Raw genomic sequence first — 55,696 nt, 5'->3', positions numbered from 1 at the left:
GATCCGCGAAGATGCGGCGGCCTACAAGAACCGGGTCGTTCAGGAGGCGGAGGGCGAGGCGCAGCGCTTCATCTCCGTCTACAATGAATACGCCAAGGCGCCCGACGTCACGCGCAAGCGCCTCTATCTCGAAACCATGGAGAGGATCCTGAAGGACTCGAACAAGGTCGTCGTCGAGCAGGGCAACGGTCAGGGCGTGCTGCCCTACCTGCCGCTGCCGGCATTGCAGCCGAAAGCGCAGCCGGCGCCGGCTCTGGGTGCCACGACGGGAGGTAACCAGTAATGGCCAACCGTCTTCCCATCATCGCCGCCATCGCGGCAGTCCTTCTGTTCCTGCTCTATTCCTCGGTGTTCGTGGTCAATGCCGGCCAGCAGGCGATCGTGCTGAGGTTCGGAGAGATCATCGACGTCAAGAACGAGCCGGGCATCTACTTCAAGGCGCCGTTCGCCTTCTTCGACGCCGACAGCGTGCAGATGGTCGAGAAGCGGGTGATGCGCTTCGATCTAGACAACATCCGCGTGCAGGTCTCGGGCGGCAAGTTCTACGAGGTCGATGCCTTCATCGCCTATCGCATCTCGGATCCGCGCACCTTCCGCGCGGCGGTGTCCGGCCAAGTGGAATTGGCGGAGGCTCGCCTGAAGACCCGTCTCGACGCGGCGCTGCGCCGTGTCTACGGCCTACGTGACTTCGAGGCAGCGCTTTCGGAAGAACGCGGCAACATGATGCGCGAGGTGCGCGACCAGTTGCGTCCGGACGCGACCTCGCTCGGCCTCGACATCGAGGATGTGCGCATCCGCCGGACCGATCTGACGGCGGAGGTCTCGCAACAGACCTATGACCGCATGAAGGCCGAGCGCCTGGCCGAGGCCGAGCGTCTGAGGGCGCGCGGCAACGAGGCGGCGCAGCGCATCAGGGCGCGGGCCGACCGCGAGGTCGTGGAGATCGTCGCCGAGGCGCAGAAGGAATCGGAAATCCTGCGCGGCGAGGGCGAGGCGCAGCGCAGCGCGACCTTCGCCGATGCCTATAAGCGCGATCCGGCCTTCTTCGATTTCTATCGCTCGATGAATGCCTACGGCACGGCGCTGGACAACACCGGAACGACGATGGTGCTCTCGCCCGAATCCGAGTTCTTCCGCTACTTCCGCGATCCTGGCAGCAAGCCGGGGCCAGCACCTTCCGCGCCACCGGCCGCGCCTGCGACGGCTCCTGCCGCGCCTGCGGCGCAACCCGGCGCCGCCCAGTAGCGGGCGGTGCAGGATTTTCTGGCGGCGATCGGCCTGGTCCTGGTGATCGAAGGGCTGGTCTATGCAGGGTTTCCGGCCTTGGCCCGGAAACTCGCCGCCGAGGTGCTGTCGATGCCGGAAAATATGCTGCGGATCGGCGGACTGGCGGCGATCGCCATTGGTGTCGGCATCGTCTGGCTGGTCCGCGGCTAGTTGTTTGTTTTGCGCAATTCCGGACGGAAAACCGCTAGGCACTTTTCCTGGAATTGCTCGAATGAATTTCCTTGGTGCCGAAGCGATTGACGATTTATCTTTGGCCGATAGCTATAGCCGCAAACGTGCCTTATTTCTTGCCAACATGAACAGGACAGGCGCCTTTGCGGATGCGCTTTTCCTTTTCAAAACCATCGGGAGGCCATGATGATATCCGACACCCTGTTGCGCGCGGCGCGGCGCATGGCCCTCGCCGGCGCCACGGCATTTGCGGTCGGCATCGTTGCCGTCCCGTCTTTCGTCACGCCGACGATCGCCGCCGACGGACCGCCTTCGGTCGCCGATCTTGCCGAGCGCCTGCTCGGCGCGGTGGTCAACATCTCGACCTCGCAGACGGTGAAAGGCACCGAAGGACCGGGCGCGGTGCCGATGCCGCAACTGCCCGAGGGCTCGCCTTTCCAGGATTTCTTCGACGACTTCTTCAAGAACCGTGGCGGGGACAAGGGCGGCGGCGGGCAGAAAGTGCAGTCGCTCGGCTCCGGCTTCGTCATCGACGCCGACCAGGGCATCGTGGTGACCAACAACCACGTCATCGCCGATGCCGACGATATCGAGGTGAATTTCTCCGACGGCGTCACGCTCAAGGCGACGCTTGTCGGCACCGACACGAAGACCGATGTTGCGGTGCTGAAGGTCGACCCCAAGGGCCACAAGCTGACGGCGGTGAAATTCGGCGATTCCACCAAGATGCGCGTCGGCGACTGGGTGATGGCGATCGGCAATCCGTTCGGCCTGGGCGGCACGGTGACGGTTGGCATCGTCTCGGCGCGCAACCGCGACATCAATTCCGGCCCCTATGACGACTTCATCCAGACCGACGCCGCCATCAACCGCGGCAATTCCGGCGGTCCGCTGTTCAACGCAGCCGGCGAGGTCATCGGCATCAACACCGCGATCATCTCGCCCTCGGGCGGCTCGATCGGCATCGGTTTCTCCATCCCCTCGCAGCTTGCCGCGGGCGTCGTCGACCAGCTCCGCCAGTATGGCGAGACGCGGCGCGGCTGGCTTGGCGTGCGCATCCAGCCAGTGACGGACGACATTGCCGAAAGCCTCGGCATGGCGACCGCCAAGGGCGCGCTGGTGGCCGGCGTCATCAAGGGTGGGCCGGTCGACAACGGTTCGGTGCAGGCCGGCGACGTCATCATCAAGTTCGACGGCAAGGATATCCACGAAATGCGCGACCTGCCGCGCGTCGTCGCCGAAAGCCCGGTCGGCAAGGCGGTCGACGTGGTCATCGTGCGCAAAGGCGTCGAGCAGACCGTCAAGGTGACGCTCGGACGGCTCGAGGACGGTGAAAAGCTGGCCAGCGGCGAGAACGGCAACACCGATCAGGACAAGGGCGACAAGGCGACGCCTCCGGTATCGACGGCCTCGGTGCTCGGCATGACGGTCGGCGAACTCAACGACCAGACCAGGCAGAAATTCGGCATCGCGGCCGACGTTTCCGGCGTGGTCATCACCGATGTCGCCAAGGATTCGGCGGCGGCCGAGCGCGGCATCCAGCCCGGCGAGGTGATCACCGAGATCGCGCAGGAATCGGTCGGCACGCCGAAGGACGTGATGGACCGGATCGGCGCGCTGAAGGAGCAGGGCCGCAAGAACGCGCTCCTGATGCTGGCCTCCAAGACCGGCGAGCTGCGCTTCGTGACGATCCGGATGGATTGAGTCCAAAAACGCGTCCAACCAACTGGACTTCAACGAAAAAGGGCGGCTAGCGAGCCGCCCTTTTTCGTGCGCGCCAGTCCTCGCGCGACAGCCTGTAGAGGACATGCCGCTTGAGATGCGGATGGCTGTCGGGAACGCTCGGATGATCGAAATCGGCGTCCGGATCGGCGCGCATGCCGAGCCGCTTCATGACGGCGACCGAACGATGATTGCCGGCGACTGCGAACGATACGATTTCGTCGACGCCAAGCGTTTCGAAGCCGAAGGCGAGCCAGGCTTCCGATGCCTCGGTGACATAGCCCTTGCCCCAGAATTCGGGCGCCAGCCGCCAGCCGATCTCGATCGTGCCGGGCGCCAGCACGTCGATGTCTTCCGTTCCGGACAGACCGACGAAGCCGATGCATTCGCCGGTTGCGGCAATCTCGGCCGCGGCGAAGCCGTAGCCATCCTCATCGATCCAAGCACGGACCTCGTCCATCTTGGCGTCCGCCGCAGCGCGGTCGCGGCGGAACGGGAAGAACTCCATCACGCGCTCGTCGGAGTTGATGCGGTGGAAAAGCGCGCGGTCGCGCTCCTCCCAGTTGCGCAGGATGAGGCGCTCCGTGCGGATCGGCGTCATTCGACAAACTCCTCCCGGCGATAACCCTGCAGATAGAGCAGCGCGGTCAGGTCGCCGTGATCGATGCGGATGCGCGCCTGCTCCGCCACCGCAGGCTTGGCGTGGAGCGCAACGCCGGTGCCGGCAAGACGGATCATATCGAGATCGTTGGCGCCGTCGCCGACTGCGATGGCATCCTCCGTCGTCAGCCCAAGCCTCTTTGCGATGTCGAGCAGCGCTTCGGCCTTGGCCGCGCGGCCGAGGATCGGCTCGGCCACCATGCCGGTGAAACTGCCGTCCTTCTCGATCAGACGATTGGCCCGGTTTTCCTGGAAGCCCAGCTTGGCGGCGATGCGGCTGGTGAAGACGTCGAAGCCGCCCGAGACCAGCGCCGTCCACGCGCCTTGGGCGCGCATCGTTTGCACCAGGGTGCGACCGCCGGCGGCGAGCGTCAGCCGATTGGCGATGATGTGGTCGACCACGGCGGTGTCGAGACCGCTCAGCAGGGCGACGCGCTCGCGCAAGGCCGGCTCGAAGGCGATCTCGCCGTTCATCGAGCGTGCGGTGATCGCCGCCACATGATCCTTGACGCCGATCTCGTCGGCGAGCTCGTCAATGCATTCCTGGTCGATCACGGTCGAATCCATATCGGCAAGCAGGATCTTCTTGCGCCTGCCTTCGGCGGGCTGGACGATGATGTCGACCGGTTCGGAGGCCAGCGCGGCGCGCAGGTTGGCGGTCATTTCGCCGATATCCGGCGTCTCCGGCAAAACCAGGTCGCAGGCGACGTCCTCAGCCAGCCAGCGAACGGCGCTTGCGCCGGCGGCCCGCAAGGCCATATTCGCAAGCGAGGCCGGCACGGCGCGGGCTTCTGGACGGGACACTAAAGTGGCGATCAGCGGCATCGAACATTCCGGCAGGCAGGCGGGCGAAGGCCGCATCAAGAACGCGATCCTGATAGCCGGGCCAACCGCCAGCGGCAAGTCGGCGCTGGCGCTCGATGTTGCCGAACGCAATGGCGGCGTCATCGTCAACACCGATTCGATGCAAGGCTATTCGGTGCTCGACGTCCTGACGGCGCGGCCGAGCGCCGCCGAAATGGCGCGCGTTCCGCATTTCCTTTACGGCCACGTGCATCCATCCACGGCCTATTCCACCGGCGCCTGGCTGCGCGATGTGACGAAGCTGATCGACGATGGCGTCCTGTCTGGCCGTCCGGTCGTTTTCGTCGGCGGCACCGGGCTTTATTTCCGCGCCCTGGCCGAAGGCATCTCGGACATGCCGGACATTCCGGCCGCCGTCCGCGGGCGCTGGCGTTACGAGCTCAAGGAACAAGGGGCCGAAAGGCTGCATCGCCTGCTGATGCACGAGGACTCGGCTATGGCCATGCAGCTGAGGCCAACCGACGGCCAGCGTATCGTGCGGGCGCTTGAGGTGCTCGACGCCTCAGGTCGCTCGATCCTGGAATGGCAGGCGGCGCGCGGCCGGCCGCTGATCGATCGCGGCAGCGCGCGCTTCCTGGTCATCGAGCCGGATCGGCAGCAACTGGTCCGGCGCATCGAGGCGCGTTTCGACCGGATGCTCGACAAGGGCGCGGTCGACGAAGTGCGTCAGCTCACCGCGCTCGGCCTCGACCCCGACCTGCCGGCGATGAAGGCGATCGGCGTGCGCGAGTTGCAGGCGGCGATGGCCGGACAGTCGGGTTTTCCCGAAGCCATCGAACGCGCCAAGATCGCCACCCGGCAATATGCCAAGCGCCAGTCGACCTGGTTCAGGCACCAGCTGGGCGAGGAGTGGCGCAGGCTGCGGCCTGGCGACGAACCGGCGCTTCTGGACTGACTAAAAGCCTTTTCAATCAGCACCTTAAAATCCCAAGCTCTAATTCTCGCCAGGGTTGTTCGGATTAACGGTCCGTAAGGTCCGCCATGCCATAAACCGGGAATACAGTGCGCGGGGAGTAGATGCGTTTCCATAAGGCGGAATCCGCATTTTTCGTCTTTATCTTTGTGATCCTGGCCGCGGGCCTGGTGACCTTCCATGCCTATGGCCAATTGCAGGACATCGCCGCTGACCTCGATGCCGCATCGCGCGTCGATAAAATCGTCTATCTCAACAAATTGCTCTTCGTCACCGGGGCACTGCTGGCGACCGCGCTGTTCTTCGGCACCTTCTTCATCTACCCGCTGATCCGGGGCCAGGTGCGGGAAGAGGGCAAGCTCAGGGCCATGACGGTCTCGCTCAGCGCCCGTTCGCAGACGCTCGAGCAGGCGGCGCTCACCGACGGTCTCACCGGCATGCAGAACCGCCGCTATTTCGACGATGCGCTGCGCGAATATCTGCATGAGTTTCGCCGCATCGACAGGCCCGTCGGGCTGATGATCCTCGACCTCGACCATTTCAAGCAGGTCAACGACACGCATGGCCACGATGTCGGCGACGAGGTGCTGAGGGCCGTCGCCACCTGCCTGCGGGGCATGACGCGCTATCACGACGTGGTGGCGCGGCTGGGCGGCGAGGAGTTTGCGGTCGTCACTCCCAACATGGATGTCGAACTGCTCGCCCGGTTCGCCGAGCGCATCCGCAAGGCGATCGCCAACCTGTCGATCATGTCGGGGAATGTGCGTCTCAAGGTCACCACCAGCGTCGGCCTCGCCGTCTGGGACCACAAGGAGAGCGCGGAGGATTTCTACCGCCGTGCCGATCGCCAGCTCTATGAGGCGAAGAAGCAGGGCCGCAACCGAGTCTGCGCCTAAAATTCCGACATGAATTCATGAGGCCGGTCGACTGGAGCCGCTCTCTGCGCTTCCGGTGCTGACGGACTTTATGTCCGCTCCGCTCCGGTTCTCGACAGCGACTCCATTCGGCCCAGCCTAACGAATTTCTTGGTGGAATTTAGCCTGCCCGCAAAGGTCGTTGGCTCAATCGTTGAATTGGCGCATGCCGAAGGTCGAGGGCTTCAGGCCGTAGCGGGTGTCGAAGTCGTCGTCGGGCTGGACACGGGGCGCGGCGGTGGCCGGCTTCTTGTAGTCGGGGTCGCCGGCTTGGCGGGTCGAGTCCACGGTCTCGGCGAAAGCCATGGACTGCTGCGGCTTCGGCACGTTGCGAAGCCGCTCGACGATCAGGGCCAGATCGACGTCGCTGCCGTCCACGGAGGGTTCGATCTGCTCGCCCTTCGCCGTGCCCGGGATGAATTGTTGCGGCAGCTTCTCGAACTTCAACCGCATGGTCGTCGCCACGCCTTCACCGAAAGCGATGGCCTCGCGCTGCCCCATCGAAGAAAGGAACGCCAGGGTCGAGGCCGAGGAGTCGGCGATCGCCGAGCGGATGATCGCCTGGTCCTGCTCATTGGCGAGCCGCATGGCGAAAAAGGTCGAGCATTGCGACAGGATGGTCGGGTCGAGCTCGCCCGGGCGCTGGGTGACGACACCAAGATAGCAGCCATATTTGCGGCCTTCCTTGGCGATACGCGACAGCGCGTGCCTTGTCGGCGCGAAGCCCAGACGCGGGTCGGCCGGCATGTAGCGGTGGGCCTCCTCGCAAAGCAGGAGCAATTTCAGCCGGCCCTCGCTCCACAAGGCCAGGTCGAAGGCCAGGCGGGCCAGCACCGAGCAGACCGAGTTGACGACTTCCGAAGGCATGCCGGCCATCTCGAAGCAGGTGACCGGGCGGCCATGGTTGGGCACGCGGAAGATATTGCCGATCGTCTCGTGGATCGTGTCCTCGATCAGGCGCGAATTGAACATGAAGCGGTAGCGCGGGTCGGCGGCGGCCGATTCGATGCGCGTCTTCAGCGATTTCAAGGTCGGGCGGTCGTTCTTGGCCTCCAGCATGCCCATGCGCTCGTCGATCTGCTTGATGAGATCGGCAATACGGTAAGGCACCGGCGTGTCCGCCGTCAGCGCGTCGCTGCCGCGCCTGATATAGGTGCCGGAATTCGGGTTGCGGTAGAGGTTCTTGGCGGCCGGGATCAGGTCGCGCAGGACATCGACTTCCTCGGGTACCGTCTCGCGGCCGCGAAACAGCACTTCGGCGAACTCCTCCAGCCTGAACATCCAGAACGGCAGGTCGAGCGTCTTGGAATCGACCTTGACGCAATATTCCGGCAGCGAGGCGGCAAACTCGTTGTGCGGGTCGAGGATGAGCACGCGCAGGTCCGGGCGCGCCTCGATCGTCTTGCGCAAGAGCAGCGAGACCGCCGTCGATTTGCCGACGCCGGTCGTGCCGACGATGGCGAAATGGCGCGCCAGCGTGTCGTCGATGGCAATGTTGGCATCGATCGACTCATCCTGGGACAGCGTGCCGATGGTCACCGAATGGCGCCCTGCCAAGTCGTAGACCGCCTGCAGGTCGCGGCTTCGGATACGGTGGGCAATGGCGCCGATATGCGGATAGGTGGTGATGCCGCGGTCGAACACCGGCCTGGCGCCAGGCTCGGCGCCGTCGCGCACTTCGCCGACCAGTTCGACGCTGACTTCGATCAGATTTTGCCCATCGTGGTTCCAGTGAAGGTCCGACTTGCCGATGGCGTAGACAAGGCCGACCGTTCGCGTCGAGCCGAGATTGATGGAGATCATCCTGCCGACGGTCCAGAGGCCGGTAACCGCGCCTTCGGCGTCCTCGGCATGGGCGCTGATGGTGGCGCGCGCGCCGTCGCATTGCACGACATTGCCCAGGATGCGCTTATCGTTCTGCTGGATGTTGCGGCGTTCCTGCGAGGTCGGTTCTCCGACGGAGGCTTCGCGTTCAACAAACATCGGTGACCTGTCCCATTCCCTGGAGCGGGAACCCTATCCAATCGGGGTTAAAGTCAGGTGAGGTCGGATGGTGTAGGCGCCGTTAAGCCAGCCGCTGCAATTCGATCGAACAGCCTCTTCCCAGTTTCCGACATTCCGATATATTGGACATATGGACGATATGTCGGATGATATCACAACCACGATCGGCAGGCGCATACGCTCCGAAAGGACGGTGAGGGGCTGGTCTTTGGCCGAATTGGCCGGGCGCTCGGACGTCTCGAAGGCGATGCTGAGCGCTATCGAACGCGGCGCGACCAGCCCGACCGCGGCACTCCTGGTGCGTATCGCGGCGGCCTTCGGCATGACGCTGTCGACGCTGATCGCACGGGCCGAGATGCAAGCCGGCGGCGTCTCGCGCAAGGAGGAGCAGCCGGTCTGGCAGGATCCGGCAACCGGCTACATCCGGCGGGATCTGTCGCCGGCATCGCGGATGCCGCTGGAACTGGTCAGGGTCAGCCTGCCGGCGGGCGCCAAGGTCAGTCTTCCGGCGTCATCCTACGCCTTCATCAAGCAGCAGATATGGCTGATCGACGGGAGGCTTGATTTCGCAGAGGGCGATGTGGTGCACAGGCTCGAGCCCGGCGACTGCCTGGCGCTGGGTGCCCCCTCGGACTGCGTCTTCCATGCTCCCGGACCGGATCCGGCGGAGTATCTCGTGGCCCTGGTCAAGGACTGACCCATGCCTCGCCGGCCAAGACGCTCGCACAATGGCGGGCCGCCGCTCGACGACTATGAAGGCCCGCCCTGGGGCAAAGGCGACGCCTACATCTTCCTCGCCTGGCGCGCCGCCCATGACAAGGCCTGGAAGGCGTCGAGCCAAGCCGTCATGCTGATGCGGCTGGAAAGGGCCGAGCGGCTCGGCCTGACCTATGAGGAATACACGCTCGAGATCCTCGAGCGCGGCCGCCATCTCAGCGACGACGACGCCGACCGTATCGCCGAAATCCGGCGAGCGCGCCGGCGCGGGCGAACCAGCCATTTCAAATGACTTACCCCCGATGTTTCGTCACCTGGAGAGCACCAGCATGAACTCCCTTGAAATCCGGGCGTTGAGCGATGATGCGGCGACCATCGCTATGCTCACCGATCTGTTGATCGAGGCCGTCGCCGCCGGCGGGTCGGTGAGCTTCATGCATCCGTTGTCGCCGGAGGCCGCGCGGGATTTCTGGCGCAAGTCGCTTGCCGCGGCCGCGCGCGGCGAAAGGGCGGTGCTGGGCGCTTGGCGAGGCGATGCGCTTGCCGGCACCGTCACGCTGCTGCTCGACTTCCCGCCCAACCAGCCGCACCGCGCCGAGATCGCCAAGCTGATGACCGGCCGGGACCATCGCGGCAAAGGCGTCGCGACCCGCCTGATGCGTGCCGCGGAGGAACTCGCGGTTGAGAAAGGCCGCACGCTGCTGGTGCTGGACACGGCGAGCGAGGAGGGCGCGGCGGGCTTTTACGAGAAGCTTGGCTTCACGCTGACCGGCGAAATCCCGGACTTCGCGCTGAAGCCGCATGGCGGACTGACCGGCACCCTCATCTACTGGAAGCGGATCGGAGCGGCCGCCGGCACGTCACCCTGAAGTCCTGGCGATGCGCGACAGAAGCCAGCGGCGGAAATCCTGCTCGGCGCCGGACAATCGCGACGATGACGATCTTGTCAGGAAATGGCCCGATGGGCTCGAAAGCTCGAAATCCGAAAGCCTGACGAGAGCCTTTTCCTTGAGGGCCGTGTCGATGAGCGGGCGCGAGCCGAGCAGCGCTCCGGCGCCGACCTTCGCGGCTTCCATGGCCGCGACGAAACTGTCGAAGCGGTGCGAGCGCCGGGGCTGTCCGGAAAGTCCCGCGGCGGCAAACCATTCCGCCCACATTTCCCGCGCGCCCGCCACCAGGAGCAGCGGCAATGACGTCCAATCGAAATCTTTGGCAAGCGGCGGAGCCGCGACCGGGACAAGCCGCTCGACGATCAACCGGTCGGCCTCGCGCCCGGGAAAGGACCCGTTGCCGAAGCGTATGTCGAGCGCCGAGCCCGGCTGGTCGTAGTCGGTCGGCCGATGGATGGTCACCAGGTCGAGCCGGATCTGCGGCAGCGCCTTCGCCAGGTCGGGCAGGGCCGGAACCAGCAGCAGAAGCGCAAACGAGATCGGAACCCGGATCGAGACGGTCTGCACGGCGCGCGGCTCGAAGAGCTCGTTGGTGCTGTTGCCGATGGTGACGAAAGCCGACTGGATGTGGGGGAGATAGGCCGCGCCTTCCGGCGACAGGGCCACGCCGCGCGCCAGGCGCGCGAACAATCGCGTCCTGAGCCGCTCCTCCAGAAAGCGGATGTGCTGGCTGACCGCTGCCTGCGTGAGCCCGAGCTCGGCGGCCGCGGCGGTGAAGTTCGACAGGCGGGCGGCAGCCTCGAAACTGCGCAGCCAATCGAGAGGAGGCATCGTGTCGAAAGCTCTTCCAGCCATCAGAAATTTAAAGTCTATACCTGCAAAACGATAATTTGAATTATGCCTTTTACGAAGCCACCATGCAATCCATGCTCGCGGCAATGACAGAGAATAGGAGCTTTCGGGATATGCTGACGACGGTAAGGCTGGGCGACGACGGACGAACGATCGAGCTTGGCTGGAAGGATGGAGCAGTGAGCCGCTTCCACGCCATGTGGCTGCGCGACAATGCGCTGGATGACAAGACGCGCAGCGCCGGCAACGGCCAGCGGCTGATCACCATCCTCGACATCCCGGCCGAGACGCGGATCGACGAGGCCTCGATCAAGGGCGGAGGGCTGGAGGTCAGATTCACGCCCGAGGACAAGACAGCCAGCTTCCCGGCCCAGTGGCTGTGGGCCAACGCCTATGATCGCGTCGAATCTCGGCAGCCCGGCTGGACGGGCGACGTCGTTCAACGCTGGACCAAGTCGACAATGCAGAATTCGGTGCCGCGCGCCAGCTACGCGGCGGCCTTGCATGACCGCGGCGTCCTGCGCGAATGGCTTTCGGCAGTGCGGACCTATGGCTTTGCCGTCATGGACGGACTGCCCACGGAATCCGGCGCGCTGTGCAAGGTGGCCGACCTGTTCGGCTACATCCGGGAGACCAATTACGGGCGCTGGTTCGAGGTGCGCGCCGAGGTCAATCCGAACAACCTCGCCTACACCAATCTCGGCCTGCAGGCGCATACCGACAATCCCTATCGCGACCCGGTACCGACGCTGCAGATCCTGGCCTGCATCGAGAACACGGTGGAAGGCGGTGAATCCAGCGTCGTCGATGGATTCGCGGTGGCGGCGGCACTTCAAGTGGAGAACCCCGAAGGCTTCCGGCTGCTCTCTTCCTATCCGGCACGCTTCGAATATGCCGGCTCGTTGGGCGTGCGGCTGCAGTCGAAGCGGCCGATGATCGAGCTCGGACCCGACGGCGAGTTGATCTGCATCCGCTTCAACAACCGCTCGCTGGCGCCGACGGTCGACGTGCCGTTTGCCGAGATGGACAAATACTACGCGGCGTATCGCCGGTTCGCCGAACTGATCGAGGATCCTGCCTTCGAGGTGACCTTCAAGCTCGAGGCAGGGCAATCCTTCATCGTCGACAACACCCGCGTCATGCACGCGCGCAAGGCGTTTTCCGGCAGCGGCAAGCGCTGGCTGCAAGGCTGCTACGCCGACAAGGACGGCCTGCTGTCGACGCTTGCCGCGCTCGATCATGGTTTCAAGGAGGCGGCGGAATGAAACCGAACGAATTGAACGCAGGCAACATCGTCGAGTTCATCGCCGACATCTTCGAGCGCCGCGGCGCCGAATCCTATCTCGGCGAACCGGTCACCATGTCGGAGCACATGCTGCAGGGCGCGTGGCTGGCCGAGCAGGACGGCGCGCCGGAAGAGCTGGTGGCGGCGGCGCTGCTGCACGACATCGGCCACTATACCAGCGAGTTCGGCACCTATTCGCCCGACGACGTCGAGGACAAGCATCATGACGAGGCGGGCGGCGAGGTGCTGGCGCCGTTCTTCCCACCAGTCATCGTCGAATGCGTCAGGCTGCATGTCTCGGCCAAGCGCTATCTGTGCGCCACCGATCCGACCTATTTCGGCAAGCTGTCGCCGGCCTCGGTGCATACGCTGTCTCTGCAGGGCGGGCCGATGAGCGCGGAGGAAGTGGCCGAGTTTCGCAGCAACCCCTTCCACGACGAAGCCGTGCGGGTGCGCATCTGGGACGAGGGCGGCAAGGTCGCCAATATGAAAACGCGCGCCTTTCGTGATTACGTGCCGCTGCTGGAGCGCGTGGTGAAGAAGTTCGCGGCGGAAAAGGCGGCCTAGCCGAATATAACCGGGGAGGCTGCGGCCATGTGTTTTTGCTTCGATGGCGAAAACGCCCTGATTGGAGACCGACCAGGCGGCTGCCGCGACCGCCTCCAGGTTGCAAGTGTTCGCGCGCCGGATCCAATTGCGTCCAGTCCCAATGGGCGGAATGTCGAGGCCTCATTCGAACCCGGCGATGCCGAGCATAGCCGGCGCCTTGCTGTCGTGCTCAAACAGATGTATTAGCCGCGCCCTACATGCGGCCGGTTGGTTTTTCAACGGCCGTGCCGATACCCGCAACGCTTTTGATGGAGGCGATGATGAGATCCTGTTCACGCATTACGCGCCTTCGCGGCGGACGGACCGGTTGACCCGCTGCCGCGGGTTTCAAACTTCCTGACGATGCGAGCGCCCACCGCGATCCGCGATGGGCAGTTATCTTTTTCGCGCGGCCGACCGTGCGGGGGCCAACGACGGCGAGCCCGAGCGCTTTCCGCGAACGATGCCGGCTGCCTGGGAGCCTCAGATGCGCCTTTGCAACACTCGAGCAGGCCATTGTAAACATTGATAGAATGGCGCTTGCGTCATCTTTGCTCGGGTCCTAGAGAGCTCGCCATCCACAACTCGCCATCCCGAGAGGAGACCTGTCAATGATCCCGCAATCCAGATCGTCACGATCCGTGCCGACGCTGGAAATGCGTGCGGCGGACAGGGTTCCAACTGGGAAGAACGGCCATGGCCAGGTCCATGATCCAGCGCAGGCAGGACGCCGAGCGCCAACGTATTGAAGCATATGATGCAAGGCTGCGGCAGGTCTTCGCCGCCACGCGTCCCGTTCCGGATTTCGAGCGGGCGCTGGACGACGCTCGCTCGGGCTTTGCCGGCATGGCGATCCGCGACGGCGCGCTGTGGCGTCCGAAGCTGAAGACGCGCAACCGCGCGCGCCTGCGGCTGGCCGCGGCACGTTATCTCTATGCGCGTTATCCGGTTTCGGCCGCGCTCGAGAGCGTCTGGCTGGACAGCACAGGCCTGGACGCCAATGAGATCGCATTTCGCAAGTCCTGGTATGTGACGGTCGCGCGCGGCGACTCGCTCTACAAGGCCGGCGCCAACGCCTGGCTGTCGCGCAAGGAGGTGCATTGCTTCCTCAACGCGTCCGGCGACATTGGTTTCGCCGAGGCATTCTGGCTGGCGATTGCCCGGTCCTACACGGACGACCAGGGATTGGCGGCCCGGCTTGCGCGCACGAAGATCGCGCGCACGCCGCGCCGCGAACTAGCCTTCTGGCGCGAGGTTGTGCGCTTCTTCTGCGGACATCCCGCTCCGAAGGAGGAGATCGACGATCTGTGCGATTACATCGGCGCCATGCATCAACGTGATGCGGCCTATAGCCTGAAGGGACGCACGCTTCTGTCGCTGCGCCGGCAGATGTTGGATTGGCATCGCGACATCGCCGCGATCGAACGCATAGAGGCCATGCGACGCCGCGCGGCCGGACGTAACCAGCGTGTCGCGGGAGCACAGGCGCAGAGCGGTGCCTGGGATGGCTCGCGCCTGGAGGACTGGGAATGGCAGCCATCGGCCAAGGAAGCGAAGGTGCGCGGCGAGCGTTTCTTCGTTCGGCAGTTGAAGACCGCCGAGGACCTGGTCGCCGAGAGCCGCGCGATGCATCACTGCGTTTCGACCTACGCGGCCAAATGTATCGCCGGCAACGCCTCGATCTGGGTGCTGCGGCGTACGGCGCTGGCCAAGATCGAGCGGCTGCTGACGATCGAGCTCGATCCGCAAAACCGCGCGATCCAGGTGCGCGGTTTTGGCAACCGTCTGGCCTTGCCGGAGGAGCGCAAGATCGTGGAGCGCTGGGCCAAGGCGAGGGGTGTGACACTCAGGGCGTGAATGCGAGACCCGCGCGGCGCGAGCCGCGCGGGTCTTTTGCACGATGGCAATCAGCTCTTGTGATAGACCTCCTGCAGCCCATAGACCGGCGTTGGCAGGCCGACCTGTCGGGCTTTGAGCTGCAGCGACAGGTATTGCGAATAGTGCCGCGACTGGTGCAGGTTGCCGCCGTGGAACCACAGCGCTTCCTGCTGCGTCGGCTTCCACATATTGCGCTGCTCGCCTTCCCATGGACCCGGATCCTTGGTGGTAGCGGAGCCCAGGCCCCAGACCTTGCCCACCTTGTCGGCGACTTCCTGTGAGATGAGGTCCGCGGCCCAACCGTTCATCGAGCCGTAGCCGGTGGCATAGATCACCAGATCTGCCGGCAACTCGGTGCCGTCGACGAATTTGACGCCGGTTTCGGTGAGTTCCTGCACGGCAGCACCCGGCCCGCTCTTCAGCTTGATCGAGCCGTCGATGACGAGGTCGCAGGCGCCGACATCGATGTAGTAGCCGGAGCCGCGGCGCAGGTATTTCATGAACAGGCCGGAGCCGTCATCGCCCCAGTCGAGCATGAACCCGGCCTTTTCCAGGTCGTCGTAGAATTTCGCGTCGCGCTCCTTCATCTGCTGGTAGAGCGGGATCTGGAACTCGTGCAGGATGCGGTAAGGAAGTGAGGCGAAGATCATGTCCGCCTTGCGCGTCGTCATGCCGTTCTCGACCGCCTGCTCGGAGTAGAGCGCGCCAAGCCCGATATCCATCAGCGTGTCCGACTTGACGATATGGGTGGACGAGCGCTGCACCATGGTCACGTCGGCGCCGCCTTCCCACAGCGCCGCGCAGATGTCGTGCGCCGAGTTGTTGGAGCCGATGACCACCACTTTCTTGCCGCGGTATTTGTCCGGACCGGGATGGGTCGAGGAGTGCTGCTGCTCGCCCTTGAATATGTCCTGGCCCTTGTATTTCGGCCAGTTCGCCTTGCCGGACATGCCGGTGGCCAGCACCAGTTGCTTGGGCTTGAGCACGATCTCCTTGCCGTCGCGCTCGACGACGACGGTCCATTCCTTCGTCTTCTCGTCGTATTTGGCGGATTTCGCGGTGGTGGAGGACCAATAGTTCAGCTCCATCACCTTGGTGTACATTTCCAGCCAGTCGCCGATCTTGTCCTTCGGCGCGAAGACCGGCCAGTTCTTCGGGAAGTCGATATAGGGCAGGTGATCGTACCAGACCGGATCGTGCAGGCAGAGCGACTTGTAGCGCTTGCGCCAGGAGTCGCCCGGACGCTCGTTCTTCTCGACGATTATGGTGGGCACGCCGAGCTGCTTCAGCCGTGCGCCGAGCGCGATACCGCCTTGGCCGCCGCCGATGATGACGACATAGGGCTGCCTGGTGTGGCCGAGCTCTGCGATCTCGTCGTCGCGCTCCTCCCGCCACGTCTTGCGGTCCTTGCCATGGCCATGCTTGGCGCCGAGGGGACGGGTGAAGCCTGCTTTCTCCTCATGGCCTTTCAGCTCGGCCATCGTGGTCAGCAAGGTCCAGATCAGGTCGCCCTTGAACCGCACAAGGCCAAAGCCGCGCGCCACATTCGTCTCGAAAGTGATCCAGGCGGTGATGACGCCGCCGTCCTCGCTTGCTTCCTCGCCCTTGGCCACCGACCAGCCGGTCGGCTTGGTGTTGGCCAGCGTCGCCCGCAGCATGTCGCGAACCTGATCCTGGCCCTCCATCGTCTTCAGGTTCCAGGTGAAGGTGACGAGGTCGCGCCAGTAGCAGTCGGCCTGGAAGCAGTTGACGGCGCTGTCGATATCGCCGGCTTCCAACGCTTTGCCGAACTTGTCGAGCAGCGCTTGAGCCTTGGTGGTGGGTGTTCTCTCGAGCATTTGTTCTCCTCCACTTGCTAGAGTGCGCCATGAGCAGCAAGCGGCGTGCCAACCGTGGCGCTCATCATGGATTAAAATGGAATCAACCTGTTAGGACGCTCTGCCGTCGTATTGCCTGTTGCATTGGCTGTTGCACGCGCTACGGCGCGCCACACCCCTTTAATATCAGTTCGGCGCTTCCAGCCGCAGGCGCTTCATGCGGCGATGCACCGTGGTGCGGTCGACGCCGAGCCGCCGCGCGGCCTCGGAAATGTTCCAGCCGGTTGCCGCCAGCACGGCCAGCAGGGCGCCGCGCTCTTCCTCGGGCGAGGGCGCGCGCAGCGCGACCAGGCTGGCGGAGGGGGCCGGCGCCGCCGCGCGGGACGTGGCGAAATCGGGCAGGTCGGAAGGCTGGATCGTCTCGTCGTCGCAAAGCGCCACCGCCAGATCCACAGCGTTGACGAGTTCGCGGATGTTGCCGGGCCAGTCATGGCGGATCAGCGCCAGCCGCGCCGCCGGCGACAGCTTTGCCGGCCGCCCGGCAAGGCGCGCCCGCTCGCCGACCAGCCGTTCCAGCAGCCATTCGAAATCGGTGCGTTCGCGAAGCGGCGGCAAGGTCAGCGAAGCGGCGTTCAGCCTGTAGAACAGGTCCTCGCGGAACCGGCCCTCGGCAACCAACTGGCGCAGGTCGTGATGCGAGGCGGAGACGATCTTGATGTCGACAGGCCGAGGCGCGATGCCGCCTACCGGGATCAGTTCGCGCTCGGCGATCACCCGCAAAAGCCGCGACTGCAGCGCGTAGGGCATGTCGCCGATCTCGTCGAGGAACAGCGTGCCGCCGTCGGCGCTCTCGATCAGGCCCTTGCGCCCCTTGGCCGTGGCGCCGGTAAAGGCGCCCGCGGCATGCCCGAACAGCTCGCTCTCGATCAGATGTTCCGGGATGGCCGCGCAATTGATGGCCACGAACGGGCCGGCGCGCCCGGAGCTGTCGTGGAGCGCGCGGGCGAGATACTCCTTGCCGGAGCCGGTTTCGCCATGGATCAGGGTCGGGATTGTGGTGCGCGCCAGCTTGGCGGCCCTGAGCTGCATTGCCGCCATGGCCGGGTCGCCGGCGGAAAGCTCGGCGATCGGCTTCGGCAGCACCTCGACCGGCGTGCGGCGTCCGCTCGGCGGTTGCGGCTCGATGGCATGCGCGAAGAGAGCGCTGCCGTTGCGGCCGAACACCAGCCGTTCCTCGGTCGGGCGGCCGCGCGTCAGGTTCGGCAGGTCGTCGATGTCCATATCAAGATAACGCGAGATCGGCTGGCCGATCGGCGAGGCGCGCCGCCAGTCGATGCCGCCGGCCTGCGCCAGAAGCAGCGCTCCGCCGCGCGTCGTGCCAAGGATGCGGCCGGACGCGTCGAGCGCGATCGCCGCGTCCGGATCGACGTCGAGGAACTCCGGCGAGCGCGAGAAGCGCAGTACCCATTCCGAATGCATCTGCGCCATCAGGTTGGCGAGCTCGATGCGCCGGGCCGACGCCGTCACCAGATGCAGCGCGAGATTCTGGCTGACCTTCGGCTGCGGCGAGCGCAGCAGCGATATGTCGAGCACGGCGGTCAACTCACCCTTGGTGTCGAAAATCGGCGCGGCGGTGCAGGAGAGCGGCGTGTGGGTGGTGTCGAAATGATCGGTCTGGTGAATGGTCATCGCCTCGCCGGTGACGATGCAAGAGCCGACGCCGCAGGTCCCGGTACGGCTCTCCGACCATTCGGAGCCGAGATAGAGCCCGGCCTTGCGCAACTGATCCATGAACAGCGGGTCGCCGAGAAAGTCGACGGTGACGCCCTTGGCGTCGGCGAGCAGCAAGACGTAGTTCTGGCCCGCCACCTGCTTGAACAATGTCTCCAGGCCGCTGCGGGCAATGGCGATCAGCCTTTCGGACTGCTCGCGGTGCTCGCGCAGCTGGGTATCCGGAACGATGTACGCTTCCGTCGGACGTGCCGGGTCGAGCCGATGCTGGTCGATGCAACGCAGCCAGGATTGGACCACGATATCGTCGCGGGCCGAGCGCACGCCGGACAGCACCTGTTCGATTTCGCGGATATGCTCCCGCTCGCCAGCCATGCGTCCTCCTCGCACGTCCTTTGCCAGCGCATAGTGGTGCCTCGGAGCGGCGCGCTCAACTGTACTATGGTAGCTGTACCATGGGAGCGGGCAGGCGCCCGTTCTCACGGACGGGTGAATTCGCACGGGACCCCATTGACGAGCCCGCGTTTTCGCCCTTATTGTCCGCGCCCATGAAAACGGCACTCATTCTCGTAGGCTGGCGCGTGGGCAAGGCGGTGTAACCGCCGGGCGAAAACCTCCCATGCGCATCCCACAGGCTCCCTCGGGGGCCTTTTTTATTGCCTTCAACCAAACTAAACGAGCAGCAAATCGCCGGATGGCGAACAGTACGGGACCAGACCGATGAGCAACGGACAGAACGAGCGGCGCGAGATGACGGGCGCCGAAATGGTGGTGCAGGCGCTGAAGGACAACGGCGTCAAGCATGTCTTCGGCTATCCGGGCGGCGCGGTTCTCCCGATTTACGATGAAATTTTCCAACAGGATGAGGTCGAGCACATTCTGGTCCGGCACGAGCAGGGCGCCGGCCATGCGGCAGAAGGCTATGCGCGCTCGACCGGCAAGGCCGGCGTGCTCCTGGTGACGTCCGGCCCTGGCGCGACCAACGCGGTGACGCCGCTGCAGGACGCGCTGATGGATTCCATTCCGCTGGTCTGCCTCACCGGCCAGGTGCCGACCTCGCTGATCGGCTCCGACGCCTTCCAGGAATGCGACACGGTTGGCATCACGCGGCCCTGCACCAAGCACAACTGGCTGGTGAAGGACGTCAACGATCTCGCCGCCACCATCCATGAAGCCTTCCACGTCGCAACGACGGGCCGGCCCGGCCCGGTCGTGGTCGATATCCCGAAGGACGTGCAGTTCGCCAAGGGCATCTATGTGCCGCCGCAGACAGCGCCGCGCACCAGCTACCAGCCGAAGGTCCAGGGCGACCTGGAGAAGGTGAAGGCCGCCGTCGAACTGATGGCCGCCGCCAAGAAGCCGATCATCTATTCGGGTGGCGGCGTCATCAATTCCGGCCCGGAAGCCAGCCACCTGCTGCGCGAGCTGGTCGACCTCACCGGTTTCCCGATCACCTCGACGCTGATGGGCCTCGGCGCCTATCCGGCATCCGGCAAGAACTGGGTCGGCATGCTCGGCATGCACGGCACCTACGAAGCCAACATGGCGATGCATGACTGCGACGTGATGGTGTGCATCGGCGCGCGCTTCGACGACCGCATCACCGGCAGGCTCAATGCCTTCTCGCCGAATTCGAAGAAGATCCATATCGACATCGACCCGTCCTCGATCAACAAGAACGTCCGTGCCGATGTCGGGATTCTGGGCGATGTCGGCCGCGTGCTGGAAGATCTGGTGCGGCTGTGGCGGGCGACCGCCAAGACCGACAAGAAGGCGCTCTATCCGTGGTGGGAGCAGATCGCGAAATGGCGGGCGCGGGATTCGCTGGCCTACAAGATGAACAGCGACGTCATCATGCCGCAATACGCGATCCAGCGGCTCTATGCGCTTACCAAGGACATGGACACCTATATCACCACCGAGGTCGGCCAGCACCAGATGTGGGCGGCGCAGCACTATCATTTCGACAAGCCGAACCGCTGGATGACCTCGGGCGGGCTGGGCACGATGGGATACGGCCTGCCGGCGGCGCTCGGCGTGCAGATCGCGCATCCGGACGCGCTGGTCATCGACATCGCCGGCGACGCCTCGGTGCAGATGACCATGCAGGAGATGAGCTCGGCGGTGCAGTACGAGGCGCCGATCAAGATCTTCATCCTCAACAACCAGTATATGGGGATGGTGCGCCAGTGGCAGCAGCTCTTGCACGGCAACCGGCTGTCGCATTCCTATACCGAGGCGATGCCCGACTTCGTCAAGCTGGCGGAAGCCTATGGCGGCCACGGCATACGCTGCGACAAGCCGGACGAGCTCGACGACGCGATCCGCGAGATGATCTCGGTCAAGAAGCCGGTTCTGTTCGACTGCCGTGTGGCGACCTTGGCCAACTGCTTCCCGATGATCCCGTCCGGCAAGGCGCATAATGAGATGCTCCTGCCCGACGAGGCCACCGACGAGGCGGTGGCCAATGCCATCGACGCCAAGGGCAGGGAACTGGTGTAGCACCCTCACAGGGCGGGGCTGTCGCGAGAAAGCCGTGCGCAAACAGAGAATTAGCTCAAAAGTCTGAAATCGAGATTCACGTCATGAACGCACAGCACCTTCAACCGACCGGCTCCGCCTATTTCATCGCCAAGGAGACCGAGAAGCCGGAAACGCACACGCTTTCCGTGCTGGTCGACAACGAGCCGGGCGTGCTCGCCCGCGTCATCGGGCTGTTCTCGGGGCGCGGCTACAACATCGAAAGCCTGACCGTCTCCGAGACGGAGCATGAGAGGCATCTGTCGCGCATCACCATCGTGACGCGCGGCACGCCGCATGTGATGGAGCAGATCAAGAACCAGCTCGAGCGCATCGTGCCGGTGCACCGGGTGGTCGACCTGACCGTCCGCTCGCACGAGCTCGGGCAGGAGCGGCCGCTCGAACGCGAGCTCGCGCTGGTGAAGGTCGCCGGCACCGGCGATGCCCGGGTCGAGGCGCTTCGCCTCGCGGATGCTTTCCGCGCCTCGGTCATCGACGCCAACACCGAGCATTTCATCTTCGAGATCACCGGCAAGGGGTCCAAGCTCGACCAGTTCATCGCCATCATGAAGCCGCTCGGCTTGGTCGAGATCTGCCGCACCGGCGTCGCGGCGATGAATCGCGGCCCGCAAGGAATGTAATCAGGACGGTCATCCTGTTTTCGACTTGGCCCGGCGGTTGCCGGTTTCTGGCTTTTGCGCATTCGCTAAAAAAGGACAATAAGGCTGACATATATCCGGGAGGATAACATGTCGCTCGACGCATTCCTTGCCCTGTTGGTCTATGCCTTCGTGACGTCGATAACGCCGGGGCCGAACAACTTCATGCTGCTCGCTTCCGGCGTCAATTTCGGTATCGCCAGGACCGTTCCGCACATGCTGGGCATCAGCATCGGCTTCCTGGTCCTGCTCTTGGCCGTCGGCTTCGGGCTCGGCGCGGTGCTGACGGCGTTCCCTGTGCTCCATACGGCGCTGAAGATCGCGGGCGCGGCCTATCTGCTCTACCTCGCCTGGAAGATTGCCATGTCACGCTCGATGAGCGACAAAAAGGGGGCGGAGGGGCGGCCGATGCGCTTCATCGACGCCGCGGCCTTCCAATGGGTCAACCCCAAGGCATGGGTGATGGCGATCACCGCGATGGCCGTCTACACCAATGCCGATCACCCGTTCCTCTCTGTGGCATTGATCTCGATCGCCTTCACCATCGTCAATCTGCCCAGCGTTTCGGTGTGGGCCGGCTTCGGCACGGCGCTGCGCGGTTTCCTGTCGGATCCGGTGCGGTTGAAATGGTTCAATATCGCCATGGGTCTGTTGCTCGCGGCGACGCTGTGGCCGATGCTCCGCTGATGGCATTTGGGGCTGATGCGAGGGTTCGCGGCGGCGTGTTAGCCGGCTGCCCAATCATTGTGCACTGCACATTAAATCTTCGTAATGCCGCGTTTTGACCCTTTTCCGCCAACGCCTTGTCCTATCTATTCGGCGAAAATCGCGGCAAGAGCCGTGAATCGAGCTACAATGGACCACCGGGATCGGCGCGTCGGATAGAGGGCTTGTTTGTCGATGCGCGGAAAAATCGCCTTTGCAGTTGTTGCGGTCGCCTGTCTGGCGGGCGCCGGGCTCTATTATTCGCCCGCGACGCTGGCGAGGGTCCAGCAGCTGATTTCGGGCAAGCAAGCCGCCGCGGACAAGACGGCGAGCGGCGACAAAACGGCTGGCGCCCCGGACAGTGCGAAAGGTGACAATGCGAAGGGCGGCGGTCCGCGTTCGGCCTCGATCGTCTCCGCCACCGCGACAACCGCCGATTTCCCGATCCGCCGCTATGCCATCGGCTTCGTCTCGTCACCGGAGGTGGTCAACATAAATGCCCGTGTTTCCAGCCAGATCGTGTCGATAGCGGTCAAGGACGGGCAGATGGTCAAGGCCGGCGATCTGCTTATTTCGCTCGATGACCGCGCGCTGAAGGCGCAGCTCGCTAAGGATCAGGCGCAGCTCGCAAAGGACCAGGCGATGCTGGTGAGCGCCCAGGCTGATCTGCAGCGCGCCAAGGACCTCGTCGCCAAGCAGGCCGGCACGCAACAGACCTACGATCAGGCGCTGGCGGCGCAAAAGTCCGCGGCCGCCACCATTGATGCCGACAAGGCGACCATCGATGCCGACACCGTGCAATTGAGCTATGCGACGATCACGGCGCCGATCTCCGGCCGGCTCGGCGCGGTCAACGTATCGGTCGGCGATCTGGTCACCACGAGCAACGGCAACTCAGGCAGCTCGACGCCGCTGGTCACCATCACCCAGATGGACCCGCTGCAGGTGAACTTCACGCTGCCCGAGAGCAACCTTGCCCTGTTGCACAAGGCGCTCGCCGACCCACAGCAAGGCGACGTGACGCTGACCAAGGACGGCGATCCGACGCCAATCGGCAAAGGCACGCTCGACTTCGTCGATTCCAGTGTCGATACCGCTTCCGGCACCATCGCGACGCGGGCGAGCATACCCAATCCGGATCTTTCGCTGTGGCCCGGGCAATATGTGAACGTGGTGCTCGATGCCGGCACGATGCCGCAGATGACCTCGGTTCCGACGGTCGCGGTGCAGCCCAGCCAGAAGGGTCCTTTCGTCTATGTCGTCAAGCCGGACAACACCGTCGAGATGCGACTGGTGCAGGTGGCGCTGACGGAGGGCCAGAACAGCGCCATCAGCGATGGTCTCAAGAGCGGCGAGAAGGTCGTCGTCGAAGGCCAGACACGGTTGAAGGACGGCGCGGCGGTGCATGAAGGCAAGGCGGCCGCCAGATCCGGCGATCAGGCATCACCCAAGGTCGCGGAGGCCGACAAGGCCAGCGGGGCGAGCCAATGATCTCCGAATTCTGCATCCGCAGGCCCGTAGCCACCCTTCTGATGTCGTTCGCCCTCATTCTGGGCGGCATCTTTGCCTACAAGTTCCTGCCGGTGGCGGCGCTGCCCAGCGCCGAATTTCCGGTGGTCAACGTTTCGGCCAGCCTGCCCGGCGCCTCGCCGGAGACGATGGCGACATCGGTGGCGACGCCGCTGATCAAGCAGTTCGCGACGATCGCCGGCATCGATTCGATCTCGACCACCAATTCGCTCGGCCAGACCTCGATCGCCATCCAGTTTGTGCTCAACCGCGACATCGACGCAGCCGCGGCCGACGTGCAGGCGGCTATTGCAAGAACGCAAAAATCGCTGCCGCCGGAAATGACCTCGCCGCCGAGCTATCGCAAGGTCAACCCGGCCGACGCGCCGATCCTCCTGATGTCGCTGGTGAGCGACACGGTCCCGCTGACGGATCTCGACGCCTTTGCCGAAAACGTGATCTCGCCGTCGCTGTCGACCATCGACGGCGTGGCGCAGGTTTCGATCTTCGGCCAGCAGAAATATGCGGTGCGCATCCAGATCGACCCGACCGCGCTCGCCGCGCGCGGCATCTCGATCGATCAGCTGCAGGCCGCGATCACATCGGCCAACAGCAACACGCCGCTCGGCGTCCTGCAGAACAACAAGCAGCAACTGACCATCACCGCCAACACGCAGCTTACCAACGCTGCCGGCTTCTCCAACCTGATCATCGCCACCAAGAATGGTCACCCGGTGCGGTTGGGCGAGGTGACCCGCGTCGTCGACTCGGTCGAGACTACGACGACGGCGAGCTGGTATGACGGCACGCGCGCCGTCATCCTCGCCGTCCAGCGCCAGCCCGACGCCAACACCGTCGACGTCGTCGACAAGGTCAAAGCGATGCTGCCGTCCTTCCAGGACCAGATGCCGGCGGCAGCCAGCATCAAGCTGCTCAACGACCGGTCGACCTCAATCCGGCAAGCCGTCGACGACGTCCAGTTCACGCTGCTCCTGACCATCGCCCTGGTGGTGATGGTGATCTTCGTCTTCCTGCGCAGGGTAACCGCAACCATCATTCCTGCGGTGGCGGTGCCGATCTCGCTGATCGCCACGCTTGGCGCGATGTTCCTGTTCGGCTTCTCGATCGACAACATCTCGCTGATGGGACTGACCTTGGCCGTCGGCCTTGTCGTCGACGACGCCATCGTCATGCTGGAAAACATCTTCCGCCACATGGAAGAAGACGGGCTGTCGGCCTTCGACGCGGCGCTGAAGGGCGCGCGCGAAATCGGCTTCACCATCATCTCGATCTCGATCTCGCTGGTGGCCGTGTTCATTCCGGTGCTGCTGATGGGCGGCGTCATCGGCCGCATCTTCAACGAATTCGCCGTGGTGGTGACCGTCGCCATCCTGGCCTCGATGTTCGTGTCGCTGACGTTGACGCCGATGCTCTGCTCACGGCTGTTGTCGGTGACGAAGGCGGATCGTGAAAAGCATGCGCCCGGTCACAAACCGGACCTCATCACGCGCGGCTACGATCGGATCCTGGGCTTCTGCCTGCGAAACACTTTCCTGGTGTTCCTCGTCTTCGTCGCAACCGCGGCGGCGTCGGTGTGGCTGATCCAGGTTTCGCCGAAGGGCTTCTTTCCGCAGGAGGATATCAGCCAGATCTCGGTGACCACGCTGGCGCGCCAGGACATCTCTTTCGACGCCATGGTCAAGCTGCAGGGCAAGGTCGCGGATGTATTCTCGCACTCTCCCTATGTGACGCATGTCGCCTGGTCGGTGGGCGGCAGCCAAAGCGCGCTCAATCAAGGCCGGCTTTACGTCCAGTTGAAGGACAAGAGCCAGCGCCCCGACATCGAGAAGGTGCAGTCCGATCTGAGGAAGCAACTTTCCAACGTGGCCGGCATCGAAACCTATATGCAACCGGTGCAGAACCTGCGCCTCGGCTCGCGGTCGTCGGCCAGCGCCTATCAGTTGGTGGTCCAGGGCCTGGATACCGGCCAGACCGATATCTGGGCGCAGAAGCTGAACGATGCGATGGTCGCCGACCACACGATGTTCACCGACGTCACCAGCGACCTGCAGAACAACGCCTTGCAGGCATCGCTGGTGATCGACCGCGACAAGGCCGCCCAGCTCGGCATCGATACCGACACGCTGCGTTCGGCCCTCTATGGCGGCTTCGGTACCGATCAGGTTTCGACGATCTTCGGTTCGGCCGACAGCTATGAGGTGATCACCGAGCTCGACCCCAAGATCGAATGGTCGCCGGAGCGGATGCTGGCCATCCAGATGCGGACGGCGAGCGGCAGCCTGGTGCCTCTCGGCGCCTTCGCGCATGTCGACCGCACGGCCGGCGCGCTGACGGTCAATCAGCTCGGCCAGCTTCCGGCGGTGACGATCTCCTACAATCTGCCGCAGGGCGTCTCGCTCGGCGACACGGTGACCCGCATCGACCAGCTCAAGGAACAGATCGGCATGCCGAAGGAGATCTCGACTACCTTCGCCGGCACGGCCAAGACCTTCCAGGATTCGCTGGCCAACCAGGGCCTGCTGATCGGCGGCGCGATCCTGACGATCTATATCGTGCTCGGCATGCTCTATGAGAGCTTCATCCACCCGCTCACCATCCTCACCGGCCTGCCGTCGGCGGTGTTGGGCGCCGTGGTGGCGCTGCGCTTCGCCGGCATGGACCTTTCGGTGATCGCGGTGATCGGCATCCTGATGCTGATCGGCATCGTCAAGAAGAACGGCATCATGATGGTCGACGTCGCGCTCGAGCTGAGGCGGCAGGGCATGTCGGCGAAGGACTCCATCCACAAAGCCTGCCTGATGCGTTTCCGGCCGATCATGATGACCACCCTTGCCGCGTTGATGGGTACGTTCCCGATCGCGCTCGGCACAGGCGCCAGCGCCGAATTGCGCCAGCCGCTCGGCGTTGCCGTGGTCGGCGGCCTGCTCGCCTCGCAGGCGCTGACGCTGTTCGTCACGCCGGTGATCTATGTCTATTTCGAGAACTTCTCGGGCTGGCTGCTCAGCTTCTCGTCGAGAAGGAGCCGGCCGGCACTGCATGTGGTGGAAGGCGGCGAGCAGGGCTCGCTGTTTGACGGCGAGGCAGAGCCGAAGAAGGTGGCGGCCGAGTAGATCGCGCGACTGGCCCAAGCCGCGGCGCTTGCGGCCGATCGCTGCCGATCCTAGTCTGTGACCATGTCCCATGATCATGACCATGACAACGAGCTGGATCCCTTCGCGGCGCGCGTTCGCGCGCTGGAGACAATCCTGACCCAAAAGGGCCTGATCGATCCTGCGGCTATCGACGTCATCGTCGATACCTATGAGACCAAGATCGGCCCGCGCAATGGCGCGCGGGTGGTTGCGAAGGCCTGGAGCGATCCGGCCTATGCCGAATGGCTCAAGCGCGACGCGACCGCGGCGATCGGGTCGCTCTCCTATACCGGGCGCCAAGGCGAGCACATGCAGGCCGTGTTCAACACCGAGGAGACGCACAATCTCGTCGTCTGCACGCTCTGCTCCTGCTATCCGTGGTCGGTGCTCGGCCTGCCGCCGGTCTGGTACAAGGCGCCGCCTTACCGCTCGCGGGCGGTGATCGATCCGCGCGGGGTGCTCGAGGAATTCGGGCTGACGCTGCCCAAGGATAAGAAGATCCGCGTCTGGGATTCGACCGCTGAGCTTCGATACCTGGTGGTGCCGATGCGCCCGAAAGGCACCGAGGGCTGGAGCGAGGAACAGCTTGCAAGCCTGGTCAGCCGCGACGCGATGATCGGCACCGCGCTGGCCAGAGAGCCGAAAGGGGAGCCGGCATGAACGGGCCGCAGGATCTCGGCGGGCAAATGGGTTTCGGGCCTGTCGCGCCCGAGAAGGACGAGCCTTATTTCCACGCGGCATGGGAAAGGCGGGCGCTTGGCGTGACGCTCACCGCCGGCGGCATGGGCGCCTGGAACATCGATGAAAGCCGGCATGCGCGGGAATCGCTGCATCCCGCCGATTACTATTCATCGAGCTACTACCAGATCTGGATCAAGGCGCTGGAAACGCTGCTGAAGCGCCATGGCTTCGTCACCGAGCGCGACCTTGCCGCCGGCAAGGCAGTCGATCCAGCCGCGACGCCGAAACGGGTGCTGAAGGCGGCGGACGTGCCGGCCGTGCTCGCCAAGGGCGGGCCGTGCGACCGTCCCGTAGGCACGCCGGCGCGTTTTCGCGCGGGCGATCGGGTACGCACGAAGAATTTCAACCCGACCGGCCATACGCGCCTGCCACGCTACGCGCGCGACAAGACCGGGAGGATCGAGGCCGTTCGCGGCGGCTTCGTCTTCCCCGACAGCAACGCGCATGGCAAGGGCGAGAACCCGCAATGGGTCTATACGGTGGTGTTCGACGGGCCCGAAATCTGGGGCGAGGGCGCCGATCCCACGCTCAGCGTCTCGATCGATGCCTGGGAGAGCTATCTTGAGCCGGCATGACGGTGTGTTGCCGGCAGGATTCGACGAGCCGGTCTTCGCCGAGCCGTGGCAGGCCGAAGCCTTCGCCCTGACGGTGGCGCTACACGACAACGGTCTGTTTTCGTGGAGCGAGTGGGCGGATGCCCTGTCCGCCGAAGTGAAGCAGCCAGGCGCCGCGAGCGACGGACACGATTATTACGAGCACTGGCTGGCGGCGCTGGAGAAGCTTTTGTCCCGGAAGGGTGTCGCCGGCAAGGGCGAGGTCGACGAGCTCGCCGCGGCTTGGGAACGCGCCGCGCACGCCACGCCACATGGCAAGCCGATCCTGCTGGAGAACGATCCGGGCGTGGGCAGATAGATTGTCTTTGTTCTCTTTACGTTCCGGTTTGCGGCTGATAGCCTGAATTGTCGGAGGCGCCCGCGCTCGCAGCCGACGACGGCCGACATGACGGCCAATCTTGTCTTTCGTCAGCGAATCCGGTCTGTCGCACTGATGGAATTCTCCCCGCAACAGGACGAGGCTTTGAAAGCGGTCGGACGCTGGCTCAAGGAGGGCCGGCCGCAGGTCTTTCGGCTGTTCGGCTATGCCGGCACCGGCAAGACGACGCTGGCGCGCTATTTCGCCGAGCATGTCGACGGGCAGGTACAGTTCGCCGCCTTCACGGGCAAGGCGGCGCAGGTACTGCGCTCGAAGGGCGCGACCAACGCCCGCACCATCCATTCGCTGATCTATAGGCCGAAGGGCGAGGAATCGGTCGAGGACGAGGTGACCGGCAAGACCTCGATGTCTCCGACCTTCTCGCTCAACCGGCAAAGCCCTATCTCGCGCGCCAAGCTCGTCGTTATCGACGAATGCTCGATGGTCGACGAGCAACTCGGCCGCGACCTGATGAGTTTCGGCACGCCGATCCTAGTGCTCGGCGATCCGGCGCAGCTGCCACCGATCTCGGGCGGCGGCTTCTTCACCGAGCACGAGCCTGATGTGCTCTTGACCGAGATACACCGCCAGGCGCGCGACAATCCGATCATCCGGCTGGCGCTCGACGTGCGCGAGGGCCGGGAATTCATGCATGGCGACTATGGCACGGCGCAGGTGATCGGCAGGGAAGCAGTCAATCAGGATCTGGTGCTCAGGGCCGACCAGGTGCTGGTCGGCACCAACCGCACGCGCCGACGCTACAATCAAAGGCTGCGCGAGCTGAAGGGGTTCAACGCCGATTTTCCGCAGGCCGGCGACAAGCTTGTCTGCCTGCGCAACGATCCGGCAAAGGGGTTGCTCAACGGCTCGCTGTGGAAAGTGATGACATCCTCGCGCGAAACGGTGAAGCCCGGCATCAACCTTCTGGTCTCGCCGGAAGAGGACGATCCCGACCGCGGCGTCGCCAAGATCAAGCTGCTCAAGGCGGCGTTCGAGGATCCGGACGCCGAGATCCCCTGGCAGCAGAAGAAGCGTTTCGACGATTTCGACTACGGCTATGCGCTGACGGTGCACAAGGCGCAGGGCTCGCAGTGGAACGACGTGGTGCTGTTCGACGAGAGCTGGGCCTTCAAGGAAACAAGGCAGCGTTGGCTCTATACGGCAATCACCCGCGCCGCCGAGCGGCTGACGGTGGTGCGCTAGGTGTTCAGTCCCGAGGTCAAGTGGACGGGATTGAGCCGGAACCTTTCTGGCTGTTTGGCCCATGCCGCACAGATGGCTTCGTAAGGTGTAAGGCCGTGAAGGGTCTTTAGCCGCCTGGCGAAGTTGTATCCGTTGAGGAAGGCAGCAAGGTGATTTTCAAGTTGTCGGTGGGTCTCGTAGTGATATCGCCGGACAGTTGCCTCTTTTAGCGTTCGGTTCATCCGTTCGACCTGACCGTTGGTCCATGGATGGTTGGGTTTGGTGAGACGGTGCTGGATGCCATGCCTCCAGCAGGTCCGGTCGAAGGGATGGCCGCGCCAACGCGCGGTAGGGCCATTCCGGTTCTTGGGCAGGTCGGCGAACTGGATGCCATTGTCGGTGAGCACGGTGTGGATTTTGTAGGGGACGGCTTCGACCAATTCGTCGAGGAAAGCTCTTGCAGTGACTGTGGTCGCCTTCTGCATCAGCCGAGCGAAAGCGAACTTCGAGGTCCGATCCACTGCCACGAATAGGTAGAGCTTACCCTCTTCGGTTCGAACCTCGGCGATGTCGATGTGGAAATAGCCGATCGGGTAGCGCTTGAAGGGCTGTTTGGCCGGCCTGTCGCCGGCGACCTCGGGTAGGCGGCTGATCCCGTGGCGCTGAAAGCAACGATGCAAGGACGACCGCGTCAGGTGCGGGATTGTCGCTTGCAGCGCATAGAGACAGTCATCCAGAGGCAGCAGCGTATGCTTGCGGAAGGCGACGATCATCGCCTCCTCCTGAGCCGTCAGAACGGTGGAGCGTACAATCTTCGGACCCATCGGCGCATCATGGACGAAGGCCCGCTTTCGCCACTTGGCGACAGTCTTCTGATTTAGACCGTGCTGCGCTGCGAGTTCTTTGAGCGGAGCCTCCGATCGCTGTATCGCTGCTCGGATGGCGTGCGTGGTCGTGGCGCTGCCGTGGAGTATCTGTCCCATAGCTCATCCCTGAATGAAGGATCAGCTTGACTGATTCCCCCACACTCCGGGACTAGACACCTAGAGCATTTCACCGTTTCACGGAAACGGTGAAATGCTCTATCTCCTTGTTTTTACGCAATTCCGGGCGGAAAACCGCTCACACTTTTCCTGGATTGCTCCAGGGTTGTTCGGATTCAGGTGAGGTCGGCCTGTCCGTCGGCCTTGCGCCAAGCCACTGCCAGGCCGCTTCCTCATCGTCGACATCGAAGCGTCTGACTTCGAAAGGCAGCGTCTTCGGGAAGATGCCGCTGACGAGGGTGGCCCAACTCGGCTCGCCGATGACGGCGCAGCGCACGACATGCTCCATCGCGTCGGCCACGCCCTGCCGGAGCGTGTCTTGCTTGATATTGGGCCAGTCGACGCTTTCCTCGTCGGTCAGCCTGATCAGCACATCGATGCGCGGATGCAGCGCGTAGGCGGCCTCCAGCAGCCCGAAGAGGTTTTCCGCGTCGGCCGGCGAGACATCGCCGACGACGTCTATGGCAAAAAGCGCGTCGCGATTGGTCTCGATGCGGCGGATCGCCGGCACGGCTTCGAGGAAATTCACTGGCAAATCCTTGTCTTAGCCTCCAACTATCCCCTGGAACACGCGAAACCCTCTATCTGTTCCCGTCAAAGGCGGTATAGATGCCCGCCGATCCACTGGACCCAGCTCATGCCCGCCAAGCTCTCGGTCAACCTCAACGCCATCGCCATGCTGCGCAATCGTCGCGATCTGCCATGGCCAAGCGTCACCGGGCTTGGTCGCATCGCGCTTGCCGCCGGCGCGCATGGGCTGACGGTGCATCCGAGGCCCGACGAGCGGCATACCAGGCATTCCGACCTGCCCGAGATCAGGGCGCTGATCGACGACGAGTTTCCGTCCGCGGAGTTCAACATCGAGGGCTATCCGACCGAGGATTTCCTGGCCCTCGTCGAGAAGAACCAGCCCGAGCAGGTGACGCTGGTGCCGGACGATCCGGCACAGGCAACCTCCGATCATGGCTGGAACTTCGTCGCCCAGGCGGCGTTCCTCACTCCGATCGTCAAGCGGTTGAAGAAGGGCGGCTTCCGTGTGTCGCTGTTTTCGGATGCCGACCCGGACGGGGTCAACGCGGCGCGCGACACCGGCGCCGACCGCATCGAGCTCTATACCGGGCCGTATGGAGGTTTCCATTCCGATTCCGCAAAGGCGGCGAAAGAACTGGAAAGACTGGGAAAAACCGCCGACGCCGCATTCAAGGCCGGACTCGGCGTCAATGCCGGCCACGATCTGACGGTGAAGAACCTGCCGGCATTGGCCAAACGCATCCCGGCATTGGCCGAAGTATCGATCGGACATGGGTTGACAGCGGATGCGCTGGAGTATGGCATGGCCGGCACGGTCGGGCGGTTCTTGAAGGCCTGCGGATGGTAGGGGACCTTGAGTAGTTTCGACAGTCTTGGTGCGTCCCGCGCATCGCGGCGACCTCAGAACGCGACGAATCCGGTAAAGTGGGGTTCATGGTGCTAGCCAACGGCAGCGAAACGGAATCCCTCGAACGGTCGGGCCATGCCGAAACCGAACGGCAGCACAGCACCAAGGTGCTCATGCTCGGCGCGCTGGGCGTCGTCTATGGCGACATCGGCACGAGCCCGATCTACGCCTTCCGCGAGGCGCTGCATGCCTCGTCGAGCTCTGTCGCCCGCCACGATGTGCTGGGCGTTTTGTCGCTGATCGTCTGGGCGCTCACCATCATCGTGACGATCAAATATGTCGCCTTCGTGCTCAGGGCCGACAACAAGGGCGAGGGCGGCACGCTGTCGCTGATGTCGCTGGCTCGCAGCGCCTATCCGCCTGGCTCACGGCTTATCCTGGTGATCGGCCTTTGCGGGGCGGCGCTGTTCTTCGGCGATTCGATCATCACGCCGGCGATCTCGGTGCTGTCGGCGGTCGAGGGCCTGGAGGTCGTCACGCCGGCGCTCGATGCCTATGTGGTGCCGATCACGCTGATGATCCTGGCGGTGCTTTTCGCCGTGCAGCGCTTCGGCACGGGCAAGGTGGCGGCGGTGTTCGGACCCGTGACCGCGACATGGTTCGTGGCGATCGGCGCGGCCGGCCTCTATCATATCGTCGACGATCCGTCCGTCTTCCTCGCGATCAACCCGTACTACGCGATCTATTACCTGGCCACCACGCCGACAGGCGCCTTCGTCACCGTCGGCGCCGTGTTCCTGGCGGTGACCGGAGCCGAGGCGCTTTACGTCGACCTTGGCCATTTCGGCCGCAAGCCGATCGTCATGGCCTGGTTTGCAATCGTGTTCCCTTGCCTGCTCTTGAATTATTTCGGGCAGGGCGCGTTCGTGCTCTCGCATGGCGGCAAGCCCACCAACCCGTTCTTCCAGATGCTGCCGGAATGGGCGCTGGTGCCGATGGTCGGCCTCGCGACCGCGGCAACGGTCATTGCCAGCCAGGCCGTCATCTCCGGCGCCTTCTCGCTGACAAGACAGGCGGTGCAGCTCAATCTTCTGCCCCGCATCGAGGTGCAGCACACCTCCGAGATGCAGAGCGGCCAGATTTACATGCCGAGGGTCAACCTGCTGGTCGCGCTCGGCGTGATGCTTCTGGTCGTCGGCTTCGGCAGCTCGAGCGCGCTTGCCTCCGCCTACGGCATTTCGGTGACCGGCGAGATGCTGATGACGACGGTGCTACTGTTCGTCGTCATGCGCTGGCTCTGGAAATGGCAGCTGGCGCTGGCATTGGCGCTCGCGATGCTGTTCGGCGTCATCGATCTCGGCTTCTTCTCGGCCAATGTCGTCAAGATCGTCGAAGGCGGCTGGGTGTCGATCACGGTCGCCTCGATTATGGGGCTGATCATGTGGACCTGGATCCGCGGCAGTCGCTACCTGTTCGATAAGACGCGCCGCAACGAGATCCCACTCGATTTCCTGGCGGCGAATCTTCTGAAGAAAAAACCGCAGCTGGTGTCGGGTACCGCCGTGTTCCTGACCAGCGATCCGTTGAGCGCGCCGACGGCGCTGATGCACAGCCTGAAGCACTACAAGGTGCTGCACGAGAAGAACGTCATCCTGTCAGTGGTGACGGCGCCGCAGCCGGTGGTGCCGGACAGCGAGCGCGTCAAGCTGGAGACGGTCAATGAGCTGTTCATGCGCGTGACGCTGACCTTCGGCTACATGGAGCAGCCCAACATCCCGCGCGCCCTGGCCATCTGCCGCAAGCAGGGCTGGAAGTTCGACATCATGACGACATCCTTCTTCCTGTCGCGGCGCTCGCTGAAGGCCTCGCCCAATTCCGGCATGCCGGTCTGGCAGGACCGGCTGTTCATCAGCCTGGCGCGAACGGCGGCCGACGCGACGGAGTATTTCCAGATCCCCACCGGACGCGTGGTGGAGATCGGCACGCAGGTCGCGATCTGACGATCTCCATCCGACGCAGAGGTCCGGCCGTTCCGTAAACGGAAAGCCGTGCGTGGGCGGCATGGGAGCCCTCACGTCAGGGCACTTGATATTGCACTGCAGCAAGCGTAGAGCACCGCGCGTTTTATCGGAGTGTCGTCCATGGCCCTTGCCAATGGTGGTGCAGACGCAGAATCCGCCGACCAATCGGGCTATGCGGAAATCGAGCAGCACAGCACCAAGGTGCTGATGCTGGGAGCGCTCGGCGTCGTCTATGGCGATATCGGCACCAGCCCGATCTACGCGTTTCGCGAAGCGCTGCATGCTTCCTCGGGCGGCGACGTCGCCAATCGCGCCGACATTCTGGGCGTGCTGTCGCTGATCATCTGGTCGCTCACCATAACGGTCACCGTCAAATACATCATGTTCGTGCTGCGCGCCGACAACCGCGGCGAGGGCGGCGTGCTGTCCTTGATGGCGCTGGCGCGCGGGACTTTCCCGACGCGCTCGGCGATCGTGCTCGGCATCGGCATCGTGGGAGCATCGCTGTTCTTCGGCGACGCGGTCATCACGCCCGCCATCTCCGTACTGTCGGCGGTCGAAGGCATGAACGTCGTCACACCTGCCTTCCAGCCCTATGTCGTGCCATTGACGCTTTTGATCCTTGCGATGCTGTTTGCGGTGCAGCGCTTCGGCACCGGCGGCGTGGGCCTAGTTTTCGGCCCGGTGACGGCAATCTGGTTCCTCGCCATCGGCCTGTCCGGTCTCAACCACATCATCGACGATCCCGAAATCCTGTGGGCCATCAGCCCGCATTACATCGTGGCCTTCTTCATCAATTCGCCTGACGTGTCCTTCGTCACTGTCGGCGCGGTGTTCCTAGCTGTCACCGGCGCCGAGGCGCTTTACGCCGACCTCGGCCATTTCGGCCGCAAGCCGATCGTTCTGGCCTGGCTTGCAATCGTGTTTCCCTGCCTGCTTTTGAATTATGCCGGGCAAGGCGCTTATGTGCTTGCCAAGGGCGGCACGGTCGGCCATCCGTTCTTCGAGATGAACGAGGGCTGGGCGCTCATCCCGATGGTGGTGCTGGCGGCGGCGGCGACGGTCATCGCCAGCCAGGCGGTGATCTCCGGCGCTTACTCGCTGACCCGGCAGGCCGTGCAGCTCAATATGCTGCCGCGGCTCGAGATCCTGCATACGTCCGAAAAGCAGTCCGGCCAGGTTTACATGCCGCGTGTCAACATGCTGCTGGCGCTGGTGGTGATGCTGCTGGTGGTCGGCTTCGGCGAATCCAGCAAGCTCGCCTCGGCTTACGGCATCTCGGTTACCGGCAACATGCTGGTGACGACGACGCTGCTGTTCATCGTCATGACCCGCATCTGGAAGTGGAACATCTGGCCGGCGGTCGCCCTGACGGCGATGTTTGCGCTCATAGATGTCGGCTTCTTCGCCTCCAACATCGTCAAGGTGTTCGAGGGCGGCTGGGCGTCGCTGGCCGTGGCCTTTGCCATCATCCTCGGCATGTGGACCTGGGTGCGCGGCAGTCGCTACCTGTTCGACAAGACCCGCCGCAACGAGATCCCGCTCGATTTCCTGGCGGCGAATCTTCTGAAGAAAAAACCGCAGCTGGTGTCGGGCACCGCCGTGTTCCTGACCAGCGATCCGCTGAGCGCGCCGACGGCGCTGATGCACAGCCTGAAGCACTACAAGGTGCTGCACGAGAAGAACGTCATCCTGTCGGTTGTGACGGCGCCGCAACCGGTGGTGCCGGACAGCGAGCGCGTCAAGCTGGAGACGGTCAACGAGCTGTTCATGCGCGTGACGCTGACCTTCGGCTACATGGAGCAGCCCAACATCCCGCGCGCCCTGGCGATCTGCCGCAAGCAGGGCTGGAAGTTCGACATCATGACGACATCCTTCTTCCTGTCGCGGCGCTCGCTGAAGGCCTCGCCCAATTCCGGCATGCCGATCTGGCAGGACAGGCTGTTCATCGGCCTGGCCAAGACGGCTGCGGACGCGACGGAATATTTCCAGATCCCGACCGGACGCGTCGTGGAGATCGGCACGCAGGTCGCGATCTGACAGGCTGCGCCGCATCGGCCGGAGCAGTGTCGAGGGGAGACAGGCAAACGGTCGAGGTGAAGCGCAGCCGAGAGAGAAGCGCTCTCGGCTGCGCCGATTTTCAGCCGAGGAGGGCGGTCTTGTTCGCTTCGAGGAACTGCTTCAGCGTCCGCGGCTTGCGGCCCGAGAGCTTTTCGACGGCATCGGTCACCTCGCCGATGCGGCCGGCGCGGGTGTTGACATCGAATGAAACGATGATGCGGGCGAAATCCTCGGGAACGCCTGCCGCCTTGACACCCTCGGTCAGCGCCTCGTCCGGCAGTTGGATGACTTCCAGCGGCTTGCCGGTTACCTCGCTTACCAGCGCCGCAATCTCGTTTGTCGTGTAGGCGTGCGGGCCGGTCAGCGTGTAGATGTGGCTTTCCTTGGAGCCGGATGCGAGGCCGGCGGCGATGGCGGCCGCCATGTCGTCGCGCGCGCCGTGGGCGATGCGCCCGTCGGCGGCCGACGTGTACCACTTGCCCGACGAAATGGCGTGCGGCAGCGACATGAATAGGTTCTCCTGATACCAGCCGTTGCGGAAGATCGTGTAAGGGATGCCACTCGCCTTGATCGCCTGCTCGGTGCCGTAGTGGTCGCCGGCAAACAGCACCGGCGAGCCTGGCTCGGGATTGGGCATCGACGTGTAAAGCAGGTGTGAAACACCCACAGCCTTGGCTGCTGCCACTGCCGTCTCATGCTGCGTCAGGCGCCGGCCCGTCTTGAGGTCGAGGTCGTTGGTCGAGATGATTAGCACGCGGTCGGCGCCCTTAAATGCCTTCTCCAGCGAGGTCCTGTCGTTGAAGTCGGCAACCCTGACGGCGATGCCGCGCGCCGCCAGATCGGCGAGGTTTTCGGGGTAGCGGCGATGATGCTCGAGGGCGCAATTTTCTGTGCGTCCAGCAAGTGATTGATGACGGCGCGGCCAAGCTGGCCGGAGGCGCCGGTGACGAGGAGGGTTTCGGTCATGGGAGGGTCCCTGAAAATTGCGTCGTGGGCGGATCAATTGGCAGTCTCAAAAAGAGACCAGCACTAAAATAGGAATTGACTGAAAGCCGTAAAGAAGGCAGTTTTTCGGGAGGTAGGCACGGCGAGGGAACCAGCCCAGCCGGCCGAATTTCGATCAGCGGATGTCGCGATGGACAGCAAGATCTTCAATCTCAAGGCCAAGCTCGAGGTCTATAAGGCCATGACCGGCGGCGGCAATTTCGCCGACTGTCCGGTCCGCGACGTCATCCAGGGCATCAGCGGCAAATGGAGCTCGCTCCTGGTGATGGCGCTGGCCGAAAAGCCCTATCGTTTCGGTGAGCTGCGCCGTCTGGTTCCCGACATCTCTCAGCGCATGCTGACGCAGACGCTCTACGAGCTGCAACGCGACGGCTATGTGCATCGCGAAGTTTTCCCGACCAAGCCGCCAAGCGTCGAATACAGCCTTACCGATCTTGGGCGCTCGATGTTCCTGCCCCTGCAACAGCTCATTCAATGGGCCGAGCTCCACCATGACGCGGTGCGCGACGCGCGCGCCGCCTTCGACGCCGCTCAAGGCTGATATCTCGATAAGCGTCAAAGCGCCCGCTTGATCCGGCGCATTCCACGCGGGATTGTCCCCGCCGTTCGGGTTGGGGACAATGGGCAAATCTTACGAGATCGCGATTGCCGGCGCTGGTCCGGCCGGGCTGGCGGCAGCGCTTTACCTCAAGCGAGCCGGGCACAAGGTCACCGTTTTCGAGCGCTTCGACGCACCGAAGCCGGTCGGTTCCGGCCTCATCCTGCAACCGACCGGGCTGACCGTGCTCGCCGATCTCGGCCTGCTGGACGACATCCTTTCGCTTGGCAGCCGCATCGAACGGCTGCACGGCACCGATGCGCAGACCGGACGCACGGTGCTCGAGGTCCGCTACGACGCGCGGCGCGGCCGCCGCTTCGGCCTCGCGGTCCACCGCGCGGCGCTGTTCGGCGTGCTCCACCGCGCCGCCTTGCGCGAAACGATCGCCATCGAAACCGATGTCGACGTCGAGACGCCGGAGACAGCCGAGCGCGCGACGCTGGTCTGCGCCAACGGCAGGCGGCTCGGACCGTTCGACCTGATCGTCGATGCCAGCGGGGCGCGCTCGAAATTGCGGCACTATCTCGGCGATGCCGCGATGCCGCGACCGCTCGCCTATGGCGCATTCTGGGCGTCGCTCGGTTGGCGGGATGGTTTTGACAAAAGCGCGCTGCTGCAGCGCTACGACAAGGCAAGCATCATGGTCGGCGTGCTGCCGATCGGCCGGCCGGAGCCCGGCGCGCAAGACATGGCGGCTTTCTTCTGGAGCCTCAAGCCGATCGACGCCGAACGCGTGAAGGCCGAGGGGCTCGAAGCATGGAAGGCGAGGGTGGTGTCGGTCTGGCCGGAGTGCGAGGCTTTCACCGGCCAGATCGACAGTTTCGAGCAGCTCTCGCTCGCGCGCTACGGCCATCATACGATGAAACTACCGGCCGGCCGGCGGCTTGCCGTCATCGGCGACGCCGCGCATTCGACCAGCCCGCAGCTGGGGCAGGGCGCGAACATGGCGCTGCTCGACGCGGCCGCGCTCAGCCATGCACTGGCGCGGACGAACAGCATCGATGAAGCGTTGGAGACTTATGCGAGCACACGCCGTTGGCACGTGCGCGTCTTCCAGGCGCTGTCGTTGTCGCTGACACCGTTCTATCAATCGGACTCCGCGGCCTTGCCCTTCGTCCGCGACCGTATGGTGGCGGGACTGGCGCGAATTCCGCCGGGGCCGCAATTCCTCGCCGCCATGGTCGCGGGAACCGTGATCGATCCGTTCAGGCGGATCGGGCTTGCGGAGTGTCAATGGCCTGCCGCCGGATGATCCCGGACAGGTAAGATCCCCTTGCCCGCAGGAAGGAATGCAGCCGCCGCGGATAGTCCGCGCCGACCGCCTCCTCGACCGATTGCCGCCTGTTCAAGGCCGTGCGCCATGCCTGGACGAGCGGCTTGCCGTCGAGAATGCCGAAATCGCCGATGCAGTCGAAGGTGTCGAAATAGCGGAAGATCGGCCCGTAGACGGCATCGACCAGCGAGAAGCGCTCGCCGGCGAACCATGAGCCGCTCTGCCTTGCCGACAGTTCCGCCTCCAAACGCGCGAACATCTCGGACAAGCCTCTAATTTCATTGAGGAAAGCGGCTTCGTCGGTAGCCGAATAGAAGCGGCCGATGGCGTTGAGGATGGCCGAGCCGAATTCGATCCATGCGCGATGCCTAGCTCGCGTAAGCGGGTCCGCCGGGTGCAAGGGATTGGCCTCGGTCTCCTCCAGGAATTCCAGGATGACGGCGGATTCGAAGATCACCTCCTCCGAAGCGTCGTGCCGGACGCGGAGCAGCGGTACCTTGCCGAGCGGCGAGACGGCTTTGAACCATTCCGGCTTGTCAGAAAGGTCGACATAGACCCGCCCGAACGCCACGCCTTTCTCGGCGAGCGCGATCGCTGCGCGCTGGACGTAGGGGCAGAGGTGATGGCTGACGAGGGTGAGGCTCGCGGTCATCTCACTCTCCCCAGACATAGTTCAGGGCGCCATCTTCGACGCGTGTCGACAGGAACATCAGGCGGGATCCCTTCGGTGCCGGTCCTTCGAGACGCTCGCCATTATCCATGTCGAATTTCGCGCCATGCCATTGGCAGACGAAAGCACCGTCCTTGCAGTCCAGCGGTCCGCCGAAATGCAGGCAGGCATTGGCCGCCGCGCGGATGCGCCCGCCGCTGCGCCAGACATGGACCTCGCGGCCAAAGAAGGGCGCGATCAGGCTGCCGGTCTGGGGGACATCGGCGATCTTGCAAATTTCATGTTTCATCGGAGAACTCCCTATCGATGCAATTGCATCTATATGGATGCAAATGCATCGATCGTCAAGCTTGATGCAACTGCATCTATCCACTAGGCTGCGCCGATGACGAAGAAATTCCCGTCGCCCGAAGCCATCGCCGCCTGGGCACGCCTCGTGCGTGTCTCGCGCCAGCTGGTCGAGAGGACCGAGGACGCGCTGAAGGCAAACGGCCTGCCGCCGCTGGCCTGGTATGACGTGCTCCACGAGCTCGCCGAAGCGGGCGAGGGCGGGCTCCGGCCGTTTGAACTGATCGATCGCGTGTTGTTGGCGCAGTACAGCGTCTCAAGGCTGTTGGCCCGGCTGGAAGTCGATGGATTGGTCGAAAAGCTGCCCGTCTCCGACGACGGCCGCGGGCAGACTGTTCGCATCACGGCAAGCGGCCGGGAGATGCGCCGCCGCGTCTGGGCGGTCTATGGCGCTTCGATAGCGGAACTGATGGGTGACAGGCTTTCGGCCGAAGAACTCAAAACGCTGGCGGCTCTGCTCGGGCGACTGCGGCATCCGCCGGCCAGCGATTAATTCCCCGGCACGGGGATTTTGACCGGTCGGCTCTGTTTGCATTGCAGATAGCGTACCTTGGAGAGTGGCCGAAACGCCGATCGACAGATCTTCCGCGCCTGCCGTCGTGATTTTCGTCGCTGCCTCTTGCATCGAAAACCGGAATGCGCAATAAGCCGAACCGTAACGTACGGTACGCCTCTGGGCGACCGGAAGGGCGGAAAAGATCGTGCTGCAGGCAGGCGCCGATATCGATACAAGCGAAACGCTGACGGAACGCCAACAGGCCGTTCTGGACGCGGCGCTCCGCCTGCTGGTCGAGGAGGGGGACAACCTCACCATGACCGCGGTGGCGCGGCGGGCCAGTTGTTCCAAGGAAACGCTTTACAAATGGTTCGGCGACCGCGACGGGCTGCTGACGGCGACGGTGCAGTGGCAGGCCTCGAAGGTGCGTGTGACACCGGTCGATCGCAAGGGGCTCGACCTCGCGTCGCTGACGACAAGCCTCGAACGCTTCGCCTCCGACTGGCTCAAGGTCATCTCCAGCGATACGTCGATCGCCCTCAACCGCGTGGCGGTCGGCCATGCCGGGTCCGGTAAGGATGACCTCGGCGCAATCGTGCTGCAGAATGGCCGCTTCGCGCTTGCCAGGCGACTGAAGCCGGTGCTTGAAGCCGGCCGGCAGGCCGGACTGCTCGATTTCGAGGACGCCGAGACGGCGTTCCGGACCTTTTTCGGCCTGGTCGGTCGCGACGTGCAGATCCGTCTGCTGCTCGGCGACCGGGTGGAATTGACTGAGGCGACGATCGGCGGCGATGCCCACCGCGCGACGCAACAGTTTCTCGCTCTCTTCGGGGCAAAAACCGGGCCACTGGCCCTCTGATCTTCAAAAGGGAAGGAAGACCAAAATGCGTGTCTATTACGATCGTGATGCCGACCTCAATCTCATCAAGGGCAAGAAGGTCGCCATCATCGGCTATGGCAGCCAGGGCCGGGCGCATGCGCTGAACCTGAAGGATTCCGGGGTGAAGGAGATCGCCATCGGCCTGAAAGCTGGCTCCGCCACCGCCAAGAAGGTCGAGGCCGACGGGCTCAAGGTGATGAGCGTGGCGGATGCCGCCAGATGGGCCGACCTGATGATGATGGCGACGCCCGACGAATTGCAGGCCGACATCTACAAGAACGAGATCGCGCCGAACATCCGCGACGGTGCCGCGATCGCCTTCGCGCATGGCCTCAACGTGCATTTCGGCCTGATCGAGCCGAAGGCCTCGGTCGACGTCGTCATGATCGCGCCGAAGGGCCCGGGCCACACGGTGCGCGGCGAATATCAGAAGGGCGGCGGCGTGCCGTGCCTGGTCGCCGTCAACCAGGACGCTTCGGGCAACGCGCTCGACCTCGCGCTTTCCTATGCCTGCGGCGTCGGCGGCGGCCGCTCCGGCATCATCGAGACCAATTTCCGCGAGGAATGCGAGACCGATCTCTTCGGCGAGCAGGTCGTGCTGTGCGGCGGTCTGGTCGAGCTGATCCGCGCCGGTTTCGAGACGCTGGTGGAGGCCGGTTACGCCCCGGAAATGGCCTATTTCGAGTGCCTGCACGAGGTGAAGCTGATCGTCGACCTGATCTATGAAGGCGGCATCGCCAACATGAACTACTCGATCTCGAACACCGCCGAATGGGGCGAATATGTCTCCGGTCCGCGCATCATCACCGCCGAGACCAAGGCGGAGATGAAGCGCATCCTGAAGGACATCCAGACCGGCAAGTTCACTTCGGAATGGATGCAGGAATACCGGGCCGGCCTGTCGCGCTTCAAGGGCATCCGCCGCATGAATGACGGCCACCAGATCGAAGAGGTTGGCGCCAAGCTGCGCGCCATGATGCCGTGGATCGCCAAGAACAAGCTGGTCGACAAAGCCAAGAACTGAGGCGATCCACGTCTTGTGCCTGCGCGTCCTCGGGCTTGCCCTGCGGTCGCGCGGGTGATCGGCAAGAACAAGCTGGTCGACAAGGTAAAAGCTAAGGCGAAGTTTGTGTCAAATATCAAAGCCGGCGGAGCAATCCGCCGGCTTTGTTTTGCCAGCCAGGCCGGTCGATGGGGTTCACCCGTAGTGCCAGTGCGGCTTGGGCTCGGTGCCGGTGAACTCGACGCCGATGCGATCCTCGCGGCGCCAACGCACCACCGCCTTGTAGCCGATGCCGTCGACCGGCACATAAAGCAGGAATTCGTCCGGCACGCGCGCGTCGATCGGCACTTTCAGCTCCGCGCCGTTCGAATGCATGTTGCGCACGGTGCATCTCACTTCGGAATTGTTGATGCCGGTCAGGATCGCAGCGCCCTTCAGCACGCGTTGCCTGTGTTGGTTCCTGTGTTCGTTTTCGGCCATGGCGAGCACGTCTCGCACTCCGTCGCGCAAATCGTCTACTGGGTGATATCTGCGTGGATGAATAGCCGCCGCTGATGAATTTTGGGTTATATCGGCCGATGGCGAGCGCAGGTCGCGCCAAAATAAAACGGCGCCCGCGATAGGCGCCGTTTCATCCTTGCTGTCGAGGAGCTCAGATATAGGGCGAGATGCACTGCCGGCGCGGGCCGTAGTTGGGCTGGAAAGTATTGTCCCAGGCGCGATACGACCGGTAGCGGTCATAGCACCAGCGGACATGCGCGCTGGACAGCCGCTCGGTCCGGTAGATGCGCCGCGGCTGGACGTAGCGCGGATAGGGATCGTAGTAGTACGGATCGTAGTAGTTATCGTAGGCGAGGCTACCCAAGCCAAGGCCGAGGCCTAGCCCAAGGAGCGCCGCGTCGCCGCCACGGAAGTGCCGGTGGTGGTGCCGCCGCCAGCGCCAGTCGCCGCCGCCGTCCCATCGGCCGCCGTCCCAGTGGCGCGAGAAGCGACGGTCGCCGCCACGCCATCTGAAGTCGCCGCCGCGGTTACGCCAACGCCAGTCCTGGAAGCTGCCGTTGTTGTTGCCGCCGGCCCAGCCCTCGCGCACAGGAATGATGTTCGGCGCAGCGGCATTCGTTGCGACGCTGAGATCGGGCTGCAGGATCGGTCCGGCGACCGACGGTGCGGTGACGCCGGTAACGAGGCCCAGGACCAGAAGCCCGGATCTCAGGGAAGAAAAAAGCGGTTTCATTTCACTCTCCAAGGAGTAAAGGCCCCACGCCCAGAGCACCCCGGGGAAAGGCCTATTGTTGGAACTTGTCGTCTGAACGGGGGATGAACGGAAAGGTTCCATCAACCATGGCGAGCATTGCCTGGCTCTTGTTTTCGCCTGCGCTTGCGGGCAAAGGTCACGGCCATGTCGCTGCGCCTCGCCACCTTCAATGTCGAGAACCTGATGAGCAGGTTCGATTTTTCGGGCTATCGCAACCAGCTCAATGAAGACCGCACGCTGGCCCTGTTCGACATCCAGAGCGAGGCCGAATACCGCATCCTCGAACAGGCCCGCACGATCGCCCAATCCGACGACACCCGCCAGTTGACGGCGCTCGCCATCGCGGCCACCCGCGCCGACATCATCTGCATGCAGGAGGTCGACAACATCGAGGCGCTGAAGGCCTTCGAATATGGCTATCTGTTCAAGATGGTCGGGCAGGGCTACCGGCAGAAATACACCACCGCCGGCAACGACACGCGCGGCATCGATGTCGCCGTGATGATGCGCAACGAGACCGCGCAAGGGCAGCCGATCGAATTCGTGCGCATGACCAGCCACGCCTATGTCACCTTCGAGGAGTTCGGGCTGTTCACGCCGGAACTCGCCGCGCTCGGCTATCTCGCCACCGAGCGTATCTTTCGCCGCGATTGCCTGGAGATCGACCTGAGGGTCGGCGGCGCGCCGCTGACGCTCTATCTCGTCCATTTCAAATCGATGGGGCCGCCACGCAACGGGCTGGACGGCCGCCAGGCGTCGATGCCGCTGCGCATCGCCGAGGCGCAAGCGGTGCGCCGCATCATCGAGGAGCGTTTCGGCAAGGATCACGCCGCCGGCAAGCGCTGGGCGATCTGCGGCGACCTCAACGACTACCGGCAGCGCGTGAAGATCGAGGGCGACGCCATCGACGGCTACCGTTTCGAGGTCGTCGACGAAGCCAGGTCCTCAGTCGATGTGCTCACCGCCGGCGGCTTTTGCGAGAATGTCGTCGAGCGGCGGCCGGAGATGGACCGCTGGAGCTTCTACCACACGCGCGGCCCGGAGGAGCGGCATCTCTGCCAGCTCGATTACCTCCTGCTGTCGAAGGCCCTGGCCGCGAAGAACGCCACCGCCGTTCCCGACATCATCCGCAACGGCCAGCCCTGGCGCACCATCTTCCCGCCGGGACAGGAGGTGGAGCGGTTTCCACGCGCCGGCTGGGACAGGCCAAAGGCCTCCGACCACTGCCCGGTGGTGATCGCACTGGACATGGCGTGACCCTCTTGAGCTTCGATCTGCCACGCAACGTCATCCTGCCGGTCGATGCGGTCGACGTCCGCCTCGATCCCAGCCCGCATCCCTTCGCGTTGAGCAACGCGGCGGCGATCGCCGAGAATTGGCGGGAGGAGATTGCCGCCAATCCGGCGCTGTTCGACGGCACCGTGGTGCTGCTTTCCGGGCTTGCCTACCGGGACGGCCGCCTCGTCGGCCGCTGCCACGCGGTCAACTATTCGACCTTCATGCTGTGGCGCAAGCGGCGCGAGAATTCCGGCGCCGAGCACGCCTATGCGCATGCCATGCTGGTCGCCGGCGATAATGCGCTGGTGGCGATCCGCATGGGATCGCATACGGTCAATGCCGGCCGCGTCTACTTCGCCGCCGGTTCGTTCGAGCCGATCGATTTTCGCGATGGGCTCGTCGATGTCGACTTCAACATGATCCGCGAGGTGAGGGAGGAGACCGGGCTCGATCTTTCGACGGCCGAACGCGGACCGCGTTATCATGCGCTATCGACGGCGAGCGGCACGGTCATCTTCCGCCGCTACCGCGTGGCCGAAACGGCCGACGAGCTGGCGCGGCGCATCAGCGCCTTTGTCGCAGCCGAGGCGGAGCCGGAGATCGAAGGTCCGGTGATCATCCGCAATGCCGGCGATCTGCCCGATGGCTTGATGCCCCACATGAAGCCGCTGATCGCGTGGCATTTCGGCGGCGATTAGCAGCACCCACGCCGCTCCGTCAGCGCTATGTCACCTCAAGATCGGGCAACAGGCGCAGAACGTTGCCTCTGGCTATTCATGCCGCAGCGCGTCGATCGGGTCGAGGCGGGCGCCGCGCAGTGCCGGGAAAAAGCCGAACACCATGCCGATCAGCGCCGAGAAGCCGACCGCGAGCAGGATGACGGCGGGGCTTGGCGCGAAGGGTATCGTCAGCGCCACCGAGGCGGCGCCGGCCAGCGACAGCCCGATCAGGATGCCGATGATGCCGCCGAGCAGCGACAGCACCGTCGCCTCGACCAGGAACTGGATGAGGATGTGTTTTTCATGCGCGCCGATCGCCAGCCTGATGCCGATCTCGCGTGTGCGCTCGGTGACCGAGACCAGCATGATGTTCATGATGCCGATGCCGCCGACCAGCAGGCTGACGCCGGCGACGGCGCCCAGCATGCCGGTCATGGTGGTGGTGGCGCTGGTCATCGCATCGGCGATCTGGGTCATGTCGCGGATGGCGAAGTCGGGATCGCGGTCCGGCGTGATGCGGCGCGTGTCGCGCAAAATGTCCTCGACGCGCGGCTGCAGCTCGCTGGTGGGCGTACGGTCGTCGGCGGCGATATAGATGTTGTCGATGTCGCGGTTGCCGGCGATGCGCCGCTGATAGGCGTGCAGCGGCATCAGCACGACGTTGTCCTGGTCCTGGCCGAAGCCGGTATAGCCCTTGGGCTCGAGCAGGCCGATGATATTGCACGAGGTGCGGTTGACGCGGATGATCTCGCCCTCCGGATCGCCGGCGCCGAAGAACTGCTGGCGGACGGTTTCGCCGATCAGGCAGACGCCCGCGCCGGCCCGCGTTTCGGAATCGCTGAACGGTCTCCCGGAGACCAGCTTCCAGTCGCGGGCGTCGAGATAGGCGCTGTCGGTGCCGGTGACGCCCGAAGTCAGGCTTTCGGTGCCGAAGATGACGCGGACCTGCTTTTGCGAGGCCGGCGAAATGGCGCGGGCGCCGCTCAGATGCGCGACGAGCGCGGCGACATCCTTCTCGGCCAGCGGCCGCACCGCCTGGTCGAGGCCTCCCGGTCCGCCCGGCCCCGCGGGCCGGCCGGCGCGAACGACGAGCAGGTTGCTGCCGAGCTTCGAGATGTCGGCCTTGACCTTCTCCGTCGTGCCGGAGCCGATGGTGAGCATGGCGATGACGGCCGCGACGCCGATGACGATGCCAAGCAGCGTCAGGAACGAGCGCAACACATTGCGGCGGATCGAGCGCAGCGAGAGGCGGACGGTCTCCCAGATCATGCCGCTGCCTCCGTTTTCAGGGTATCGGAGGCGACATGGCCATCGAGGAAACGGATGGTGCGGCCGGCATAGGCCGCGACATCGGCCTCATGCGTCACCATGACGATGGAGAGGCCGAGCTCGGCGTTAAGCCTGGTCAGCAGCTCCATGATCTCATGTGTGCGCGCCGTGTCGAGATTGCCGGTCGGCTCGTCGGCAACCAGCAGCGTCGGCCTGGTGACGATGGCGCGGGCGATCGCCACGCGCTGCTGCTGGCCGCCCGAAAGATCGGCCGGAGTGTGATGCTCGCGCCCGACAAGTCCGACCTGGGCCAGCGCCTGCATGGCGAGATCGCGGCGCTCGCGCGCGGCGACGCCGCGATAGATCAGCGGCAGCTCGACATTTTCCGCGGCGGTGGTGCGCGGCAACAGGTTGTAGCCCTGGAAGATGAAGCCGACATAGAGGTTACGCAAGAGCGCGCGCCGGTTGCGATCGAGGCGGCCCGCATCGACGCCCATGAAGGAATAGGTCCCGGCCGTCGGCGTATCGAGGCAGCCGATGATGTTCATCGCCGTCGACTTGCCTGAGCCGGAAGGGCCCATGATGGCGACGAATTCACTTCTGCGGATGGCGAGATCGACGCCGGCCAGCGCATGCACGCGGGCCTCGCCCTCGCCATAGCTTTTCCAGACCTTGTCGAAGGTGATGAGCAGGGGGGCCGACATGCCGTCAGCTCCGCTGCTGCGCGCCGGTGATCACAGCGGCGCCCGCGTCGAGGCCGGACGTGATCTCGGTCAACTCGCCGTCGGTCGAGCCGATCTTGACGTTGACGGGATGGGGCCGGCCGTTCTCCAGCACATAAAGCGTGCGCGAGCCGTCGGTCGGCGCCTTCGTCGCCTCGCGCTGCCGGTTGGGGCGGCCCATGCGCCCGGTGAAGAGGTCGCTGAAGCTCCAGCCGCGCGCCTGCTGCTGCATCGGGCGATAGCGGAAGGCAGTGGAGGGGACGGTCAGCACCCCCTTGGCCTGTCTTGTGACGACCGATACCGTCGCCGTCATGCCGGGCCGCAAAAGAAGCTCGCTATTGTCGACTTCGAGGCGCGCATTGTAGGTGACGACGCCATCCGTGGTCACCGAGGCGTAGGAGATGTCGCGGATCTCGGCGTCGAAGGGGCGGTCCGGGAAAGCGTCGACGGTGAAGCGCGCATGCTGGCCGGGCTTGACCGCGCCGATATCGGCCTCGTCGACCGCGGCCTGCAATTCCATGTTGCGAAGGTCGGCGGCGATGACGAAGAGCACCGGCGCCTGCAGCGAGGACGCGACCGTCTGGCCGGGATCGACCGAGCGCGTCAGCACGATGCCGTCGATCGGCGCGTAGATGGTGCTCTTGGCGAGATCGGTCTGCTGCGCCTTGAGGTCGGCCTGGGCGATGGCGAGATTGGCCTCGGCGCTGTCGAGCGCCGCCTTCGAGCGGTCGCGCGTCGCGGTCGCTGCCTCAAGCGACTGGTCCGTCGCCATGCCGCGCTTGGTCAGCGCGCTGGCGCGCACAACCGCGTTCTCGTTTTCCTGCAAGGTGACCTTGGCGTCCTCGACGCTGGCTGCAGCCGCCTTGGCGGAGGCGGTGGCGCGCTCGATCTGGACCTCCAGCTTGGCGGTGTCGAGCGTCGCCAGCACGTCGCCCTTCCTGACCTGCTGGTTTTCACTGACCGCGACCGAGCGGACGATGCCGGAAAGCTCGCTGGAGATATCGACCTGGGTCAGCGGCTGCAGCGTGCCGGTGGCGGAGACCTCGACGGTGAGGTCGGCGATCGCCGCGGGCACGGTGGTGTATTCGATCCTGGGTGGCGCCGCGGCATACCATCGATAGAGGACGATGCCGGCCGCGACGATCGCTACCGCCAGCAGGGCATAGAACCAGAAGCGGCGACGCTTGCGGCTTACGCCCTTGCGGTCGAGCCCGAGCGCTGCCTCTATGGAAGTACCGGATTCCGCCTTTGGCGGATTGACAATCTGATCCACCCCGGACCCCTATGCTGAAAATCGATGTCCCTATCCGTGCACAGATCAGGCCTTAAGGTTCGAATTTCAAATTAAATTTCCCTCATGTTGGGATGAGGCAGAAATTCGGGACGAGGCGAAAGGTTTACTCCATGGCGCGCAACTACTTGCTTTACGATGTGTTTACCACCGAAAGGCTGGCTGGAAATCCGCTGGCGGTGGTGCTGGACTGCGACGGGCTCGACACTGCCGCCATGCAGTCGATCGCCCGCGAATTCAATCTGTCCGAGACGGTGTTCGTGCTGCCTGCGGACAATCCGAAGCATCGTAACCGGGTCCGCATCTTCACACCCGACTATGAAATGCCGTTCGCCGGGCATCCGACGGTCGGCTCGGCGATCGCGCTGGCGGAACTCGCCGGCGAGGCCGCCGGCATCTTCGTGCTGGAGGAGAATATCGGACCGGTGCGTTGCGCGGTGAGCAAGCATGACGGCTCGACTTTCGCCGAGTTCGACCTGGCGAAACTGCCGGAACCGTTGGAGCTGAAGGCCGATCCGGAGGCGATTGGCGCGGCGCTCGGCCTTGCCCCGCACGAGATCGGCTTCGAGAATCACCGCGTCGCCTTCTGGTCGGCCGGCGTGCCTTATGTGACGATTCCGGTTGCCGGGTTGGAGGAAGCGGCCAAGATCAGGCTCGACAACCAGGCATGGTCGGAATTGGCGCCGCGCAAGAGCGAATGGGCCTTCGCCAGCCCGTATGTCTATTGCCGCGAGACGGTGCATCACGACAGCGCCTTCCATGTGCGCATGATCGTGCCCGGCACCCCGTCCTATGAAGATCCGGCGACCGGTTCGGCCGCGGCCGCTTTCGCCGGCGCCATCATGCATTTCGACGCCCCAACCGACGGCATCTCGCAGCTCTGGATCGAGCAGGGGCTGGAAATGGGCCGGCCGTCGCGAATCCGTCTCGAGCTCAATGTCGATGGCGGAAAACTGGCCTCCGCGCGCATCGGTGGCCATGCGATCAAGGTGGCGGAAGGCAGGCTGTTTGTGTGATGTCTGCGGCAATTCGGCGATTTGTCGGGAAATGATCCGGCAGGGCTAGACATCCCCGAAAGCGGCGGCTATATGCGCCGCGACGCTGAGTTTTCCGGCGGTGTGGGTGTGTAGCTCAGTTGGTAGAGCAGCTGACTCTTAATCAGCGGGTCCACAGTTCGATCCTGTGCACACCCACCATCTAGTCTCTGGTTTTTCCCAGTATTTTTTTGGCCTGCGGAGAAGAACTTCGTCTTCCCGCCTGGCGGCCGGTGCCGGAGTACGGGCCTGATTTGCTTCGACCGGTCCCGTGGTCACGGCAGCCCGTGCGGAATCGCCGGCGAAGGCAGGATCAAGTTCGAGCCGGAGAGGGGAAGGGCACCGCTACCGCACATTGGAGTATGGACGCCTCCGCTCATGCGCAATATGGATGGGGCGTGGCCTGTCGTTGCGCTCACATTTCGCTGCGTCGCGAAGGCAGAAGACGAGACGTTCGTTCAATGATGCCGCGCCGGGCGAGTTGGCCTTTTGTTGATGCCGCCCTGCAAAAGCGTCGATTTCAGGGGAACTGGTCATGACCGACGACAAGCCGGCCGCAGACGTCACCAAGGATTGGCAAGCAACGCAGGGCCAAAAATCAGCCGCCACCCGCCTCCGACTTTTTGCCGCGCTCTCGTGGATCGTCGCCATCGGTGGCGAAATTGCCGGGATCGTTTTGTTCTACAAGCACAAGTTCGACCAGGGCAACCTGCCGCTGCTGATCGGCCTTCTGGTCGGGATCGCGGTTTTCGCCATCGCCGGCAACTTGCTGTGGAAGGCCGCCAACCGGCACGATCCGGCCCGCGCATCCGACACGGCCAGATTCTTCTTCCAGAACCAGCTCGGCGCGATCATCACGCTGATCGCCTTCCTCCCGCTGGTTTTCCTCATCCTCACCGACAAGAACATGGATCCGCAGACCAAGAAGGTTGCGGGCGGCGTCGGTGCTGTGCTGGCGGTGCTCGCAACGATCACGGGTGTCAGCTTCAAGCCCCCGTCAGTCGAGCAGTATACCCAGGACATGAACACCTGCGCGGCCCAGATCAGGGCCGGGCAGCCGACCACGGCCTGTTCGCCCGAGGTCGCCGCCCAGGCTCAACAGATCGCCACCGATACCGCAGCGGTGACGGCGGCGACGAAGGATGCGAGCCACCCTGCCGGTCAGGATGTCGTGTACTGGATCGCGCCGGAAAATGGAGCCGCGAAGTCGTCGGAGCCGCATGTCTTCCATCTCTGCGCAGCCGTCAGCCCGTTGAAGGATAAGACCGTCAACAGCGGCTCCGTGACGGAAGCCTATGCGCAGAACGCCGTCCGCATCACCAAGCAGATCGAGATGGAACAGAAGCAATGCGGGTTCACTGCCTCATCGCAATGAACCTACCCGCGCGGTCGCCGGCATCGCCGCGCGGTATTGATCGTCGATCCTTCGAGACTGACCGGGGCGTTTTGCCGTTTCACGGAAAGACCGAAACGCCCTATGTGTTCACCGGTCGTTCGGGTCGTCGTCTATTTCTCCGAAACTCCGGCCTCGGCGAAGCTCGCCATCCTGGCATGGCATTCCAGCGCCGAGCGCACGATGTTGACGGCAAGGCAGGCGCCGGAGCCTTCGCCGAGCCGCATGCCGAGGTCGAGCAGCGGCGGCAGGCCGAGGGCTTCGAGCAGGCGGCGGTGGCCGGCTTCGGCCGAGACATGGGCGGCGACGGTGTGGGCCAGCCCGGTCGGGTGCAGTCTCGCAAGCGGCGCTGCGGCGGCGGTGCAGACGAAGCCGTCGAGCAGCACCGGCACGTTGTTCTTGCGCGCGGCGAGCGTGGCGCCCAGGATGGCCGCCAGTTCCCGTCCGCCAAGGGCAGCAGCGATCTTCAGCGGGTCCGAGAGCGAATCGGCATGGCGCTTGAGGCCCGCCTCGATGGCCACGACCTTGCGCTTCATGCCGGCATCATCGACGCCGGTGCCGCGCCCGGTCCATTTTTCGGCGCCGCCGCCGAAGAGGGCCGTCGAGATCGCGGCCGCCGGCGTGGTGTTGCCGATGCCCATCTCGCCGAAGCAGACAAGGTCGAGGTCCTTGGTCACGGCATCGTAGCCGGCCGAGACGGCGGCGAGGAACGCCTGCTCGTCCATTGCCGGCGCTATCGTGAAATCGCCGGTCGGATGATCGAGATCGAGAGGGATGACGTCGAGCTTGGCGCCGGCAATGCGGGCCAGTTGGTTGATGGCGGCACCCCCGCCGGCGAAGTTCGCCACCATCTGCACCGTAACCTCGGAGGGATAGGCCGAGACGCCCTGCGCGGTGACGCCGTGATTGCCGGCGAAGACGAAGACTTTGACCGCATCGAGCTTCGGCATGTCGCGGCCCTGCCAGCGGCCGAGCCAGGCGGCGATCGTTTCCAGCCGGCCGAGGCTGCCTGGCGGCTTGGTCAGCGTGTCCTGGCGTTTTGCGACGGCAGCGGCGGCGGTGTCGCTGCCGGCTGGAAGATCGAGGCAGGCGGCGCGAAGGTCTTCGAGCGATTTGAACGCGGCTGATTGGGGGGACATGGGGGCAAGGTCTCCGAAAGAGAATCAGGAAAGGCAAACGGAAGCGGCGAGAAGAATCGCGATCTCGCCAAGCTGCTGCAGCGCGCCGATCGTGTCGCCGGTCTGGCCGCCGATCTGGCTGAGGCAAAGCGCGCGGAAGCCCGCGAAGACCAGGCCGAGCGGTATGAGCGCCGCGATCGCGCCGGCAAAGCCGAGCGCCAGCAGCGCCACCGCGCCGAGCGCAGCACCTATGATCGCGGTCTCGGCCGTGACAGAGCCCGCATTGGCGGACAGGCCGTCGGCGCGGGCCGGCGGCAGAAGATGCATGAATGCGCCGAACAGACCGCGCGAGCCGGCATGCGCGGCAAGCAGCGCGAGAAAGATGTGGCCGGGACCGGCGAGCTCGGAGAGCGCGCTCCAGCGGATGAGCAGCGACAGCCCGAGCGCGGCCGCGCCATAGGCGCCGATGCGGCTATCGCGCATGATCTCCAGCTTCCTGTCGCGCGTCCTGCCGCCCCAAAAACCGTCGGCGATGTCGGAAAGTCCGTCCTCATGCAGGCAGCCGGTGACGAGCATCGTGGCGGCGAGGGTGAGCGCCGCGGCCGGTGCGGCGGCGACGCCGAAGACCGCGGCGATCGCATAGACCAGCGCGCCGATGATCGACACGGCGAGACCGGCAAAGGGCGCCGCCCAGATCGCATCCGCCAGGCTGCGGCCGCCGAAATCGCTCGACGGCAACCGCAGCCGGGTGAAGAAGACGAGGCTGAGGCCGATATCGTCAAGCACTTGCCTTGGCGCGGAAGGGCCGCTCATGCGCTCCTCGCAATGGCATGGAAGAAAGTGCCGCTGACATGGCCACGCCGGTAGCCGGAGGCGCCCAGCGGATTGCCCTGGCCATCGGCAAGGTCGGCCAAGGGCTCGTCATTGCCGGTGCCCGTCATATGCGCGTAGTGGAATTCGTGGCCTCGGATCAACGTGCCCTCGGGTCCTAATGGGCAGGCGGCGCGCAATCGCGCCTCTCGATAGCCGAGATTCATCTTGCGCCTGGCGAAGCTGGTCGAATGGCCAAGCAGGCCAAGCATCCTGTGGCTTGTCCCCTCCGCGTCTTCCAGTATTTCGCCCAGCACCATGAAGCCGCCGCACTCGCCGTGAACCGGCTTCGCCGCCGCGAATCGCGTTGTTCCCGCCTGGAAGTTTGTCGCGGCCGCAAGCTTGCCGGCATGGAGTTCGGGATAACCGCCGGGCAGCCAGCAGACATCGCAGTCCTCAGCCGGCGCTTCGTCGGCCAGCGGCGAGAAGGGCACGATCTCGGCGCCGGCCCTGCGCCAATGCGTGGCGACATGCGGATAGAGGAACGTGAAGGCGGCGTCCTCCGCCAGTGCGATGCGCTGCCCGGGCGGCTGCAAGGCACCACCGAAGTCGCCGGCTGCCGGTTGCAACGGAGTGGCCAGCGCTAGGATAGCGTCGATATCGAGCGACTTCTCGACCATGTCGGCCAGGCGGTCGAGATGCGCCATCAGGTTTTCGTACTCGCCGGCCTGGACGAGGCCGAGATGCCGCTCCGGCAGGTTGAGCGTCGGATCGCGCAGGATGGCGCCGACCACGGGCAGGCCGATCGCTTCGATGGCGTCGCCGGACAGCCGCCGGTGGCGTTCGCTGCCGAGCCGATTGAGCACGACGCCGGCCATGCGGACATCCGGATCGTAGGTGGCGAAACCCTTGGCGACGGCGGCGGCCGTGGTCGACTGTCCGGAAACATCGAGCACCAGAAGCACCGGCAGGCCGTAGAGCCGGGCGAGATCGGCGGCCGAGCCGGAGCGGCCTTCCGGCGCGGGGATTCCGTCGAACAGGCCCATCGCGCTTTCGAGGATGACGTATTCGGCATCGTCCGCGGCTTGGGCCGCCAGCGCATTGAGCAGGGCAGGCGACATCGCCCAACTGTCGAGATTGACACAGGACAAGCCGGTGGCGGCGGTGTGGAAGCCGGGGTCGATATAGTCCGGTCCGGATTTCGCGCCGCGCACCTTCAGGCCGCGCCGGGCGAGCGCGCGCAACAGGCCGATGGTGACGCTGGTTTTGCCCGAGCCGGAGCGCGGCGCGCCGATGATGATCGCGCGCGCCGTCATGCGCCGCCCGCCAGTGCCGCGCGCATGGCGACGATGCCGCCGACCACGATCAGCGCCGGCGAGGCGAGCCCGGCGGCCGCGGCCTCCTCGGCGATGGTGGCGAGCGTGGCGACAACGATGCGTTCCTGCGGCGTGGTTGCCGCGACGATCACCGCGGCCGGGGTCGAAGGTGCGAGGCCGCCCTCAAGCAGGGCGGCCGCAATCCGGGGAAGATTGGCCATGCCCATATAGACGACGACCGGCTGTCCGGTGCGGGCGATCGCCGTCCAGTCGATATCGTCATCAGTGCCCGCCGCGTGACCCGTCGCCAGGATGACGGCCTTGTTGATGCCGCGCATGGTGGCCGGAATGCCGGTTGCGGCAAGCGCGCTGAGGCCTGAAGTCAGGCCGGAGAGCACTCGGAACGGAATTTTTTCGCCCGCGAGCGCCAAAGCCTCTTCGCCGCCACGGCCGAAAATATAGGGGTCGCCGCCCTTGAGCCGCACGACTCGGCGGCCTTCGCGCGCCAGCCGCACCAGCAGGGCATTGATATCGTCCTGCTTCATCGAAGGTTGGCCGCCGCGTTTTCCGGCGTAGAAAAGCTCAGCGCCTTGAGCGACCGCCACGACATCGGGCGAGACCAGCGCGTCATAGACCAGCGCGTCGCATTGCCCGAGCGCGGCCAGCACCTCAAGCGTAAGGCAGCCCGGATCGCCCGGGCCGGCGCCGGCCAGCCAGACGTGGCCGGGCTCCAGCTCGCGCGGCTTGAAGTTCAGCCGCGCCAGCGCCTGATCCACATTTGCCCGTCCGTTCATATTGGCGCCGCCGTTCACAATCCGTCCCGTCCGCGAAAACGCCGCTGGTAATGGGCGTCGTAGAGTGAGCTTTCGCCGAAATCCTGAGCCGCGAGGGAACTGCCGACGAAGATGATTGCCGTGCGTTCCATAGGGTTTTGCGCCAGCAGCGCTTCGATGGTGCCGAGCGTGCCGGTCAGGATGCGTTC

General features: G+C 64.4%; 54 protein-coding genes, 1 tRNA gene and 1 pseudogene (2 of these 56 only partly in view). 35 read left to right on the top strand and 21 right to left on the bottom strand.

Features of this window, described 5'->3' with window-relative positions:
• The 5 genes from hflK to MJ8_RS21070 form a co-directional block, all read left to right on the top strand.
• Positions 1–283, top strand: the end of a protein-coding gene (hflK, locus tag MJ8_RS21090; RefSeq protein WP_201410673.1) for an FtsH protease activity modulator HflK. 827 nt of this gene lie to the left of the window's left edge; only the last 283 of its 1,110 coding nucleotides appear in the window; its start codon lies off the left edge, out of view; its stop codon occupies positions 281–283.
• Entirely contained in the window at positions 283–1,245 is a 963-nt protein-coding gene (gene hflC, locus MJ8_RS21085) for a protease modulator HflC (RefSeq protein ID WP_201410672.1), read from the top strand. The genes hflK and hflC overlap by 1 nt, the downstream gene beginning before the upstream one ends.
• Before the next feature lie 6 nt (positions 1,246–1,251).
• Positions 1,252–1,437 carry a DUF2065 domain-containing protein gene (locus MJ8_RS21080; RefSeq protein ID WP_201410671.1) on the top strand — a complete coding sequence of 62 codons (186 nt, stop codon included), beginning with the start codon at positions 1,252–1,254 and terminating at the stop codon, positions 1,435–1,437.
• A 61-nt stretch (positions 1,438–1,498) separates the two neighbouring features.
• Entirely contained in the window at positions 1,499–1,645 is a 147-nt protein-coding gene (locus MJ8_RS21075; RefSeq protein WP_201410670.1) for a hypothetical protein, read from the top strand.
• Positions 1,645–3,162: a DegQ family serine endoprotease gene (locus tag MJ8_RS21070; RefSeq protein WP_201415518.1), complete on the top strand. Its 1,518-nt coding sequence runs from the start codon at positions 1,645–1,647 to the stop codon at positions 3,160–3,162. The genes MJ8_RS21075 and MJ8_RS21070 overlap by 1 nt, the downstream gene beginning before the upstream one ends.
• Before the next feature lie 46 nt (positions 3,163–3,208).
• On the opposite strand, the gene MJ8_RS21065 is transcribed toward MJ8_RS21070, so the two are convergent.
• Both MJ8_RS21065 and serB read right to left on the bottom strand, forming a co-directional pair.
• Positions 3,209–3,781 (bottom strand): GNAT family N-acetyltransferase, encoded by a 573-nt coding sequence (locus MJ8_RS21065; RefSeq protein ID WP_201410669.1) that lies wholly within the window; start codon positions 3,779–3,781, stop codon positions 3,209–3,211.
• Positions 3,778–4,665 (bottom strand): phosphoserine phosphatase SerB, encoded by an 888-nt coding sequence (gene serB, locus MJ8_RS21060; protein WP_201410668.1) that lies wholly within the window; start codon positions 4,663–4,665, stop codon positions 3,778–3,780. The genes MJ8_RS21065 and serB overlap by 4 nt, the downstream gene beginning before the upstream one ends.
• Here serB and miaA point away from each other — a divergent pair.
• Both miaA and MJ8_RS21050 read left to right on the top strand, forming a co-directional pair.
• Positions 4,655–5,599: a tRNA (adenosine(37)-N6)-dimethylallyltransferase MiaA gene (miaA, locus tag MJ8_RS21055; protein WP_201415517.1), complete on the top strand. Its 945-nt coding sequence runs from the start codon at positions 4,655–4,657 to the stop codon at positions 5,597–5,599. The two genes, serB and miaA, sit on opposite strands and share 11 nt — an antisense overlap.
• A gap of 122 nt (positions 5,600–5,721) precedes the next feature.
• Positions 5,722–6,513: a GGDEF domain-containing protein gene (locus MJ8_RS21050; protein ID WP_201410667.1), complete on the top strand. Its 792-nt coding sequence runs from the start codon at positions 5,722–5,724 to the stop codon at positions 6,511–6,513.
• Between the two features lie 165 nt (positions 6,514–6,678).
• Here the strand turns inward: MJ8_RS21050 and MJ8_RS21045 are convergent, their stop codons facing one another.
• Positions 6,679–8,514, bottom strand: a complete 1,836-nt coding sequence (locus tag MJ8_RS21045) for an ATP-binding protein (RefSeq protein WP_201410666.1) — start codon at positions 8,512–8,514, stop codon at positions 6,679–6,681.
• A 151-nt stretch (positions 8,515–8,665) separates the two neighbouring features.
• On the opposite strand from MJ8_RS21045, the gene MJ8_RS21040 reads away from it, so the two are divergent.
• The 3 genes from MJ8_RS21040 to MJ8_RS21030 are packed head-to-tail and all read left to right on the top strand — an operon-like array spanning position 8,666 to position 10,121.
• Entirely contained in the window at positions 8,666–9,232 is a 567-nt protein-coding gene (locus MJ8_RS21040) for a helix-turn-helix domain-containing protein (RefSeq protein ID WP_201410665.1), read from the top strand.
• A 3-nt stretch (positions 9,233–9,235) separates the two neighbouring features.
• Positions 9,236–9,544, top strand: a complete 309-nt coding sequence (locus MJ8_RS21035) for a hypothetical protein (protein WP_201410664.1) — start codon at positions 9,236–9,238, stop codon at positions 9,542–9,544.
• A 37-nt stretch (positions 9,545–9,581) separates the two neighbouring features.
• The gene (locus MJ8_RS21030; RefSeq protein ID WP_201410663.1) at positions 9,582–10,121 is read left to right on the top strand and encodes a GNAT family N-acetyltransferase; all 540 of its coding nucleotides are present in this window, start codon (positions 9,582–9,584) and stop codon (positions 10,119–10,121) included.
• On the opposite strand, the gene MJ8_RS21025 is transcribed toward MJ8_RS21030, so the two are convergent.
• Entirely contained in the window at positions 10,113–10,973 is an 861-nt protein-coding gene (locus MJ8_RS21025) for a LysR family transcriptional regulator (protein WP_201410662.1), read from the bottom strand. The genes MJ8_RS21030 and MJ8_RS21025 overlap by 9 nt on opposite strands.
• A gap of 134 nt (positions 10,974–11,107) precedes the next feature.
• Here MJ8_RS21025 and MJ8_RS21020 point away from each other — a divergent pair, with 134 nt between their 5' ends.
• The 3 genes from MJ8_RS21020 (at position 11,108) to MJ8_RS21010 (ending at position 14,724) form a co-directional block, all read left to right on the top strand.
• Positions 11,108–12,259 carry a gamma-butyrobetaine dioxygenase gene (locus MJ8_RS21020; RefSeq protein WP_201410661.1) on the top strand — a complete coding sequence of 384 codons (1,152 nt, stop codon included), beginning with the start codon at positions 11,108–11,110 and terminating at the stop codon, positions 12,257–12,259.
• On the top strand, positions 12,256–12,846 hold the full coding sequence (locus MJ8_RS21015; RefSeq protein ID WP_201410660.1) for an HD domain-containing protein: 591 nt from the start codon (positions 12,256–12,258) through the stop codon (positions 12,844–12,846). Before MJ8_RS21020 ends, MJ8_RS21015 begins: the two co-directional genes overlap by 4 nt.
• A 717-nt stretch (positions 12,847–13,563) precedes the next feature.
• The gene (locus MJ8_RS21010; protein WP_201410659.1) at positions 13,564–14,724 is read left to right on the top strand and encodes a PcfJ domain-containing protein; all 1,161 of its coding nucleotides are present in this window, start codon (positions 13,564–13,566) and stop codon (positions 14,722–14,724) included.
• Positions 14,725–14,774: 50 nt separating this feature from the next.
• Here the strand turns inward: MJ8_RS21010 and MJ8_RS21005 are convergent, their stop codons facing one another.
• Together MJ8_RS21005 and MJ8_RS21000 are read right to left on the bottom strand one after the other, a co-directional pair.
• Positions 14,775–16,583 carry an NAD(P)/FAD-dependent oxidoreductase gene (locus MJ8_RS21005; RefSeq protein ID WP_201410658.1) on the bottom strand — a complete coding sequence of 603 codons (1,809 nt, stop codon included), beginning with the start codon at positions 16,581–16,583 and terminating at the stop codon, positions 14,775–14,777.
• A gap of 165 nt (positions 16,584–16,748) precedes the next feature.
• On the bottom strand, positions 16,749–18,668 hold the full coding sequence (locus tag MJ8_RS21000) for a sigma-54-dependent Fis family transcriptional regulator (protein ID WP_201410657.1): 1,920 nt from the start codon (positions 18,666–18,668) through the stop codon (positions 16,749–16,751).
• A gap of 375 nt (positions 18,669–19,043) precedes the next feature.
• Between MJ8_RS21000 and MJ8_RS20995 the strand changes: the two genes are divergently transcribed.
• The 9 genes from MJ8_RS20995 (at position 19,044) to MJ8_RS20955 (ending at position 29,754) form a co-directional block, all read left to right on the top strand.
• The gene (locus MJ8_RS20995) at positions 19,044–20,795 is read left to right on the top strand and encodes an acetolactate synthase 3 large subunit (RefSeq protein WP_263649705.1); all 1,752 of its coding nucleotides are present in this window, start codon (positions 19,044–19,046) and stop codon (positions 20,793–20,795) included.
• A gap of 83 nt (positions 20,796–20,878) precedes the next feature.
• Positions 20,879–21,454 (top strand): acetolactate synthase small subunit, encoded by a 576-nt coding sequence (gene ilvN / locus MJ8_RS20990; protein ID WP_201410655.1) that lies wholly within the window; start codon positions 20,879–20,881, stop codon positions 21,452–21,454.
• Between the two features lie 108 nt (positions 21,455–21,562).
• Positions 21,563–22,159, top strand: coding sequence for a LysE family translocator (locus MJ8_RS20985; protein ID WP_201410654.1), 597 nt, complete (start codon positions 21,563–21,565; stop codon positions 22,157–22,159).
• A gap of 213 nt (positions 22,160–22,372) precedes the next feature.
• Positions 22,373–23,668 (top strand): efflux RND transporter periplasmic adaptor subunit, encoded by a 1,296-nt coding sequence (locus tag MJ8_RS20980; RefSeq protein ID WP_201410653.1) that lies wholly within the window; start codon positions 22,373–22,375, stop codon positions 23,666–23,668.
• Entirely contained in the window at positions 23,665–26,817 is a 3,153-nt protein-coding gene (locus tag MJ8_RS20975) for an efflux RND transporter permease subunit (protein ID WP_201410652.1), read from the top strand. Before MJ8_RS20980 ends, MJ8_RS20975 begins: the two co-directional genes overlap by 4 nt.
• Positions 26,818–26,880: 63 nt before the next feature.
• Positions 26,881–27,498, top strand: a complete 618-nt coding sequence (nthA, locus tag MJ8_RS20970; RefSeq protein WP_201410651.1) for a nitrile hydratase subunit alpha — start codon at positions 26,881–26,883, stop codon at positions 27,496–27,498.
• Positions 27,495–28,154, top strand: coding sequence for a nitrile hydratase subunit beta (gene nthB / locus MJ8_RS20965; RefSeq protein WP_201410650.1), 660 nt, complete (start codon positions 27,495–27,497; stop codon positions 28,152–28,154). Before nthA ends, nthB begins: the two co-directional genes overlap by 4 nt.
• Positions 28,141–28,491 (top strand): nitrile hydratase accessory protein, encoded by a 351-nt coding sequence (locus MJ8_RS20960; protein WP_201410649.1) that lies wholly within the window; start codon positions 28,141–28,143, stop codon positions 28,489–28,491. Before nthB ends, MJ8_RS20960 begins: the two co-directional genes overlap by 14 nt.
• Positions 28,492–28,626: 135 nt before the next feature.
• Complete coding sequence (locus tag MJ8_RS20955; RefSeq protein WP_201415516.1) at positions 28,627–29,754, top strand: ATP-dependent DNA helicase; 1,128 nt, start codon at positions 28,627–28,629, stop codon at positions 29,752–29,754.
• Here MJ8_RS20955 and MJ8_RS20950 read toward each other — a convergent pair.
• Together MJ8_RS20950 and MJ8_RS20945 are read right to left on the bottom strand one after the other, a co-directional pair.
• Positions 29,751–30,716, bottom strand: coding sequence for an IS481 family transposase (locus tag MJ8_RS20950; protein WP_201410648.1), 966 nt, complete (start codon positions 30,714–30,716; stop codon positions 29,751–29,753). The genes MJ8_RS20955 and MJ8_RS20950 overlap by 4 nt on opposite strands.
• A 139-nt stretch (positions 30,717–30,855) precedes the next feature.
• On the bottom strand, positions 30,856–31,305 hold the full coding sequence (locus MJ8_RS20945; RefSeq protein ID WP_201410647.1) for an STAS/SEC14 domain-containing protein: 450 nt from the start codon (positions 31,303–31,305) through the stop codon (positions 30,856–30,858).
• A 108-nt stretch (positions 31,306–31,413) separates the two neighbouring features.
• On the opposite strand from MJ8_RS20945, the gene MJ8_RS20940 reads away from it, so the two are divergent.
• From MJ8_RS20940 to MJ8_RS20930, 3 genes are all read left to right on the top strand, one after another.
• Entirely contained in the window at positions 31,414–32,154 is a 741-nt protein-coding gene (locus tag MJ8_RS20940; protein WP_201410646.1) for a pyridoxine 5'-phosphate synthase, read from the top strand.
• Positions 32,155–32,240: 86 nt separating this feature from the next.
• On the top strand, positions 32,241–34,154 hold the full coding sequence (locus tag MJ8_RS20935) for a potassium transporter Kup (RefSeq protein ID WP_201410645.1): 1,914 nt from the start codon (positions 32,241–32,243) through the stop codon (positions 34,152–34,154).
• A 141-nt stretch (positions 34,155–34,295) separates the two neighbouring features.
• Positions 34,296–36,215 (top strand): potassium transporter Kup, encoded by a 1,920-nt coding sequence (locus MJ8_RS20930; RefSeq protein WP_201410644.1) that lies wholly within the window; start codon positions 34,296–34,298, stop codon positions 36,213–36,215.
• Between the two features lie 100 nt (positions 36,216–36,315).
• On the opposite strand, the pseudogene MJ8_RS20925 reads toward MJ8_RS20930, so the two are convergent.
• A pseudogene (locus MJ8_RS20925) lies at positions 36,316–37,202 on the bottom strand (SDR family oxidoreductase).
• A gap of 169 nt (positions 37,203–37,371) precedes the next feature.
• On the opposite strand from MJ8_RS20925, the gene MJ8_RS20920 reads away from it, so the two are divergent.
• Together MJ8_RS20920 and MJ8_RS20915 are read left to right on the top strand one after the other, a co-directional pair.
• Entirely contained in the window at positions 37,372–37,782 is a 411-nt protein-coding gene (locus MJ8_RS20920) for a winged helix-turn-helix transcriptional regulator (RefSeq protein WP_201410643.1), read from the top strand.
• A 79-nt stretch (positions 37,783–37,861) separates the two neighbouring features.
• Positions 37,862–39,091, top strand: coding sequence for an FAD-dependent oxidoreductase (locus tag MJ8_RS20915; RefSeq protein WP_201410642.1), 1,230 nt, complete (start codon positions 37,862–37,864; stop codon positions 39,089–39,091).
• On the opposite strand, the gene MJ8_RS20910 is transcribed toward MJ8_RS20915, so the two are convergent.
• Both MJ8_RS20910 and MJ8_RS20905 read right to left on the bottom strand, forming a co-directional pair.
• On the bottom strand, positions 39,045–39,764 hold the full coding sequence (locus MJ8_RS20910) for a glutathione S-transferase family protein (RefSeq protein ID WP_201410641.1): 720 nt from the start codon (positions 39,762–39,764) through the stop codon (positions 39,045–39,047). The genes MJ8_RS20915 and MJ8_RS20910 overlap by 47 nt on opposite strands.
• 1 nt (position 39,765) lies before the next feature.
• Complete coding sequence (locus MJ8_RS20905; protein WP_201410640.1) at positions 39,766–40,071, bottom strand: Rieske (2Fe-2S) protein; 306 nt, start codon at positions 40,069–40,071, stop codon at positions 39,766–39,768.
• A 96-nt stretch (positions 40,072–40,167) separates the two neighbouring features.
• On the opposite strand from MJ8_RS20905, the gene MJ8_RS20900 reads away from it, so the two are divergent.
• From MJ8_RS20900 to ilvC, 3 genes are all read left to right on the top strand, one after another.
• On the top strand, positions 40,168–40,623 hold the full coding sequence (locus MJ8_RS20900) for a MarR family winged helix-turn-helix transcriptional regulator (protein WP_201410639.1): 456 nt from the start codon (positions 40,168–40,170) through the stop codon (positions 40,621–40,623).
• A gap of 211 nt (positions 40,624–40,834) precedes the next feature.
• Positions 40,835–41,485, top strand: coding sequence for a TetR/AcrR family transcriptional regulator (locus tag MJ8_RS20895; RefSeq protein WP_412177121.1), 651 nt, complete (start codon positions 40,835–40,837; stop codon positions 41,483–41,485).
• A gap of 25 nt (positions 41,486–41,510) precedes the next feature.
• On the top strand, positions 41,511–42,530 hold the full coding sequence (ilvC, locus tag MJ8_RS20890) for a ketol-acid reductoisomerase (protein WP_201410637.1): 1,020 nt from the start codon (positions 41,511–41,513) through the stop codon (positions 42,528–42,530).
• Positions 42,531–42,704: 174 nt separating this feature from the next.
• On the opposite strand, the gene MJ8_RS20885 is transcribed toward ilvC, so the two are convergent.
• On the bottom strand, positions 42,705–42,989 hold the full coding sequence (locus tag MJ8_RS20885; RefSeq protein ID WP_041008222.1) for a PilZ domain-containing protein: 285 nt from the start codon (positions 42,987–42,989) through the stop codon (positions 42,705–42,707).
• A 172-nt stretch (positions 42,990–43,161) separates the two neighbouring features.
• Positions 43,162–43,743: a BA14K family protein gene (locus MJ8_RS20880; protein ID WP_201410636.1), complete on the bottom strand. Its 582-nt coding sequence runs from the start codon at positions 43,741–43,743 to the stop codon at positions 43,162–43,164.
• Positions 43,744–43,908: 165 nt separating this feature from the next.
• Between MJ8_RS20880 and MJ8_RS20875 the strand changes: the two genes are divergently transcribed.
• On the top strand, positions 43,909–45,021 hold the full coding sequence (locus MJ8_RS20875) for an endonuclease/exonuclease/phosphatase family protein (RefSeq protein WP_201410635.1): 1,113 nt from the start codon (positions 43,909–43,911) through the stop codon (positions 45,019–45,021).
• A gap of 5 nt (positions 45,022–45,026) precedes the next feature.
• On the top strand, positions 45,027–45,740 hold the full coding sequence (locus tag MJ8_RS20870) for a hypothetical protein (protein ID WP_201415515.1): 714 nt from the start codon (positions 45,027–45,029) through the stop codon (positions 45,738–45,740).
• A 72-nt stretch (positions 45,741–45,812) separates the two neighbouring features.
• Here the strand turns inward: MJ8_RS20870 and MJ8_RS20865 are convergent, their stop codons facing one another.
• From MJ8_RS20865 to MJ8_RS20855, 3 genes are read right to left on the bottom strand one after another with little or no spacing between them, the layout of a single operon-like run.
• Entirely contained in the window at positions 45,813–47,030 is a 1,218-nt protein-coding gene (locus tag MJ8_RS20865; protein WP_201410634.1) for an ABC transporter permease, read from the bottom strand.
• Positions 47,027–47,734, bottom strand: a complete 708-nt coding sequence (locus tag MJ8_RS20860; protein ID WP_201410633.1) for an ABC transporter ATP-binding protein — start codon at positions 47,732–47,734, stop codon at positions 47,027–47,029. Before MJ8_RS20860 ends, MJ8_RS20865 begins: the two co-directional genes overlap by 4 nt.
• Positions 47,735–47,738: 4 nt before the next feature.
• The gene (locus tag MJ8_RS20855; protein WP_201410632.1) at positions 47,739–49,025 is read right to left on the bottom strand and encodes an efflux RND transporter periplasmic adaptor subunit; all 1,287 of its coding nucleotides are present in this window, start codon (positions 49,023–49,025) and stop codon (positions 47,739–47,741) included.
• Positions 49,026–49,156: 131 nt separating this feature from the next.
• On the opposite strand from MJ8_RS20855, the gene MJ8_RS20850 reads away from it, so the two are divergent.
• The 3 genes from MJ8_RS20850 (at position 49,157) to MJ8_RS20840 (ending at position 51,452) form a co-directional block, all read left to right on the top strand.
• Positions 49,157–50,059, top strand: coding sequence for a PhzF family phenazine biosynthesis protein (locus MJ8_RS20850; RefSeq protein WP_201410631.1), 903 nt, complete (start codon positions 49,157–49,159; stop codon positions 50,057–50,059).
• A gap of 104 nt (positions 50,060–50,163) precedes the next feature.
• Positions 50,164–50,239 (top strand) — tRNA-Lys (locus MJ8_RS20845).
• A gap of 373 nt (positions 50,240–50,612) precedes the next feature.
• The gene (locus MJ8_RS20840; RefSeq protein ID WP_201410630.1) at positions 50,613–51,452 is read left to right on the top strand and encodes a hypothetical protein; all 840 of its coding nucleotides are present in this window, start codon (positions 50,613–50,615) and stop codon (positions 51,450–51,452) included.
• A 131-nt stretch (positions 51,453–51,583) separates the two neighbouring features.
• Here the strand turns inward: MJ8_RS20840 and cobT are convergent, their stop codons facing one another.
• The 5 genes in view from cobT to cobM are tightly spaced (at most 24 nt apart) and all read right to left on the bottom strand, a layout consistent with a single transcriptional unit that may run on beyond the window.
• Positions 51,584–52,609, bottom strand: a complete 1,026-nt coding sequence (gene cobT / locus MJ8_RS20835; RefSeq protein WP_201410629.1) for a nicotinate-nucleotide--dimethylbenzimidazole phosphoribosyltransferase — start codon at positions 52,607–52,609, stop codon at positions 51,584–51,586.
• Between the two features lie 24 nt (positions 52,610–52,633).
• A complete protein-coding gene (gene cobS / locus MJ8_RS20830) occupies positions 52,634–53,401 on the bottom strand; it encodes an adenosylcobinamide-GDP ribazoletransferase (protein WP_201410628.1) in 768 nt (255 codons plus the stop codon).
• The gene (locus MJ8_RS20825; RefSeq protein WP_201410627.1) at positions 53,398–54,714 is read right to left on the bottom strand and encodes a cobyrinate a,c-diamide synthase; all 1,317 of its coding nucleotides are present in this window, start codon (positions 54,712–54,714) and stop codon (positions 53,398–53,400) included. Before MJ8_RS20825 ends, cobS begins: the two co-directional genes overlap by 4 nt.
• On the bottom strand, positions 54,711–55,508 hold the full coding sequence (gene cobA, locus MJ8_RS20820; RefSeq protein WP_201410626.1) for a uroporphyrinogen-III C-methyltransferase: 798 nt from the start codon (positions 55,506–55,508) through the stop codon (positions 54,711–54,713). Before cobA ends, MJ8_RS20825 begins: the two co-directional genes overlap by 4 nt.
• A gap of 14 nt (positions 55,509–55,522) precedes the next feature.
• A protein-coding gene (gene cobM / locus MJ8_RS20815) for a precorrin-4 C(11)-methyltransferase (protein ID WP_201410625.1) crosses the window boundary here: on the bottom strand, positions 55,523–55,696 show its 3' portion. Its footprint extends 591 nt past the window's final position; the window shows 174 of its 765 coding nt (coding positions 592–765); its start codon lies beyond the right edge, outside the window — the gene reads right to left on this strand; its stop codon occupies positions 55,523–55,525.

It is taken from the genome of Mesorhizobium sp. J8, from assembly GCF_016591715.1.
In the GTDB taxonomy this organism is placed as follows: domain Bacteria; phylum Pseudomonadota; class Alphaproteobacteria; order Rhizobiales; family Rhizobiaceae; genus Mesorhizobium.
The sequence above is the reverse complement of the archived record's forward strand: the minus strand, read 5'-3'. Positions and strand labels throughout refer to the sequence as shown.

Excerpts from the sequence above, each read along its gene's own strand:
- hflC (WP_201410672.1), top strand. The coding sequence starts at position 283 with ATGGCCAACCGTCTTCCCATCATCGCCGCCATCGCGGCAGTCCTTCTG.
- MJ8_RS21075 (WP_201410670.1), top strand. The coding sequence starts at position 1,499 with ATGAATTTCCTTGGTGCCGAAGCGATTGACGATTTATCTTTGGCCGAT.
- MJ8_RS21070 (WP_201415518.1), top strand. The coding sequence starts at position 1,645 with ATGATATCCGACACCCTGTTGCGCGCGGCGCGGCGCATGGCCCTCGCC.
- MJ8_RS21065 (WP_201410669.1), bottom strand. The coding sequence starts at position 3,781 with ATGACGCCGATCCGCACGGAGCGCCTCATCCTGCGCAACTGGGAGGAG.
- serB (WP_201410668.1), bottom strand. The coding sequence starts at position 4,665 with ATGCCGCTGATCGCCACTTTAGTGTCCCGTCCAGAAGCCCGCGCCGTG.
- MJ8_RS21050 (WP_201410667.1), top strand. The coding sequence starts at position 5,722 with ATGCGTTTCCATAAGGCGGAATCCGCATTTTTCGTCTTTATCTTTGTG.
- MJ8_RS21045 (WP_201410666.1), bottom strand. The coding sequence starts at position 8,514 with ATGTTTGTTGAACGCGAAGCCTCCGTCGGAGAACCGACCTCGCAGGAA.
- MJ8_RS21040 (WP_201410665.1), top strand. The coding sequence starts at position 8,666 with ATGGACGATATGTCGGATGATATCACAACCACGATCGGCAGGCGCATA.
- MJ8_RS21035 (WP_201410664.1), top strand. The coding sequence starts at position 9,236 with ATGCCTCGCCGGCCAAGACGCTCGCACAATGGCGGGCCGCCGCTCGAC.
- MJ8_RS21030 (WP_201410663.1), top strand. The coding sequence starts at position 9,582 with ATGAACTCCCTTGAAATCCGGGCGTTGAGCGATGATGCGGCGACCATC.
- MJ8_RS21025 (WP_201410662.1), bottom strand. The coding sequence starts at position 10,973 with ATGCCTCCTCTCGATTGGCTGCGCAGTTTCGAGGCTGCCGCCCGCCTG.
- MJ8_RS21020 (WP_201410661.1), top strand. The coding sequence starts at position 11,108 with ATGCTGACGACGGTAAGGCTGGGCGACGACGGACGAACGATCGAGCTT.
- MJ8_RS21015 (WP_201410660.1), top strand. The coding sequence starts at position 12,256 with ATGAAACCGAACGAATTGAACGCAGGCAACATCGTCGAGTTCATCGCC.
- MJ8_RS21010 (WP_201410659.1), top strand. The coding sequence starts at position 13,564 with ATGGCCAGGTCCATGATCCAGCGCAGGCAGGACGCCGAGCGCCAACGT.
- MJ8_RS21005 (WP_201410658.1), bottom strand. The coding sequence starts at position 16,583 with ATGCTCGAGAGAACACCCACCACCAAGGCTCAAGCGCTGCTCGACAAG.
- MJ8_RS21000 (WP_201410657.1), bottom strand. The coding sequence starts at position 18,668 with ATGGCTGGCGAGCGGGAGCATATCCGCGAAATCGAACAGGTGCTGTCC.
- MJ8_RS20995 (WP_263649705.1), top strand. The coding sequence starts at position 19,044 with ATGACGGGCGCCGAAATGGTGGTGCAGGCGCTGAAGGACAACGGCGTC.
- ilvN (WP_201410655.1), top strand. The coding sequence starts at position 20,879 with ATGAACGCACAGCACCTTCAACCGACCGGCTCCGCCTATTTCATCGCC.
- MJ8_RS20985 (WP_201410654.1), top strand. The coding sequence starts at position 21,563 with ATGTCGCTCGACGCATTCCTTGCCCTGTTGGTCTATGCCTTCGTGACG.
- MJ8_RS20980 (WP_201410653.1), top strand. The coding sequence starts at position 22,373 with ATGCGCGGAAAAATCGCCTTTGCAGTTGTTGCGGTCGCCTGTCTGGCG.
- MJ8_RS20975 (WP_201410652.1), top strand. The coding sequence starts at position 23,665 with ATGATCTCCGAATTCTGCATCCGCAGGCCCGTAGCCACCCTTCTGATG.
- nthA (WP_201410651.1), top strand. The coding sequence starts at position 26,881 with ATGTCCCATGATCATGACCATGACAACGAGCTGGATCCCTTCGCGGCG.
- nthB (WP_201410650.1), top strand. The coding sequence starts at position 27,495 with ATGAACGGGCCGCAGGATCTCGGCGGGCAAATGGGTTTCGGGCCTGTC.
- MJ8_RS20955 (WP_201415516.1), top strand. The coding sequence starts at position 28,627 with ATGGAATTCTCCCCGCAACAGGACGAGGCTTTGAAAGCGGTCGGACGC.
- MJ8_RS20950 (WP_201410648.1), bottom strand. The coding sequence starts at position 30,716 with ATGGGACAGATACTCCACGGCAGCGCCACGACCACGCACGCCATCCGA.
- MJ8_RS20940 (WP_201410646.1), top strand. The coding sequence starts at position 31,414 with ATGCCCGCCAAGCTCTCGGTCAACCTCAACGCCATCGCCATGCTGCGC.
- MJ8_RS20935 (WP_201410645.1), top strand. The coding sequence starts at position 32,241 with ATGGTGCTAGCCAACGGCAGCGAAACGGAATCCCTCGAACGGTCGGGC.
- MJ8_RS20930 (WP_201410644.1), top strand. The coding sequence starts at position 34,296 with ATGGCCCTTGCCAATGGTGGTGCAGACGCAGAATCCGCCGACCAATCG.
- MJ8_RS20920 (WP_201410643.1), top strand. The coding sequence starts at position 37,372 with ATGGACAGCAAGATCTTCAATCTCAAGGCCAAGCTCGAGGTCTATAAG.
- MJ8_RS20915 (WP_201410642.1), top strand. The coding sequence starts at position 37,862 with ATGGGCAAATCTTACGAGATCGCGATTGCCGGCGCTGGTCCGGCCGGG.
- MJ8_RS20910 (WP_201410641.1), bottom strand. The coding sequence starts at position 39,764 with ATGACCGCGAGCCTCACCCTCGTCAGCCATCACCTCTGCCCCTACGTC.
- MJ8_RS20905 (WP_201410640.1), bottom strand. The coding sequence starts at position 40,071 with ATGAAACATGAAATTTGCAAGATCGCCGATGTCCCCCAGACCGGCAGC.
- MJ8_RS20900 (WP_201410639.1), top strand. The coding sequence starts at position 40,168 with ATGACGAAGAAATTCCCGTCGCCCGAAGCCATCGCCGCCTGGGCACGC.
- ilvC (WP_201410637.1), top strand. The coding sequence starts at position 41,511 with ATGCGTGTCTATTACGATCGTGATGCCGACCTCAATCTCATCAAGGGC.
- MJ8_RS20885 (WP_041008222.1), bottom strand. The coding sequence starts at position 42,989 with ATGGCCGAAAACGAACACAGGAACCAACACAGGCAACGCGTGCTGAAG.
- MJ8_RS20880 (WP_201410636.1), bottom strand. The coding sequence starts at position 43,743 with ATGAAACCGCTTTTTTCTTCCCTGAGATCCGGGCTTCTGGTCCTGGGC.
- MJ8_RS20875 (WP_201410635.1), top strand. The coding sequence starts at position 43,909 with ATGTCGCTGCGCCTCGCCACCTTCAATGTCGAGAACCTGATGAGCAGG.
- MJ8_RS20865 (WP_201410634.1), bottom strand. The coding sequence starts at position 47,030 with ATGATCTGGGAGACCGTCCGCCTCTCGCTGCGCTCGATCCGCCGCAAT.
- MJ8_RS20860 (WP_201410633.1), bottom strand. The coding sequence starts at position 47,734 with ATGTCGGCCCCCCTGCTCATCACCTTCGACAAGGTCTGGAAAAGCTAT.
- MJ8_RS20850 (WP_201410631.1), top strand. The coding sequence starts at position 49,157 with ATGGCGCGCAACTACTTGCTTTACGATGTGTTTACCACCGAAAGGCTG.
- MJ8_RS20840 (WP_201410630.1), top strand. The coding sequence starts at position 50,613 with ATGACCGACGACAAGCCGGCCGCAGACGTCACCAAGGATTGGCAAGCA.
- cobT (WP_201410629.1), bottom strand. The coding sequence starts at position 52,609 with ATGTCCCCCCAATCAGCCGCGTTCAAATCGCTCGAAGACCTTCGCGCC.
- cobS (WP_201410628.1), bottom strand. The coding sequence starts at position 53,401 with ATGAGCGGCCCTTCCGCGCCAAGGCAAGTGCTTGACGATATCGGCCTC.
- MJ8_RS20825 (WP_201410627.1), bottom strand. The coding sequence starts at position 54,714 with ATGACGGCGCGCGCGATCATCATCGGCGCGCCGCGCTCCGGCTCGGGC.
- cobA (WP_201410626.1), bottom strand. The coding sequence starts at position 55,508 with ATGAACGGACGGGCAAATGTGGATCAGGCGCTGGCGCGGCTGAACTTC.